Annotated in this window: 48 protein-coding genes (2 of these 48 only partly in view); 23 read left to right on the top strand and 25 right to left on the bottom strand. The window is 68.3% G+C overall.

All coding sequences use genetic code 11. The features are described 5' to 3' along the window. Positions 1–302: the start of an argininosuccinate lyase gene (argH, locus tag FS845_RS11050; protein ID WP_144634352.1), read on the bottom strand. Its footprint begins 1114 nt before the window's first position; 302 of the gene's 1416 nt are visible here — the first part of the coding sequence; its start codon is at positions 300–302; the stop codon falls past the left edge of the window. A 175-nt stretch (positions 303–477) separates the two neighbouring features. Between argH and FS845_RS11055 the strand changes: the two genes are divergently transcribed. Both FS845_RS11055 and FS845_RS11060 read left to right on the top strand, forming a co-directional pair. Continuing rightward, a complete protein-coding gene (locus FS845_RS11055; protein ID WP_144634355.1) occupies positions 478–2112 on the top strand; it encodes an NAD+ synthase in 1635 nt (544 codons plus the stop codon). 120 nt (positions 2113–2232) lie between these two features. Then, positions 2233–2571, top strand: coding sequence for a P-II family nitrogen regulator (locus FS845_RS11060; RefSeq protein ID WP_144634358.1), 339 nt, complete (start codon positions 2233–2235; stop codon positions 2569–2571). 243 nt (positions 2572–2814) lie between these two features. On the opposite strand, the gene gspF is transcribed toward FS845_RS11060, so the two are convergent. Continuing rightward, on the bottom strand, positions 2815–4023 hold the full coding sequence (gspF, locus tag FS845_RS11065) for a type II secretion system inner membrane protein GspF (protein WP_144634361.1): 1209 nt from the start codon (positions 4021–4023) through the stop codon (positions 2815–2817). Positions 4024–4148: 125 nt separating this feature from the next. On the opposite strand from gspF, the gene gspD reads away from it, so the two are divergent. After that, on the top strand, positions 4149–6794 hold the full coding sequence (gene gspD / locus FS845_RS11070; RefSeq protein ID WP_144634364.1) for a type II secretion system secretin GspD: 2646 nt from the start codon (positions 4149–4151) through the stop codon (positions 6792–6794). A gap of 10 nt (positions 6795–6804) precedes the next feature. Beyond that, entirely contained in the window at positions 6805–8235 is a 1431-nt protein-coding gene (gspE, locus tag FS845_RS11075) for a type II secretion system ATPase GspE (protein WP_144634367.1), read from the top strand. A 135-nt stretch (positions 8236–8370) separates the two neighbouring features. Here the strand turns inward: gspE and gspN are convergent, their stop codons facing one another. The 9 genes from gspN to FS845_RS11120 form a co-directional block, all read right to left on the bottom strand. Continuing rightward, positions 8371–9120 carry a type II secretion system protein N gene (gene gspN / locus FS845_RS11080; protein WP_144634370.1) on the bottom strand — a complete coding sequence of 250 codons (750 nt, stop codon included), beginning with the start codon at positions 9118–9120 and terminating at the stop codon, positions 8371–8373. After that, positions 9117–9821 (bottom strand): type II secretion system protein GspM, encoded by a 705-nt coding sequence (gene gspM, locus FS845_RS11085; protein ID WP_144634373.1) that lies wholly within the window; start codon positions 9819–9821, stop codon positions 9117–9119. The genes gspN and gspM overlap by 4 nt, the downstream gene beginning before the upstream one ends. Next, entirely contained in the window at positions 9818–10828 is a 1011-nt protein-coding gene (gspL, locus tag FS845_RS11090) for a type II secretion system protein GspL (protein ID WP_144634376.1), read from the bottom strand. The genes gspM and gspL overlap by 4 nt, the downstream gene beginning before the upstream one ends. Continuing rightward, positions 10825–11820 (bottom strand): type II secretion system minor pseudopilin GspK, encoded by a 996-nt coding sequence (gspK, locus tag FS845_RS11095; protein ID WP_144634379.1) that lies wholly within the window; start codon positions 11818–11820, stop codon positions 10825–10827. The genes gspL and gspK overlap by 4 nt, the downstream gene beginning before the upstream one ends. Continuing rightward, positions 11817–12425, bottom strand: coding sequence for a type II secretion system protein J (locus FS845_RS11100; protein WP_144634382.1), 609 nt, complete (start codon positions 12423–12425; stop codon positions 11817–11819). Before FS845_RS11100 ends, gspK begins: the two co-directional genes overlap by 4 nt. Continuing rightward, a complete protein-coding gene (gene gspI / locus FS845_RS11105) occupies positions 12422–12808 on the bottom strand; it encodes a type II secretion system minor pseudopilin GspI (RefSeq protein WP_144634385.1) in 387 nt (128 codons plus the stop codon). Before gspI ends, FS845_RS11100 begins: the two co-directional genes overlap by 4 nt. Further along, positions 12795–13286, bottom strand: coding sequence for a GspH/FimT family pseudopilin (locus FS845_RS11110; RefSeq protein ID WP_144634388.1), 492 nt, complete (start codon positions 13284–13286; stop codon positions 12795–12797). Before FS845_RS11110 ends, gspI begins: the two co-directional genes overlap by 14 nt. Beyond that, on the bottom strand, positions 13258–13722 hold the full coding sequence (gspG, locus tag FS845_RS11115; RefSeq protein WP_144634391.1) for a type II secretion system major pseudopilin GspG: 465 nt from the start codon (positions 13720–13722) through the stop codon (positions 13258–13260). Before gspG ends, FS845_RS11110 begins: the two co-directional genes overlap by 29 nt. Before the next feature lie 87 nt (positions 13723–13809). Beyond that, complete coding sequence (locus FS845_RS11120; protein WP_260986239.1) at positions 13810–14289, bottom strand: general secretion pathway protein GspC; 480 nt, start codon at positions 14287–14289, stop codon at positions 13810–13812. 325 nt (positions 14290–14614) lie between these two features. Here FS845_RS11120 and FS845_RS11125 point away from each other — a divergent pair, with 325 nt between their 5' ends. Genes FS845_RS11125 through FS845_RS11135 form a run of 3 tightly spaced genes read left to right on the top strand, consistent with a single transcriptional unit; the run spans position 14615 to position 19087 of the window. Continuing rightward, entirely contained in the window at positions 14615–16636 is a 2022-nt protein-coding gene (locus FS845_RS11125) for a LamG-like jellyroll fold domain-containing protein (protein ID WP_144634394.1), read from the top strand. 38 nt (positions 16637–16674) lie between these two features. Beyond that, positions 16675–16869, top strand: coding sequence for a hypothetical protein (locus FS845_RS11130; protein WP_144634397.1), 195 nt, complete (start codon positions 16675–16677; stop codon positions 16867–16869). Positions 16870–16903: 34 nt separating this feature from the next. Beyond that, a complete protein-coding gene (locus FS845_RS11135; protein WP_144634400.1) occupies positions 16904–19087 on the top strand; it encodes a phosphocholine-specific phospholipase C in 2184 nt (727 codons plus the stop codon). Between the two features lie 118 nt (positions 19088–19205). Here the strand turns inward: FS845_RS11135 and FS845_RS11140 are convergent, their stop codons facing one another. Continuing rightward, a complete protein-coding gene (locus FS845_RS11140; RefSeq protein ID WP_144634403.1) occupies positions 19206–20120 on the bottom strand; it encodes a LysR substrate-binding domain-containing protein in 915 nt (304 codons plus the stop codon). Positions 20121–20258: 138 nt separating this feature from the next. On the opposite strand from FS845_RS11140, the gene FS845_RS11145 reads away from it, so the two are divergent. The 5 genes from FS845_RS11145 to FS845_RS11165 all read left to right on the top strand — a co-directional run bounded on the left by FS845_RS11145 (position 20259) and on the right by FS845_RS11165 (position 27274). Next, entirely contained in the window at positions 20259–21887 is a 1629-nt protein-coding gene (locus FS845_RS11145) for a gamma-glutamyltransferase family protein (protein ID WP_144634406.1), read from the top strand. 27 nt (positions 21888–21914) lie between these two features. After that, the gene (locus FS845_RS11150) at positions 21915–23423 is read left to right on the top strand and encodes an ABC transporter substrate-binding protein (RefSeq protein WP_409929285.1); all 1509 of its coding nucleotides are present in this window, start codon (positions 21915–21917) and stop codon (positions 23421–23423) included. A 142-nt stretch (positions 23424–23565) separates the two neighbouring features. Further along, positions 23566–24510: an ABC transporter permease gene (locus FS845_RS11155; RefSeq protein ID WP_144634412.1), complete on the top strand. Its 945-nt coding sequence runs from the start codon at positions 23566–23568 to the stop codon at positions 24508–24510. Further along, positions 24507–25382: an ABC transporter permease gene (locus tag FS845_RS11160; protein WP_144634415.1), complete on the top strand. Its 876-nt coding sequence runs from the start codon at positions 24507–24509 to the stop codon at positions 25380–25382. Before FS845_RS11155 ends, FS845_RS11160 begins: the two co-directional genes overlap by 4 nt. A gap of 14 nt (positions 25383–25396) precedes the next feature. Beyond that, positions 25397–27274 (top strand): dipeptide ABC transporter ATP-binding protein, encoded by a 1878-nt coding sequence (locus FS845_RS11165; protein WP_144634418.1) that lies wholly within the window; start codon positions 25397–25399, stop codon positions 27272–27274. A gap of 124 nt (positions 27275–27398) precedes the next feature. Here FS845_RS11165 and FS845_RS11170 read toward each other — a convergent pair whose 3' ends face one another. Then, on the bottom strand, positions 27399–28145 hold the full coding sequence (locus FS845_RS11170) for a LysE family translocator (RefSeq protein WP_144634421.1): 747 nt from the start codon (positions 28143–28145) through the stop codon (positions 27399–27401). A 269-nt stretch (positions 28146–28414) separates the two neighbouring features. On the opposite strand from FS845_RS11170, the gene FS845_RS11175 reads away from it, so the two are divergent. Beyond that, complete coding sequence (locus FS845_RS11175) at positions 28415–28948, top strand: YaeQ family protein (RefSeq protein ID WP_144634424.1); 534 nt, start codon at positions 28415–28417, stop codon at positions 28946–28948. Between the two features lie 9 nt (positions 28949–28957). On the opposite strand, the gene FS845_RS11180 is transcribed toward FS845_RS11175, so the two are convergent. Then, a complete protein-coding gene (locus FS845_RS11180; protein WP_186332243.1) occupies positions 28958–30871 on the bottom strand; it encodes a B12-binding domain-containing radical SAM protein in 1914 nt (637 codons plus the stop codon). 23 nt (positions 30872–30894) lie between these two features. Further along, the gene (locus FS845_RS11185) at positions 30895–31488 is read right to left on the bottom strand and encodes a chorismate--pyruvate lyase family protein (RefSeq protein WP_144634427.1); all 594 of its coding nucleotides are present in this window, start codon (positions 31486–31488) and stop codon (positions 30895–30897) included. 55 nt (positions 31489–31543) lie between these two features. Between FS845_RS11185 and FS845_RS11190 the strand changes: the two genes are divergently transcribed. The 4 genes from FS845_RS11190 (at position 31544) to adeC (ending at position 38535) form a co-directional block, all read left to right on the top strand. Beyond that, a complete protein-coding gene (locus FS845_RS11190) occupies positions 31544–32275 on the top strand; it encodes a pseudouridine synthase (RefSeq protein ID WP_144634430.1) in 732 nt (243 codons plus the stop codon). 368 nt (positions 32276–32643) lie between these two features. Next, positions 32644–33849, top strand: a complete 1206-nt coding sequence (locus FS845_RS11195) for an efflux RND transporter periplasmic adaptor subunit (protein ID WP_144634433.1) — start codon at positions 32644–32646, stop codon at positions 33847–33849. A 13-nt stretch (positions 33850–33862) separates the two neighbouring features. Continuing rightward, positions 33863–37039, top strand: a complete 3177-nt coding sequence (locus FS845_RS11200) for an efflux RND transporter permease subunit (RefSeq protein ID WP_144634436.1) — start codon at positions 33863–33865, stop codon at positions 37037–37039. Next, on the top strand, positions 37039–38535 hold the full coding sequence (gene adeC, locus FS845_RS11205; protein ID WP_144634627.1) for an AdeC/AdeK/OprM family multidrug efflux complex outer membrane factor: 1497 nt from the start codon (positions 37039–37041) through the stop codon (positions 38533–38535). The genes FS845_RS11200 and adeC overlap by 1 nt, the downstream gene beginning before the upstream one ends. Positions 38536–38721: 186 nt before the next feature. Here the strand turns inward: adeC and FS845_RS11210 are convergent, their stop codons facing one another. Both FS845_RS11210 and FS845_RS11215 read right to left on the bottom strand, forming a co-directional pair. Next, positions 38722–38973, bottom strand: coding sequence for a GlsB/YeaQ/YmgE family stress response membrane protein (locus FS845_RS11210; protein WP_144634439.1), 252 nt, complete (start codon positions 38971–38973; stop codon positions 38722–38724). A gap of 228 nt (positions 38974–39201) precedes the next feature. Further along, complete coding sequence (locus FS845_RS11215; RefSeq protein WP_144634442.1) at positions 39202–39816, bottom strand: SCO family protein; 615 nt, start codon at positions 39814–39816, stop codon at positions 39202–39204. 165 nt (positions 39817–39981) lie between these two features. Between FS845_RS11215 and FS845_RS11220 the strand changes: the two genes are divergently transcribed. Both FS845_RS11220 and FS845_RS11225 read left to right on the top strand, forming a co-directional pair. Continuing rightward, positions 39982–40497: a hypothetical protein gene (locus FS845_RS11220; protein ID WP_144634445.1), complete on the top strand. Its 516-nt coding sequence runs from the start codon at positions 39982–39984 to the stop codon at positions 40495–40497. Next, positions 40494–41114, top strand: a complete 621-nt coding sequence (locus FS845_RS11225; protein ID WP_144634448.1) for a hypothetical protein — start codon at positions 40494–40496, stop codon at positions 41112–41114. The genes FS845_RS11220 and FS845_RS11225 overlap by 4 nt, the downstream gene beginning before the upstream one ends. Positions 41115–41204: 90 nt before the next feature. Here FS845_RS11225 and FS845_RS11230 read toward each other — a convergent pair whose 3' ends face one another. The 4 genes from FS845_RS11230 to FS845_RS11245 form a co-directional block, all read right to left on the bottom strand. Next, positions 41205–43280: a M3 family metallopeptidase gene (locus FS845_RS11230; protein WP_144634451.1), complete on the bottom strand. Its 2076-nt coding sequence runs from the start codon at positions 43278–43280 to the stop codon at positions 41205–41207. 166 nt (positions 43281–43446) lie between these two features. Next, positions 43447–44307 carry a bifunctional methylenetetrahydrofolate dehydrogenase/methenyltetrahydrofolate cyclohydrolase FolD gene (folD, locus tag FS845_RS11235; protein WP_144634454.1) on the bottom strand — a complete coding sequence of 287 codons (861 nt, stop codon included), beginning with the start codon at positions 44305–44307 and terminating at the stop codon, positions 43447–43449. After that, complete coding sequence (locus FS845_RS11240) at positions 44304–44930, bottom strand: response regulator transcription factor (protein WP_144634457.1); 627 nt, start codon at positions 44928–44930, stop codon at positions 44304–44306. The genes folD and FS845_RS11240 overlap by 4 nt, the downstream gene beginning before the upstream one ends. Beyond that, positions 44927–46678 (bottom strand): PAS domain S-box protein, encoded by a 1752-nt coding sequence (locus FS845_RS11245; RefSeq protein ID WP_144634461.1) that lies wholly within the window; start codon positions 46676–46678, stop codon positions 44927–44929. The genes FS845_RS11240 and FS845_RS11245 overlap by 4 nt, the downstream gene beginning before the upstream one ends. Positions 46679–46970: 292 nt before the next feature. On the opposite strand from FS845_RS11245, the gene aceE reads away from it, so the two are divergent. The 3 genes from aceE to lpdA are packed head-to-tail and all read left to right on the top strand — an operon-like array spanning position 46971 to position 53274. Further along, entirely contained in the window at positions 46971–49679 is a 2709-nt protein-coding gene (aceE, locus tag FS845_RS11250) for a pyruvate dehydrogenase (acetyl-transferring), homodimeric type (RefSeq protein ID WP_144634464.1), read from the top strand. Positions 49680–49689: 10 nt separating this feature from the next. Beyond that, positions 49690–51438: a dihydrolipoyllysine-residue acetyltransferase gene (aceF, locus tag FS845_RS11255; RefSeq protein WP_144634467.1), complete on the top strand. Its 1749-nt coding sequence runs from the start codon at positions 49690–49692 to the stop codon at positions 51436–51438. A gap of 12 nt (positions 51439–51450) precedes the next feature. Beyond that, on the top strand, positions 51451–53274 hold the full coding sequence (gene lpdA / locus FS845_RS11260) for a dihydrolipoyl dehydrogenase (RefSeq protein WP_144634470.1): 1824 nt from the start codon (positions 51451–51453) through the stop codon (positions 53272–53274). A 40-nt stretch (positions 53275–53314) separates the two neighbouring features. On the opposite strand, the gene rfbA is transcribed toward lpdA, so the two are convergent. After that, the gene (gene rfbA, locus FS845_RS11265) at positions 53315–54190 is read right to left on the bottom strand and encodes a glucose-1-phosphate thymidylyltransferase RfbA (RefSeq protein ID WP_144634473.1); all 876 of its coding nucleotides are present in this window, start codon (positions 54188–54190) and stop codon (positions 53315–53317) included. A gap of 230 nt (positions 54191–54420) precedes the next feature. Between rfbA and FS845_RS11270 the strand changes: the two genes are divergently transcribed. After that, positions 54421–55269, top strand: a complete 849-nt coding sequence (locus tag FS845_RS11270; protein ID WP_260986240.1) for an EcsC family protein — start codon at positions 54421–54423, stop codon at positions 55267–55269. A gap of 78 nt (positions 55270–55347) precedes the next feature. On the opposite strand, the gene FS845_RS11275 is transcribed toward FS845_RS11270, so the two are convergent. The 3 genes in view from FS845_RS11275 to FS845_RS11285 are tightly spaced (at most 57 nt apart) and all read right to left on the bottom strand, a layout consistent with a single transcriptional unit that may run on beyond the window. Next, on the bottom strand, positions 55348–55545 hold the full coding sequence (locus FS845_RS11275; RefSeq protein WP_144634476.1) for a YjfB family protein: 198 nt from the start codon (positions 55543–55545) through the stop codon (positions 55348–55350). Between the two features lie 57 nt (positions 55546–55602). Continuing rightward, positions 55603–57051 carry an NAD(P)/FAD-dependent oxidoreductase gene (locus tag FS845_RS11280; RefSeq protein WP_144634479.1) on the bottom strand — a complete coding sequence of 483 codons (1449 nt, stop codon included), beginning with the start codon at positions 57049–57051 and terminating at the stop codon, positions 55603–55605. Between the two features lie 39 nt (positions 57052–57090). Next, positions 57091–57671, bottom strand: the 3' portion of a protein-coding gene (locus FS845_RS11285) for a class I SAM-dependent methyltransferase (RefSeq protein ID WP_144634484.1). Its footprint extends 190 nt past the window's final position; the window shows 581 of its 771 coding nt (coding positions 191–771); its start codon lies beyond the right edge, outside the window; its stop codon occupies positions 57091–57093.

Raw genomic sequence — 57671 nt, forward strand, 5'->3', positions numbered from 1 at the left:
TTCAGGTGCACGTCTTCCAGGTCGAGCAGCCACTGGAAGGTGCCGGCGTCGATTTCGGACAGGATCTGCTGCATGCCGCGCTGGATGTCGGCGAGGTCTTGCGCGGGGATGATGCCCTGTGCGGCCAGCATCTCGGCATGGGCCAGCGAGCCGCGGATGTCGTGGCGGGCCAGGCGCTGGTCGAAGTCGACCGAGGCGGTGTAGCGCTTGACGAGATCGGAGACGGGTTCGGAGAACCGGGCGGACCAGGCTTGCGCCTTGTTGGCGAACTGGTCTTGCGAGGAAGAGGGGGTATTTGCCATGGTGCCGCGATTATAGGCTGTGGGTAGGTCGGTCCTGTCGGATCGCCGGGTGAATGCCGCTAAGGTACCAAATGCCCGGCACCGCTGGAACCCGCCGGTTCTGGTAGGGGGAGGCAGGTCCTGCGGCGTGCGATAATTTTTCCGTCTCTTTTCACGGATTCCGGAATCGTCCCCCATGAGCGTCGCCAGGGTAGCAATCGCGCAAATCAACGCCATCGTCGGCGACCTGGCCGGCAACGCCGCCAAGGTGCTGAAGGCCGCCCACGCGGCGCACGAGCAGGGCGCCGACGTGCTGGTCACCCCCGAACTGGTACTGACCGGTTATCCGCCCGAAGACCTGCTGCTGCGCCCGTCCTTCGTGCAGAAGCAGGAGGAAGTCCTGCAGCGCCTGGGCCGCGACCTGGCCGCGCTGAACGGACTGCACGTCGTGGTGGGCCACGTGCAGAGGCACCAGGGCCGGCTGTACAACGCCGCCGTCGTGCTGTGCGGCGGGGCCGAGGTCGGCACCTACCGCAAGCGCGAACTTCCCAACTATTCCGTGTTCGACGAACAGCGCTATTTCGCCGCCGACGGCGCGCCGCTGGTGTTCACGGTCAAGGGCGTGCCGTTCGGCCTGAACATCTGCGAAGACATCTGGATCGACCGGGCCGCGCGCGCCGCTGCCGATGCAGGTGCCCGCGTGCTGCTGGTGCCCAATGCCTCCCCGTACAACACCGGCAAGCAGGAAGAACGCCGGGTCGTGGCCGAGCGCTGCGTGCGCGACACCGGCTGCGCCATCATTTACGCCAACATGGTCGGTGGCCAGGACGAACTGGTATTCGACGGCGCGTCGTTCGCACTGGACGCCCTGGGCCAGCGCGCTGCCCGGCTGCCCGACTTCGCCGAAGGCGTGAACGTGGTCGAGGTCGACGCGCGGGGCGGCGTGCGCCCGGTATCGCCGCAGGCCGACGTGGCGCCGCATTGCCTGGAAGAGCAGGTCTGGAACGCCCTCGTGCTGGGCGTGCGCGACTACCTGGGCAAGAATGGTTTTCCGGGCGCCATCATCGGCCTGTCCGGCGGCATCGACTCGGCCGTGGTGCTGGCCGTGGCGGTCGATGCGCTGGGCGCCGAGAACGTGCGCGCCGTGATGATGCCGTCGCGCTACACCGCCGACATCTCGCAGATCGACGCGGCCGACATGGCCAGGCGGCTGGGCGTCAAGTACGACGACATCGCCATCGCCCCGGCCATCGGCGCATTCGACCAGATGCTTGCGGCCCAGTTCGAGGGCCTGCCGCTGGATGCGACCGAGGAGAACATCCAGGCACGCGTGCGCGGGACGCTGCTGATGGCGCTGTCCAACAAGACCGGCCGCCTGGTGCTGACCACGGGCAACAAGTCCGAGATGACCACCGGCTATTGCACGCTATATGGCGACATGGCGGGCGGGTTCGCCGTCATCAAGGACGTGCCCAAGACGCTGGTGTACCGGCTGGCGCAGTGGCGCAATACCCGCGAGGAAATCATCCCCGAACGCATCATCACCCGTCCGCCGTCCGCGGAACTGCGTCCCGACCAGACCGACCAGGACAGCCTGCCGCCCTACGACGTGCTGGACGGCATCATGGCGCGCTACATGGAAGCCAACGAGTCGCCGGCCGATATCGTCGCCGCCGGTTATCCTCCCGCCGCCGTCGAACAGGTGGTGCGGCTCATCCGCATCAACGAGTACAAGCGCCGCCAGGCGCCGCCCGGACCGCGCATCACGCCGCGCGCGTTCGGCCGGGATTGGCGCTATCCTGTCACCAACGGCTTTCGCGAACCGCTGTAGCGCCTGGCCGGCCGTACCTAGCCGGCCGCACCTGGCCGGCCGCACCTGGCCGGCGCCCAGCCAACCGCCCATTCCGCATCCCGTCGTCCTCACTTCCAAGCAAAATCAGGGAAAACCCACGTGAAACAAGTCACCGCCATCATCAAGCCGTTCAAACTCGACGAAGTGCGCGAAGCGCTGGCCGAGGTCGGCGTCAGCGGCCTGACGGTTGCCGAGGTCAAGGGCTTCGGGCGCCAGAAGGGCCACACCGAGCTGTACCGCGGCGCTGAATACGTGGTCGATTTCCTGCCCAAGATCCGCATCGATGTGGTGCTGTCCGACGCCATGGTCGAGCCCGCCATCGACGCCATCCTGAAGGTGGCGCGCACCGGCAAGATCGGCGACGGCAAGATCTTCGTCACCCCCGTCGAGCAGGCCATCCGCATCCGCACCGGCGAGAGCGACGAAGAAGCGCTGTAAAGCGGCCGCTTCAACACAGTCTTCGCCCCAGCCGGCCGGCGTGCGCAGCGCCGGCCGCGTCGTTTCCAATTTCCAGTTTTCGGTTCCCAGCTCCCGGTGGCACGTTTACCGCGTGCGCATCGCCTGCCGGAAAACATCCCGCCGCATGAAGCCGATGCAGCTCGACCCGGGACGCGCGGATCCGGGCTCCACCGGTCCGCCAGCGTCGCCCCCTGGGGGGGAAGCGCGCAGCGCTTCGGGGGGTCAACGGACCAACTGGTTCATCTCCAGGATCGGCATCATCACCGCCAGCACGATCATCAGCACGATGCCGCCCATCACCACGATCAGCAGCGGCTCCAGCAGGGCGGTCATGGCCATGGCGCGGCGTTCCAGATCGCGCGACAGGTTGTTGGCGCCGCGCTCCAGCAGTTCGGGCAGCCGGCCGGTCTTCTCGCCGCTGGCGATCAGGTGCACCAGCAGCGACGGAAAGCACTTCTGCGCGCCCAGCGAAGCCGACAGCGAGGCCCCTTCGCGTACCCGGTCGCTGGCGTCGTCCACGGCGGCCCGCAGGCGGTCGTTGCCCAGCGTGCGGCGCGCCGCGTCCAGCGAGGTCAGCAGGGCCACGCCGCTGCCCGTCAGGATGGCCAGGGTGGAGGCGAAACGCGCCGCGTCCACGCCCAGCACGAAGCGGCCGACCAGGGGCAGCCGCAGCATGCGGTTGTGCCACGCCATGCGGGCCGCGGGGGCCCGCAGCGTGTAGCGCCACAGCATGACCAGGAATCCGATGGCCAGGGCCGTGAGCCAACCCCACTGGCGCACGTAGTCGCTGGCGCCCAGCATGATGCGGGTCAACAGCGGCAACTGCTGTTTGGCGTGGCTGAAGGCCGTGACCACCTGCGGCACCACGTAGCCCAGCAGGAAGATCACGATGATGACCGAGACGCACGCCACGACGGCCGGATAGATGAAGGCCGTGAGCACCTTGCTGCGCAGCGCGTTGCGCTCTTCGATGTAGGTGGCCAGCTTGTCCATGACCTGCGCCAGGTCGCCGGATTCTTCGCCGGCGCCGACCAGGGCGCGGTAGATCTCGGGGAAATCACGGGGCCGCGAGGCCAGCGCCACCGACAGGCGGTGGCCGGCCCGCACGTCCGCGCGCACTTCGGCCAGCAGCGCGGCCATGTGCTTGTTCTCGGACTGCTCCAGCGTGGCGCTGAGCGCCGCGTCCAGCGGCAGGCTGGCCGCCAGCAGGCTGGACAGCTGGCGGGTCATCCACGCCAGGTCGGCGTCCGACAGGCGCGGACGAAACATGCCGGACAGCGAGCCGCTGGGCGCCGCAGTCGGGGCGGTGGACAGCGGCAGCAGGCCGCGGCTGCGCAATTGGTTGCGAGCCCCGCGCTCGGTTTCGGCTTCGATCGTGCCGTGCACGATCTTGCCCAGGGCATCGGTGGCTTCGTAACGGAAGGAGGGCATGTCAATGGAAATTCAGTTTGGAGGCAATGCGTTGGGCTCACACCATGCAGGGGAATTATGACTGTAGTGTTTCGTTGTCACCTCGTATACTCGGCGAATTTTCCAGCCCTGTGGTGTAGATTTTCATGCGTCAAATCCTGTCGTTCGGCTTGGCCGCCGTCATCGCCGCCAGTAGTTGCGCCTTGCCGGTACAAAGCGCGCAAGCGCAACAGAGCGACAACCGGGTCAGCCTGAATTTCGTCGACACCGACATTCCGGCCGTCCTGCGCGCTTTGTCCGTATTCACGCAACGCAACTTCCTGGTCGATCCCCGCGTCAAGGGCAAGATCACCCTGGTGTCCGAGCGGCCCGTCAGCCGCGACCAGGCGTTGTCCATGCTGACCGGCGCGCTGCGCCTGCAGGGCTTCGCCATCGTCGACGTCGATGGCGTGACCCGCGTGGTGCCCGAGGCCGACGGCAAGCTGCAGGGCAGCCCGGTCGTGACCGACGGCCCGCGCACGCCGGGCACGGGCCGCGGCGCCAACGGATCGATGTCGATGGAGGACTTCGCGCGCGGCAGCCAGATGGTGACGCGCGTGTTCTCGTTGAAGTACGAGAACGCCGCCAACCTGGTGCCGGTGCTGCGCCCCATGGTGCCGCCAAACAATCCCATCAACGCGTATCCGGGCAACAACACGCTGGTCATCACCGACTACGCCGACAATCTGGAGCGCATCGCCCAGGTGATCGCGCGCATCGACGTGGCCTCGTCGATGGACACCGACGTGGTGCCGATCGAATATGGTATCGCGTCCGACATCGCGGCGTTGGCCTCGCAGCTGATGGACGGCCAGGGCGGCGCGCAGGGCGGGGCGGGCGCCGACGCCTCGCGCATCGCCATCGTGGCCGATCCGCGCAGCAACAGCGTGGTGATCCGTTCGGGTAATCCCGCACGCACCCGCCTGGCCCGCGAGCTGATCGGCAAGCTGGACGCGCGCCAGAAGAACGCCGGCAACCTGCACGTGGTGTATCTGCGCAATGCGCAGGCCACGCGCATCGCGCACGTGCTGGGCGGCCTGCTGAACGGCCAGAGCCAGACGCAGAGCATCGGCACGTCGGGCCCGGGGGCCGCGGGCACCGTGGCGGGCGCGGGCACCGGCCTGAGCGGCCGCAGCACGTCCTCCGGATCGCGCACCAGCAGCAGCGGCGGCATGCGGGGCTTCGGCGGCGGCTCCAACGGCGGTTTCGGCGGCAACAGCAGTTCCGGAGGGCTGGGCAACACGCAGCAGATCTCGCGCGAAGACCCCAGCGACGCGGCCGAGCCCGTGTCCTACGCGGCCGGCGGCGCGGTCATCCAGGCCGATCCCTCCACCAACACGCTGATCATCTCCGCGCCCGAGCCGCTGTACCGCAGCCTGCGCGAAGTCATCGACCAGCTGGACCAGCGCCGCGCGCAGGTGCTGGTGGAAAGCATGATCGTCGAGGTCAACGCCAACTCGGGCTCCGAATTCGGCATCCAGTGGATGACGGGCGGCAACGGCCTGTCCAGCGGCCGCTCCAGCTTCATCGGCGGCACCAACCTGGGCGGCAGCGGCATCACCGGGACCGGCCCCACGACGCTGGACGCGCTGGGCCGCGGCCTGAGCCTGGGCGTGGTCAAGGGCACGGTCGACGTGCTGGGCAACGAAGTCATCAACCTGGGTGTGCTGGCCCGCGCGCTGCAGAACTCGGGCGAGGCCAACATCCTGTCCACGCCGAACCTGCTGACGCTGGACAACGAGCAGGCCAGCATCCTGGTGGGCCAGACGGTGCCGTTCGTCACGGGCTCGTACGTCACCTCGGGCAGCGACAGCGCCAGCAACCCGTTCCAGACGGTCGAGCGCGAGGACATCGGCCTGAAGCTGAACATCCGCCCGCAGATCTCCGAGGGCGGCGCGGTCAAGCTGGACATCTACCAGGAGGTCAGCAGCATCGACGACGCGCGGTCCAACGCCACCACCGGCATCGTCACCAACAAGCGTGCCATCGACACCAGCGTGCTGATCGACGACGGCCAGATCATCGTGCTGGGCGGCCTGCTGGAAGACAGCATGACGATCTCGTCGAACAACGTGCCGGGCCTGAGCAAGATCCCGCTGCTGGGCGCGCTGTTCCGCTACGACTCGCGCCAGCGCACCAAGACCAACCTGATGGTGTTCCTGCGTCCGTACGTTCTGCGCGATTCGCGCAGCAGCGCCAACGTCACGCTGGACCGCTACGACTACATGCGCCGCGCGCAGAGCAACGCGCAGCCGGGCGAACACTGGCTGCTGCCGAACATGCAGGGCGCCCAGCTGCCGCCGGCTAACGTGCCGGTGGTGGGCGAGCGCCCGTACGACCTGCGTCCCGAGAACCTGGAGCAGACCATGCGCCGTCCGGGCCCGACCTCGTCGCAGTCCACGGCCGTGCGCCAGCTGCCGCAGGGTCCCGCGGCGCCGGATGCGGCCAACCAGCCCATCCGCGCCAGCCTGCCGCTGGGCGTGAGCGTCGCGCGCGATCCCTCGGCCATCTACGGCCAGTCCGACTCGACGACCACCACGCTGCAGATCGCCTCGGTCAACACCCAGGAAGAGGCCGACCAGATCGTCAAGCGCGTGCAGATCAGCGGCCTGAACGCGTATTCGCGCGTCGGTCCCGGCGGCATCGGCGTGGTGGTGCGGGCCGCCGTGGCGCGCGACGCGACCACGGTCGACACCTCGCTGGACCTGCTGCGCCAGCTGGGCTTCAAGCCCGAGCTCGTGACGAACATGTAAGGGGCGGGCGATGAATCCCCATCCCTTGCCCTACGCCTGGGCGCGCACGCACCGGGCCATGCTGTCGATGCGTCCGGGCGCGGTGCAGCTGACCGTCAGTCCGCGCACGCCGGCGTGGGCGGTGCGCGAGATCCTGCGCTGCCACGGCGAAGTGCCGGTGGTCAGCGTGGACGACGGCGCGCTGGAAACCATGCTGACCGCGGCCTACAGCGACACCGAGGACGCCGCGTCCGTGATGGGCGTGGCCGAGAACGAGATCGACCTGGACCGCCTGCTGCAGGACATGCCCGAAGTGGCCGACCTGCTGGAAGCCCAGGACGATGCGCCGGTCATCCGCATGATCAACGCGCTGTTCGCCCAGGCCGCGCGCGACAACGCCAGCGACATCCACATCGAGCCCTTCGAGACGCATTCGGTGGTGCGCTACCGCGTGGACGGCACGCTGCGCGACGTGGTGTCGCCGCGCAAGGCGCTGCATTCCGCGCTGATCTCGCGCATCAAGATCATGGCGCACCTGGACATCGCCGAGAAGCGCCTGCCGCAGGACGGCCGCATCGCGCTGCGCGTGGGCGGACGGCCCATCGACGTGCGGGTCTCGACGCTGCCCACCGGCCACGGCGAACGCGCGGTGCTGCGCCTGCTGGACAAGGAAGCAGGCCGCCTGCAGCTGGAAAAGCTGGGCATGAGCCCCATCGTGCTGGGCCGGCTCGACAAGCTGATCCGCCAGCCGCACGGCATCGTGCTGGTCACCGGTCCCACCGGCAGCGGCAAGACCACCACGTTGTATGCCGCGCTGTCGCGCCTGGACGCCTCCACCAGCAACATCCTGACGGTGGAGGACCCGATCGAGTATGACCTGCCCGGCATCGGCCAGACGCAGGTCAACGCCAAGATCGACATGAGCTTCGCGATGGCCCTGCGCGCGATCCTGCGCCAGGATCCGGACGTGATCATGATCGGTGAAATCCGCGACCTGGAAACCGCTCAGATCGCGGTGCAGGCCTCGCTGACGGGCCACCTGGTGCTGGCCACGCTGCACACCAACGACTCGGTGTCGGCGGTGACGCGCCTGACGGACATGGGCGTCGAGCCCTTCCTGCTGGCCTCGTCGCTGCTGGGCGTGCTGGCGCAGCGCCTGGTGCGCAAGCTGTGCCCCGAATGCCGCAAGCCCGAGACGCAGCCGGACGGCACCACGGTGTATCGCGCGATGGGCTGCCCGCACTGCAACCACACCGGCTACAGCGGCCGTTCGGGCATCCACGAACTGTTCGTGGTGGACGACACCGCGCGCACGCTGATCCACGAAGGCCGCGACGAGCAGGCGCTGCGCCAGGCCGCGGCTGCCTCCGGCATGCACAACATGCGCGAAGACGGCCAACGCTGGATCGACGCGGGGGTGACCTCGCCCGAGGAGATCGTGAGGGTGACGCGGGACGATTGAGCCCACGTGCGATGGCGTCGCCCCGCAGGGCGATGCCGTGGCTTAAATGCCTGGCGGCGCATGGCCGGCTGCTTCATCGACGCGTGCCGGATGCGTCGTCCGGCGCGCGCAGCGGCGGCGGCCATGGCGGATGCGCTACATCCGCCCCGTCCCGAATGCATGCCCATCGTCGCGTTCCGGCCCGATGGCGGTCAGCAGCCCCGTCAACGCGGCCTGCTCGGTGTCGCTGGCCTTGTCCGAGGCCTTGGCGCGGCCCTGGAAGTTCAGCCGGCGGCCCGTCCATTCGCCCTGGCCGGTCAGCTGAAGGACGCCTTTTTCGGTGGACAGCGTCACCTTGACGTTGCGGCCGCTGCCTTCCAGGCGCAGGCGATAGTCGCCGATGGGCGCGATCGGGGCCAGGGCCGAACTGGCATTGCGCCAGTAGATGTCGGCCAGCGGGCCCTGCGCCAACGTGCCGGCGGTGAAGGCGCGCCATTGCACCTCGATCTGGCCGCCCGGCGACATGGTGTTCCAGGGCGTGCCCAGGCCCGCCAGCACGGCGGCGGGCAGGGTGGCCTGCTGGGCCGACACGGCGACGCCGCCCAGGCCCACCGACAGCCTGACCGGGCCGCGGAGATAGGGATGCCGCACATCGACCGACAGCCCGTTCCAGCGCCACTGCACCGGCTCGGTCAGCATGCGGCGCGACTGCGGGCTGCCCAGCGCGATCCAGGCGGTGCCGGACCACAGCGTGCCGCTGGCCTCGACCACCGTGATGGGAGCATCGGAAGGCATCAGCCACAGCAGCCAGCGGGCCGGCAGGACGGCCAGGGCGGCCGCCAGGGCGACGGCCAGCGCCAGCACGACGGTGCCGACGCGGAACTTGCGCAACAACTCGACGATCATCGTGCCTGGGCCTTCGAAGCGGCGTCGTAGGGCGTCAGGGTGACGGTGCCGCTCAGGCGGCCGGGCAGGCGGCGGTCGTCCGCATCGCGCGGGCGGGTCAGCGTCACGTCGGTGACCACCAGCCGCCAGTCGCGCGGCGCGCCGTCCAGCCAGCGCAGCGCGGCCGTGGACGGGGCTTCGGTGAAGATGAGGGTGAGGCCGGGCTTGGCGTCGGCACCGGCGCCAGCGGACGTACCAGACGCACCAGACGTACCCGAAGCGCCGGACCCGCCGGAAGCACCGGCATCCGCAGCACTGGAAGCCCCAGCACCGGAAGCCCCCTGCGCCACCGACCACTGGTGCTCGGCCAGGCCGGCCTGGCGCAGGCTGGCGCGCAGCTCGGCGTCGGTGGGCAGGGTGCCGGCGACGTGCTCGCCGCCGCGCCGCAGGCCGCGCGCGCGGGCGGTCAGGTCGGCCACCGTGGCGGCCTGGGCGCGCAGCTTGGGCAGTTCTACGCCCAGGTCGCGCACCGACTTCATGGCCGGCTCGATGAAGACCAGCCAGGCAATGGCGGCACCGGCCACCGCGGCGGCGATGGCCAGCAGGCGCCGCTCGCGCGGCGCCAGGCGGGCCAGCCAGGCCTGGCCCTGGCGCCGGGATTGCGCGTAGCGGTCGCGCAGCTTGTGCCACATCGGCAGGAAAGTGGAGGTTCGGGTGGTCATGGTTGCGCCTGCACGATGCGCCAATTGGGAGTGTTCTCTTCGCGCTCGATGCGCAGGCCCAGGGCCGTGGCCTTGGCCATGATGGCGGGAACGTCGCCCACGCGGTCGTCGTTGCCGTCCTTGCTGGGCGCCAGTTGCAGCGTCAGCGCTTGGTCCTTGTAGGCCAGGTGCTCGACGCGGTCGGCGGCGAAGGGCAGCGCCTGCGCGGCGCCGCGCGCCAGCGTCATGAAATCGCCCGAGCTGCCGGCGCCGTTGCCGGCCAGCAGGGCGTTGTAGCCCTGTTCGGCCTGGCGCACCGCGTCCAGCACGACGGACGTGCCGGGGAAGGTGTCGCGCACCTGCGAGACCATGGCCTGGCGCAGGCGGTCGGCTTCGCCGCGCAGCTGCGAGGCATACAGATTCAGGCCCGCGATCCACAGCACCGCGGCGACGGCAGCCCAGCGCAGCGCGGGCCGCCAGCGCGAGGCGCGCTGCGGGGCCAGGTGCGGCAGGGCCAGCGACCAGGCGGGCGCGTCGTTGCCCCAGCGCGGGTCTTCGTGCGAGGCCAGCGGCGCGTCGGCGTCGGCGTCGGCCGCGTCGCCGGCCAGCACCTGCACGGGCACCAGCGCGCGTACCTGCAGGCCGGCCTGCGACAGCATCGTCCAGGCGCGTTGCAGCGTGGCGCTGTCGGCCCACGCCACTGCCACGGCGCCGTCGGCCGCGCGCGGCCCGTGGCCGATGGCCAGGGACGAAAGATCGCTGAGCACCAGGGCCTCGAGCGCGCCGTTCACGGCGGCGTCGAAGCGCGAGGCGGCCACGGCGGGCACCTGCACGCTGGCCAGGATGGCGTCGTGCGGATGCAGCACGGCCTGCACGGGGATGTTGGGAAACGCGCCGGCCAGGCCGGCGGGGGCCAGCGTGCCGTGCCGGGCGCGCTGGCCACGGCGGTCGAACCACGCGTAGTCCAGCAGCGAGGTGGCCGTCAGGTCGGCCAGCGGGGGGAGCGCGATGCGCAGGATATTCTTCACATGACTTCCTGTGTCCAGAGGGTGCGCGGCACGCCTCCGGTGGAGCTTTGCATGAGCGCGCGCATGGTGACGCGGGCGCGCTCGTAGACCACGGTGCCCGTGGCCATGAACCAGTTGCTGGTGGTGACCACGGCCGGCACCTGGACCTCGGATCCGGTGCCCGTGACGCGGTTGGCGAAGTCGCCGCTGTTCAGGAACCAGCGGCCGCGGTCCCGGTCGCCCGCCAGGCTGCGCGCCTGGCCTAGCGACAGGCCCGGCACCAGCGCCGCGATGACTTCGGGCGGCGCCGTGTTCACGTTGATGGTGGTGCGGGCCGGCAGCACGGTCATGGTGCGCCGCATGGCCTGGCGCCTGGCCGGGTCCACGCCCAGCAGGTCGGCCACGTCGTCGATGCCGCGCGGCAGCGGCGCCTCGGTCTTGCCCTTGGCCTGCAGGGCCTCGTCGGCGGCGTCGCCGGCCGACGAGGTGGTGGTGCCGTTGGACGAGGTCTGCCCGTCGCCGGCGGGCGGGGCGGGCGGCTGCGCCAGCGCGATCAACTGGGCCATCTGCGGCGCCATCGCGCTGGGCAGGTCCAGGTTGGACAGCAGGCGGCCGAGGATTTCCAGCTGCGGCTCGGCGACCTTGCCGCCGATGGCCACGTTGTACAGGTTGTACTTGCCCTGCTCGTCTTCGAGAAAGCCGGAGAACACCGCCACGCGCTCGTCGCCGGGCTGTTCGATGCGCGTGTCCTGCACAGGCGTGGCCCAGATCTGGTCGCCCTGCGTGGTGGCCTCGCGCCGCGCATGGTCGCGCAGCATCAGGCGCGCCCAGTCGATGCCGCCCATCAGCAGCCAGCGCGCCTGCACGCGCGCCTCTTCGTTCTCGACCTGGCGCATGGTGGCTGTCTGGCGCAGGAACAGGCTGGTGCTGAGCGCGGCGACGATGGCCACGATGATCAGCGCGCCGATGACGGCGGCGCCGCGCTGGCGGGAAGGAGAACGGCGTGGCGTCATTGCAGCACCAGGATGCGGTTGAACTGCTGCAGGACGTCGCGGTGGCGCCGCTCCAGCGCGATGTCTAGGCCGCTGGCCTGCGCGGGCAGGGCGGCGGGCAGGTTGGCCCAGCCGCTGCCCGGCACCCAGGCGCGCAGTCGCAGCGCGGTGACCTGCGGCATCACCAGCGCGCCCGCGTCGGGCGGCGGCAGGGGATAGCGGCTGCCCGCGGCGCCCACGTAGCGCCACAGGCCATCGGGACGCAGCTGCCACACCACGCGCTGCCACATGCCCTGCTGGTCGGGCGCGGCGCGCACGATGTCCAGCAGCGGGGCCGCGCCGTTGCCGCGCAGCACCTGCACGCCGTCGGGCAGCGCGCCGTCGGGCGCGGCGCTGCGCGGGCCCACATAGGCCTGGTTGACGTCGCGTTCGATCTGGCCCAGCACGCGCACCACCATGTCGTTGTCCTGGGCCTCGGCGTCGATCCATTCGCGGGCGTCTGACACCTGCGCCAGGCCGCGCCAGGCCATCAGGCTGACCAGCGCCATCAGCGCGATGGCCACCAGCACCTCGATCAGCGTGAAGCCGCGCTGGCGCGGCGGGCGGGACAGGGGGCGGCGCGTCATCGCAGGTTCGACACCAGGCCGCTCAGTTGGGTGATGACCGTGCCGTCGGCGTCGCCGGCGGGGTGCACGCGCACCGTGACCTGGCGGAAACCGCGGTTCAGCGAACTGGTGACCACCAGTTCGCACTGCATGGCCTGGCCCCCTTGCGGACAGGCCACCGTGCGCGAGCCCGGCGCGGGCAGGGTCTGCTCCAGGCGCACCTGGGCCAGCGCGTTCTCGGCGGCCATCAGCGCCAGGGTCTTGTCCTGCAGCGCACGGTTGTTGCTGATCATCACGCTGGTAGCGCGCATGGCCGCGCCCATCGCCACGGCGATGATGGCCAGCGCCACCAGCACCTCGATCAGGGTGAAGCCGCGCTCGCGGCGGACGCTAGTGGATGTCATAGCGGCCCGCGGCATCGCGCGTGATGGTGAGGGTGTCGCCGTTGGCCTGCAGTTGCAGCACCAGGGGCGGGGCGATCCATTCGGTGCCGAACACCAGGGGCAGGGCGGGATCGGTGCGCACGGTGACGGGCGGCTTGGTCCAGCCGCGCTCGCCCAGCAGGTCGTCCTTGGCGAAGCGGTCGGGCCGCAAGGGGCCGTCGTCCTGCGCGGACAACTGGTCGGACCGGCCGCGGCGCTCGAAGGACCAGCGGGCGCTGTCGGCCTGCCACCGTATGACGCGCCCGTCGCTGCGGGCCTCGCTTTGCGCCGCGGAGAAGGCATCGACCAGCCGTTCGGCATCGCTGCGCAGGCTGCGGTCGGGGCCGGAGAAGGCGGCCAGACTGACCAGCGAGGCGCCGATGCCGATGATGACCAGGACTACCAGGACTTCAACGAGCGTGAAGCCCTGCTCAGAGCTCCCACGAGCCGATGTCAGCATCGCCTTGTTCTCCGCCCGGTTTGCCGTCGGCGCCAAACGAGAACACGTCGATCTCGCCCTTCACGCCCGGGTTGAGGTATTGGTACGGCGCGCCCCACGGGTCGTTGGGCAGGCGCTCGAGGTAGGGGCGCCAGGCCTTGGCGCCTTCGGGGCGCTCGGCCAGGGCGCGCAGGCCCTGCTGGGTGGTGGGATAGCGGCCGTTGTCGAGGCGATACAGCTTCAGCGCCTGCATGAGGCCGGAGATGTCCTGCTTGGCGGCGACCTGGCGGGCCTGGTCGGGACGATCCAGCACGCGGGGCACGACCAGGGCGGCGAGAATGCCCATGATCACGACCACCACCATGATCTCGATCAGCGTGAAGCCTTGCTGGCGGCGAGCCTTGAGTGGGTACCGGCGCACGGTGGTTTCCTTGGAAAATTCAGTCAAGCCCGGCATTTTCGCGTCCGAATATGACAAAACAGCGTAGCCTGCTTGAAATGTAATTGAAATGCAAGAATTTGATCGTCCCGCGCGGCGCCGCGATCAGCGCACGGTGGTGATGCCGCCCGGTGCCGCGTCGTAGGGCGGCGCGGCCACGCGCGTGCGCGTGCCGTTGGCATCGAGCACGACGCCTTGCGAGTCGACGCCGGCCAGCACGATGCCGGGCGCCGCCGTCTGGCCGACCGCCAGTGCCGCCGGCGGGCCGCCGTTGACGCTGATCACCGCCGCGCCGTTGGCGCCCTGGGCGATCAGGCCCAGCACCGTGATCTGCGTCTGCAGCACGCCGTCGCGGCCGAACCACAGCGCCACCGCATCCACGTTCGACTGCCGCACTGGCGACGCCGCGACGGCTGGCGGCAGCCGGTCGGGGCTGGGCGCCAGCAGGATCGCGCCCCAGACGCCCAGGGCGGCGGCCGCCGCCAGGATCGCGGCCAGGCGAGCGGCGCCGGGCAGGGTGGGGCGGAAGGATCGGGCGGTGAAGCGCATGTAGGGAAAGCCGGCGTTCGGGGAATGGCGGACCATACCCTCGATGCATGACAGTTTATGGACAACGAGCGGCAGTTTACAGGCTTGCACGCCGCGCCGATATGCCTGCCAACGGTACATTCCCAGTCCCGCGACATGTCGCTTCGACGCCGCGCCGGGCCCAGGCTTGCGCATGCCGCTGCATTTGGTTGCAAACATTCGGCACAGCCCCGCAAAGATGCCGACGGGAATTGCAAAGATTTCCTGATCGTGGGATCAGCCGATTTCCGCTTTGATTCATCCCCCATTCACGTCGCTTCGCCAGCATGTCGAGCTGACCGGGCCGCCCTTTCGCGGCCACAACAACGAGAAGCTCGAAAAAATGAAGAACGCGAAATGGTGCCGCTGGGCGGCGCTCATTCTTGTCAGCGCGGCGCTGGCGGCCTGTGGCGGCGGGGGGGACGACGGGGATGACCCCGCGGCGGATACGCCGGTCCCGCCGCCCTCGGGGCAGCCGGCGGTGCGCAAGATGCTGCTGATCGGCCTGGACGGCGCGACGTACGACGCGGTGCGGGCCGGCACGGCCGACGGCACGTTGCCGAATCTGGCGCAACTGACGTTGACGCGCGGCTGGACCGGCGGCGTCACCGCCACGCCCACCCAGCAGTCCACCCTGGACGCGCCGGGCTGGGCGACGCTGCTGACGGGCGGCTGGGCCGACACGCACCAGGTGCGTTCCAATGCAGCCGGCCAGGCCCTGCATGCCGACACCTTGTTCAAGCGCCTGAAGACGGCGCAGCCCGCCGCGCGCACCGCCGCGGCGTTCCACACCAGCGTGGTCGCGCAGATCGAGAACGGCGATCGCGACGCCGGCTACCTGTCCGCCCTGACCGACTGCGCCGGCGACGATGTTTGCGTAGCGCGCGACGCGCAGGCGCGCATCGGCGACGGTTACGACGCGGTGGTGGCGCAGTTCGGCGCCGTGCAGCGCGCCGCGCAGGCCGGCGGCTTCGGCGGAGACTACCGCGCGGTGCTGCGCCAGGCCGACGCCGGCCTGGGCGGGCTGCTGGCCGCCGTGGCCGCGCGCCGCCAGGCGCATCCCGAGGAAGACTGGCTGGTGATGGTCACGGCCAGCCACGGCCTGTCGCCCGCCGGCGCCAGCGACGGCCTGCCGCTGGCCGCCAACAAGACGCTGTTCATCGCCGCCAACCGTGCCGCTCTGCTGGGCGCGGACCGCGCCGCGACGGACCTGTCCGGCGCATGGGACGACGCCTGGTACGCGCTGCCCAGCGCCGCCGACGTCGCGCCCACCGCGCTGGCCCACCTGCGGGCCACGGGGCAGCAGGCCGGCATGGCCGGCGCCGTGCTGACGGACGCCGTGGCCGTGCGCCGTCTGGCCGCCGTCACCGCCGCCGACAACGGCAGCGTCGCGCTGAGCTGGTCGCTGGTGGGCGAGGTCCCCGCGCAGATCGTCGTGCTGCGCGACGGCGCGGAAGTCGCGCGCCTGCCGGGCGACGCCACGCACTACCAGGACAGCGGCTTCACCTTCCAGGAAGGCGGGCTGCACACGCTGGACTACACGGTGCAAGCCGGCGCCTCCGGCAGCGCCGTGCAGGCCAAGGTGCTGTACACGCCGCCGGTGCTGCTGGAATCGTCGCTGCGCAACGGCCTGACCATGCTGTACACCTTCGAGAACCGGTTGCAGGACGTGTCGCAGGGCGCCACCGGCATCACGCCGTACGACGGCGCGCAGGGGCCCGAATTCGCGGACGGCCCGTTCGGCCGCATGTTCCGCGCCCAGCGCACCACCGACACCCTCAGTTCGTTCAAGCTCGACCATCCGGCCGGCATGCTGGCCACGCCCAACGCCTTCACCATCGGCTTCTGGTTCCGCTCGGACGGCATGTCCGACGACAAGCCCGTGCTGACCAACAAGGACTACAACACGGGCGCCAACGCGGGCATCACCATCGCCCAGTGGAACACCACCCGGCCGAACTACGATCCCACCCATGCGGAGTTCCGCTTCAACCTGGGCGACGGCTCGCGCCGCGTCGACATCAACGGCCTTTCCTACACGGCCAACCAGCCGGTGTACGTGGCGCTCAGCATCGACAAGGCCGCCAGGACGATGACGGCCTACGTGTATGACCTGCAGAAGGGGTTCGCCACGCGCAGCGCGTCCACCGGCAGCGTCGACCTGAGCCGGATCGAAGGCGTGATAGGCGCGCACCTGGGCATGAACGAGGACGCCCTGGGCAACTACAACAAGCTGCGCAGCTACGACAAGCGCGCCTACACCATGGACTTCGACGACCTGGCGTTCTGGAACCGCGCGCTTACCGAGACCGAGGTGCGTTCGCTGGCGCTGTCGGGCCATTCCGTGGCCGAAGTGCTGCCGTGAGCGCCACGCATTTTCACCCGCAATACGAGAGAGTAACCATGCCTATCGAACGCGATGCACGTCTCTGGCAGCGCCTGGGTGCCTGCCTGCTGCTGGGAATGACCCTGGCGCTGTCCGCCTGCGGCGGCGACCACGACTCCGACGACAGCGGCAACGGCCCGGGCGGCGGCGACACCCCGACCGAACCCGGCAACCCGCCCGCCGAACAGCCGCAGCTGCGCTGCGCGCCCTGATCCCGGCACGACGACCCACCAGGAAACTTCCGACATGTCCCAACACGACGATTCCTTCGGCCCGGCCAGCGCCGGCAAGCGCCGCTTCCTGCGCAACACCGCACTGGCCGCGGGCGGCATGACCGCGCTGTCGCTGTTCCCGCCGAGCATCCGCCGCGCGCTGGCCATCCCCGCCAACAACCGCACCGGCACCATCAACGACGTCGAACACGTCGTGGTCCTGATGCAGGAGAACCGCTCCTTCGACAATTACTTCGGCACGCTCAATGGCGTGCGCGGCTTCGGTGACCGCTTCACCATTCCGCTGCCGGATGGCCGCAGCGTCTGGGAGCAGTCCAACGGCACGCGCATCGTGATGCCGTACCACCTGGACAGCAGCGTCGGCAACGCGCAGCGCGTCAGCGGCACGCCGCACGACTACGTCGATGCCCACCAGGCCTGGGGCAGCGGCCGCCTGCAGCAATGGCCACGCTACAAGAACAACCAGTCGATGGGCTATTACCGCGAGGCCGAGCTAGGCTTCCAGTTCGCGCTGGCCAACGCCTTCACCCTGTGCGACGCCTACCACTGTTCCACGCACGGCGGCACCAACACCAACCGCCTGTTCCTGTGGACCGGCACCAACGACCCCACCGGCCGGGGCAACGGACCGTCCACGCGCAACCAGTGGGATGGCCTGGAGGCCTCCACCACCGGCTGGAACTGGACGACGTATCCCGAGCGGCTGCAGGAGGCGGGCGTGAGCTGGAAGGTCTACCAGAACCTGCCCGACAACTTCACCGACAATTCGCTGGCGGGCTTCCAGAAGTTCCGTCGTGCGAACGAGGCGGCCGGCAACGGCCCCGACGGCGCGCCGTATCCCGCATGGACGCCGGCCGTGGACGCGTCCATTCCGTTGTACAAGGGCGTGGCCAACACCATGCCCGACGCCGGCATGCTGCAGGCGCTGCGCGACGACGCGGCCAACGGCTCGCTGCCGCAGGTGTCGTGGATCGTGGCCCCGGCCACGTATTCCGAGCACCCCGGACCGTCCAGCCCCATCCAGGGCGCCTGGTACATCCAGCAGGTGCTGGACGCGCTCACGGCCAACCCGGAGGTCTGGAGCAAGACCGTGCTGTTCATCAATTTCGACGAGAACGACGGTTTCTTCGATCATGTCCCGCCGCCCGCGGCGCCGTCGTACAACGAGGACGGCACGCTGGCCGGCGCTTCCACGGTGGACACGCTGGCCGACCACCACACGGTGGCCTCGGCGCAGGACGCCGCGGACAACCAGGTCTACGGCCCCGGCCCGCGCGTGCCCATGTACGTGGTCTCGCCGTGGAGCCGTGGCGGGTGGGTGAATTCCCAGGCCTTCGACCACACCTCGGTGCTGCGCTTCCTGGAAGCCCGCTTCGGCGTGAAGGAAGAGAACATCAGCCCGTGGCGCCGCGTCGTGCTGGGCGACCTGACCTCGGCCTTCAACTTCGCCAACCCGAACGATGAAGCGCTGCCCGACCTGACGCTGCTGACCAAGGCGCAGGCCGACGGCGTGCGCGCCGCGCAGGGCGCGCTGGCGCAGGTGCCGGTGCCGGCCGAGGCCGCCCAGTCGCGTCCGACCCAGTCCACCGGCATGCGCTTCTCGCGGCCGCTGCCCTACGAACTGCACACCAGCGGCCGGGCCGACGTGTCGGGCATGAAGATGTGGCTGATCTTCTCCAACACCGGCGCCGCGGGCGCAGTGTTCCATGTGTACGACCGCCTGCACCTGGACCGTGTGCCGCGCCGCTACACGGTCGAGCCGGGCAAGCAGCTGGACGACAGCTGGAACGTGGTGGACGACGCCGGCGCCTACGACCTGTGGGTGCTGGGGCCCAACGGCTTCCATCGCCATTTCAAGGGCAATGTGAACACCTTGCGCGCCGCCGGCGCGGCCGTGCCCGAGATCCGCGTCTGCTACGACGTGGCCAACGGCGACGTGTACGTCACCTTCATGAACACGGGCGACGCGGCCTGCACGTTCGACATCGTGCCCAACGCCTACTACACGGCGGGCGCGAACTGGAGCGTGGCCGTGGACGCGCAGGGCAGGGCCGAGCAGCACTGGCCGCTGCAGTCCAGCGGCAGCTGGTACGACTTCACCGTGAAGGTGCGCGGCGACGCCGGCTACGAGCGCCGCTACGCCGGCCGCGTGGAGACGGGCAAGCCCTCGGTCAGCGACCCGGCGATGGGACGCTGACGTAGCGATCCCGGCGCCTTGCGCCGCATCCGCCCCCATCAGGGCGCGGCAGGGCGGGCGACGGTACCAGTACGGCGACGGGTGCAGGGTGGGGCCTCGGCAGAGGCGCCCGCCTTTTTCATGGTGCGCCCGGTGGTTCCGCGCCGCCGCCGCGCTTGCGCACCGCCGCGCCCGCCAGCGCGCAGATCTCGCCGGTGACGGCCTGGCGCGCGTGTTCGCGCCGTTCCAGCATGCCGATGCCGCGCGCGATGGCCCCCAGGTCTTCGGGCAGCGGCAGCACGCGCAGGTCGGAACTGTGCTGCCAGTTCGCGCCGATCAGCAGCGGCAGCAGGGCCACGCCCACTTCCTGCCGCACCAGCTCCACCAGGGTCTCGATGGCGTTCAGTTCCAGGAACTCGTTCACCGACACCCCCAGCCGGCGCAGCACCCGGTCGATCTGCAGCCCGGTGCGCTGGGTCCGGTCGAAACGCAGAAAGGGATGGGCCGCCAGCACCGCGCGCGCGTCGGCCCCGCGCGCCGAGGCCGGCGCCACCACCACCAGCGGTTCTTCGTACAGCGTCACCCAGCGGGTGCTGGCCATCTTGCGGCCGGCCTCCACGATGAAGGCGGCGTCCAGCTCGCCCGCCTCGACCTTGCCCGCCAGCTCGCTGGCCTTGCCCGAGAACAGCCGCACGTCCAGCGCGGGATGGTCGCGCTTCATGCGCGACACCACCTTGGACAGCGTGCCCATGCAGGACACGATGGCGCCGATGGACACCGAGCCGGCCAGTTCGTCGGGCGCATTGCGCGGCTGGCGCAGGCGGTCGTATAAATCCAGCAGGTGCTTGATCTCCGGCAGCAGCTCGCGCCCGGCGGCGTTCAGCAGCGCCAGCCGGCCGCTGCGGTCGAACAGTTCGCGGCCCAGTTCGGTCTCCAGGGCGCGCATCTGGAAGCTGACGGCGGCCTGGGTCAGCGCCACCTGTTCGGCCGCCTCGGAGAACGAACCGTGGTGGGCGACGGCCAGGAAGGTGCGCATGAAACGTATGGTGCTCATCGTCGAAAAACCGGTCTTGCGAAGAAATCCGTCACTGACAAAAAACTCTTTAATGACGGATAGAAGATTCAAATTGATTTAATTAAATCACGAGAGTAACGTGGCCCGTTTCGCATCGACCTACCGCAGAGCCGCCGCATGAAATCCTTCGACTGGGCCAACCCCTATCCGTCGTACCGCATCCCGCTGTTCGCCCGCAACGTGGTGTCCACGTCGCATCCCCTGGCCGCGCAGGCGGGCCTGCGCATGCTGCTCAAGGGCGGCAATGCGGTCGACGCCGCCATCGCCGCGGCGGCCGCCATCACGCTGGTCGAGCCCGTGTCCTGCGGCCTGGGTGGCGACTGCTTCGCCATCGTCTGGGACGGCCAGCGCCTGCATGGCCTGAATTCCTCGGGCGTGGCGCCCGCCGCCTGGAACGTCGAGTACTTCAAGCGCAAGTACGGCACCGATGCCGCGGGCCTGGCCAATCGCCCCAAGCGCGGCTGGGATTCCGCCACGGTGCCGGGCGTGGTGGCCGGCTGGGCCACGCTGCACGAGAAGCTGGGCAAGCTGCCGTTCGAACAGCTGTTCGAGCCCGCCATCGAGATCGCCGAGCGCGGCTACGCCGTGCCGCCCGTGGTGGCGCACAAGTGGGCCGCCGCGGCCGCCGAACTGTCGGGCCAGCCGGGCTACGCCCAGGCCTTCATGCCCAACGGCCACGCGCCCGCAGTGGGCGAGCATTTCCGCTTCAAGGACGCCGCGTTCGCGCTGCGCCGCATCGCCGAAAGCCGCGGCCGAGATTTCTACGAAGGCGAGCTGGCCGAGCGCATCGCCGCATTCTCCAAGGAACACGGCGGCGCGATGACGCTGGACGACCTGCGCAACTACCGCCCCGACTGGGTCGATCCGATCTCCAAGTCGTACCGCGGCTACGAACTGCACGAGATCCCGCCGAACGGGCAGGGCATCGCCGCGCTGATCGCGCTGGGCATCTGCGAGCGCTTCGACCTGGCCTCGATGCCGGTGGATTCGGTGCAGTCGCAGCACGTGCAGATCGAGGCCATGAAGCTGGCTTTCGCCGACCTGTACCGCTACGTGGCCGATCCGCGCAGCATGGAGGTCACGCCCGAGCAGATGTTGGACGACGCCTACCTGGACAGCCGCGCCAAGCTGATCAGGCTGGACCAGGCCACGCCCTTCCAGGCGGGCCGCCCGCACGCCGGCGGCACCGTCTACCTGACGGCCGCCGACGAGAACGGCATGATGATCTCGTTCATCCAGTCCAACTACATGGGCTTCGGCTCGGGCATCGTGGTGCCGGGCACCGGCATCAGCATGCAGAACCGCGGCGTGGGCTTCTCCATGGATCCGGCCTCGGCCAACGTGGTCGAAGGCGGCAAGCGCCCGTTCCACACCATCATCCCGGGCTTCCTCACGCAGGGCGGCCGCCCGGTGATGAGCTTCGGCGTGATGGGCGGCGACATGCAGCCGCAGGGCCACCTGCAGACGGTCGTGCGCATGGTCGACTATCACCAGCAGCCGCAGGCCGCGTGCGATGCGCCGCGCTGGAAGGTCAACCGCGACTTCACGCTGGACGTCGAAGCCAGCATGAACGCGCAGACGGTGGGCGGCCTGAAGGACCTGGGCCACGGCCTGAAGTCGGTGGACGATCCCTACATGGACTTCGGCGCGGGCCAGTTCATCTGGCGCATGTCGGCCAACGACAACGAGCACGGTTACGTCGCGGCCAGCGACACCCGCCGCGACGGCCAGGCGGTCGGATTCTGATTCTGGATAAAGGGGAAGATCTCAATGATGAAACGTACACGCGCAAGCGTCATCCTGGGCGGCCTGCTGCTGGCGGCCGCGTCGGGCGCCGCCGTGGCGCAGGAACTGCGCATCGGCCTGCAGGAAGAGGTCGACGTGCTGGATCCGCACCGCGCCCGCACCTACGTCAGCCGGCTGGTGTTCACCTCGCTTTGCGACAAGCTGGTCGACATCGACGCCAAGCTGCAGTTCGTGCCGCAGCTGGCCACGTCCTGGACCTGGAGTCCGGACAACAAGGTGCTGACCTTCAAGCTGCGCACCGACGCCACCTTCCATGACGGCAGCAAGTTCGACGCCGCCGCCGCCAAGGCCAACCTGGACCGCGCGCTGACCCTGCAGGACAGCATGCGCAAGAGCGAGCTGGGCTCGGTCGAGAAGGTCGACGCGCCCGACGCCGAGACCCTGGTGCTGACGCTGAAGGCGCCCGACGCCACGCTGCTGGCCAACCTGTCCGACCGCGCGGGCATGATGCTGTCGCCCAAGAGCTTCGCCGATGCGGCGTCGGTGGCCCGCACGCCCGTCTGTTCCGGTCCGTACAAGTTCGTCGAGCGCATCCAGAACGACCGCATCGTGCTGGACAAGTTCGACAAGTACTACGACGCGAAGGACTTCCACTTCTCGCGCCTGGTGTTTCTTCCGGTGCCCGACACCACCGTGCGCCTGTCCAACCTGCGCGCCGGCGGCCTGCAGCTGATCGAGCGCGTGAACCCGTCGGACGTGGCCCAGGTCAAGGGCGACGCCAACCTGAAGTTCGAGTCGGTGGACGGCCTGGGCTTCCAGGAGATCTACTTCAACGTGGGCAACGGCGATCGCGCCAAGAACAGCGCCTTCAAGGACGCCCGCGTCCGCCGCGCGCTGGAACTGTCCATCGACCGCAACGCCATCAACGAAGTGATCGGCGCCGGCATCTACACTCCCGCCAACCAGCCGTTCCCGCCGGCCAGCCCCTATCACAGCGACAAGCCGGTGCCCCAGCGCGACGTGGCCAAGGCCAAAGCCCTGCTGAAGGAAGCCGGCCTGACCACGGTCAAGGCCGAGCTGTCCTATGGCAACAACACCACGACGGCGGCCATCGCCGAGATGGTCCAGGCCATGGCGGCCGAATCGGGCATCCAGCTCAGCCTGCGTCCCACCGACTACGCCGCGCTGCTGGCGGGCAACCTGCAGGGCAACTTCGAGGCCTCGATCCGCGGCTGGTCCGGCCGCGTCGACCCGGACGGCAACATCTACTCCTTCGTCACGGCCAAGGGCTCGCTGAACGACGGCAAGTACGACAATCCCGCCGTGGACAAGCTGCTGAACGACGCCCGCCAGGTGCCCGACCAGGTCAAGCGCAAGGCCTTGTACGACCAGGCCGAGGCCATCCTCGACAAGGACATGCGCAATTTCTACCTGTACTACCAGCCCTGGCCCTTCGCCATGAGCAAGAAGCTGCAAGGTTTCAAGCCCTACGCTGACGGCATGATCCGCCTGAAGGGCGTGACCCTGGCAAAATAACGCTCCGCGCCGCGGGCCGGGTGTTCCAGGCGGGTATCCGCCCTGGCGCGGCCCGGTCGGCGGTGACGCGGCGTGTGCTGCGGCGGCGTCGGCCTCGTCCCTCGGGACGAGCCGAGCCGTCTTCATTTTCTCGGTTTCATCTATGCTAAGACTCATACTGCGCCGCGTGGTCGTCGCCATCCCGACCCTAGTGCTGGTGTCGATGCTCGTCTTCATGCTGCAGAAGATCCTGCCTGGCGATCCCGTGCTGACGCTGGCGGGGGAAGAGCGCGACCCGGCCGTGCTCGACTACCTGCGCGACAAATACCACCTGAACGATCCGCTGCCCGTGCAGTACGGCGCCTGGGTGACCCAGGTGCTGCAGGGCGACCTGGGCAAGTCGCTGCGCACCGACGTGCCCGTGTCGCAGCTGATCACGCAGAAGCTGCCCGTCACGCTGCAGCTGGCGGTCATGGCCATGTTCTTCGCCGTGCTCATCGGCATACCCATGGGCATCATCGCGGCGGTGCGCAAGGGCACGGCCGTCGAGATGGGGGCCAACGTGGCGGCGCTGTCCGGCATGTCCATCCCGAACTTCTGGCTGGGCATCATCCTGATCATGGTGGTGTCGGTGCAGTGGCAACTGCTGCCGGCCTCCGGCTACGTGTCGCCGGCCGAAGACCTGTGGCTGTCCATCAAGACGCTGCTGATGCCCTCGCTGGTGCTGTCCACGGCGATCGCCGCCTACCTGATGCGGCACACGCGGTCGTCCATGCTGGAAGCGCTCAGCGCCGACTACGTGCGCACCGCGCGCGCCAAGGGCGTCTCGCCCCGCAAGGTGGTGCTGCGCCACGCGCTGCGCAACGCGCTGATGCCCATCGTCACGCTGGTCACGCTGCTGTTCGGCGAACTGCTGGCCGGCGCCGTGCTCACCGAGCAGGTCTTCACCATCCCGGGCTTCGGCAAGCTGATCGTCGACGCCGTCTTCAATCGCGACTACGCGGTGGTGCAGGGCGTGGTCCTGTGCGTCGCCGTGGGCTTCATCATCATGAATCTGCTGGCCGACGTGCTGTACATCCTGGTCAATCCCCGCCTGAGGCACGCATGAGTACGATCAACGCAACGGCGACCGCCGTTCCGCCGCGCGCCGGCAACCGCGCCTGGGGCAAGTTCCGCCGCAACCGCGTCGCCATGCTGGGCGCCGTGATCGTGCTGCTGTTCGTGGCGATGGCGCTGTTCGCCCCGCTGCTGGCCAACCACGATCCCTTCCAGACCAGCTTCATGACCATCCGCAAGGCGCCGTCGGCGTCGTTCTGGCTGGGCACCGACGAGCTGGGCCGCGACATCTACTCCCGCCTGATGTACGGCGCGCGCGCCTCGCTGATGGCGGGCCTGGTGTCCGTCATCATCGCCCTGATCGTCGGCGTGCCGTTCGGCCTGGCCGCCGGCTACTTCGGCGGCTGGACGGACAGCATCGTGTCGCGCTGCACCGAGGCGCTGCTGGCCATCCCGTTCCTGATCCTGGCGATCGCGCTGGCCGCCTTCCTCGGGCCCAGCCTGATCAACGCGATGATCGCCATCGGCGTATCGGCCGCGCCCAAGTTCATCCGGATCACGCGCGGGCAGGTGCTGGCGGTGAAGAACGAGGACTACGTGCAGAGCGCCCGGGCGCTGGGGGCCTCCGACCTGCGCATCATTGGCCGGCACATCCTGCCCAACGTGATGCCGCCGCTCATCGTGCAGGCCACCATCACCATCGCCACGGCCATCATCGCCGAGGCCAGCCTGTCGTTCCTGGGCCTGGGCCTGCAGCCGCCCAACCCGTCGTGGGGCTCGATGCTCAACACGGCCAAGAACTTCATGACGCAGGCGCCGTGGATGTCGATCTTCCCGGGGTCGGCGATCTTCCTGGCGGTGCTCGGATTCAACCTGCTGGGCGACGGGCTGCGTGACGCCCTCGACCCGCGCCAGGAGAAGTAAGCAAGATGGCAAGCATGGACAATAAGCGCGTGGTCCAGGTCGAGAACCTGGGCGTGCGTTTCAATACCCCCACGCGCACGGTCGATGCCGTGCGCGACCTGTCGTTCCACGTCGACCGCGGCGAGACCCTGGCCATCGTGGGCGAATCGGGCTCGGGAAAGTCGGTGACTTCGCTGTCGCTGATGCGCCTGGTGGAATACGGCGGCGGCAAGATCGTCTCGGGCAGCATGCAGCTGCGGCGGCGCAGCGGCGAGGTCTTCGACCTGGCCCGCGCCGACGAATCCAGCCTGCAGCGCGTGCGCGGCGCCGACATCGCCATGATCTTCCAGGAGCCCATGACGTCCCTGAACCCCAGCTTCACCGCCGGGGTGCAGATCGCCGAGGCCCTGCAGCTGCACCAGGGGCTGGACGCGGCCGGCGCGCGCGCCGAGACGCTGCGCATGCTCGAGCGCGTGCGCATCCCCGAAGCCCGCGCCATCCTCGACCGCTATCCGCACCAGCTGTCGGGCGGCATGCGCCAGCGCGTGATGATCGCGATGGCGCTGTCCTGCAAGCCGCAGCTGCTGATCGCCGACGAGCCCACCACCGCGCTGGACGTGACCATCCAGGCGCAGATCCTGCAACTGATCCGCCAGCTGCAGGAAGAGATGGACATGGGCGTGATCTTCATCACGCACGACATGGGCGTGGTGGCCGAGGTGGCCGACCGCGTGCTGGTCATGTACCGCGGCGACAAGGTGGAAGAGGGCACGTCGGACGCGGTGTTCGCCGAGCCGCGCCACAACTACACGCGCGCGCTGCTGTCGGCCGTGCCGCGCCTGGGCGCGATGCACGGCACCTCGCAGCCCGCGCCGTTCCCGCTGCTGCGCGTGGAAGAAGCCAGCGACGCGGCCGCGGCCGCCGCGCTGGCCGCCGCCGCGGCGGCTCCGGTCGACGGCGCCAGCACCGTGCGCCACGAACAGGGCCCGCTGCTGAAGGTGCGCGGCCTGACCACGCGCTTCGACATCGCCAGCGGCATCTTCGGCAACGTGAAAAAGCGCGTGCATGCCGTCGAGCAGGTCAGCTTCGACCTGTATCCCGGCGAGACGCTGTCGCTGGTGGGCGAGTCGGGCTGCGGCAAGACCACCACGGGCCGTTCGCTGCTGCAACTGGTGAAGAGCCAGGGCGGCAGCATCGAGTTCGACGGCAAGAACATCGGCTCGCTGCGCGGTTCCGCCATGCAGTCGCTGCGCCGGCACATCCAGTTCATCTTCCAGGACCCGTTCGCGTCGCTGGATCCGCGCATGACGGTCGGCTACTCCATCATGGAGCCGCTCTTGATCCACCGCGTGGCCCGTGGCAAGCAGGCCGAGGAACGCGTGCGCTGGCTGATGGACAAGTGCGGGCTGCTGCCCGACATGATCGACCGCTATCCGCACGAGTTCTCGGGCGGCCAGCGCCAGCGCATCAGCATCGCGCGAGCCCTGGCGCTGAACCCCAAGGTGGTGATCGCCGACGAATCCGTGTCGGCGCTGGACGTCTCGATCCAGGCGCAGATCGTCAACCTGCTGCTGGACCTGCAGCGCGAACTGGGCGTGTCGTTCCTGTTCATCTCGCACGACATGGCGGTGGTGGAACGCGTCAGCCACCGCGTGGCGGTGATGTACCTGGGGCAGATCGTCGAGATCGGACCGCGCCAGGCTATCTTCGAGAATCCGCAGCATCCCTACACCAGGAAGCTGATGGCGGCCGTGCCCATCGCCGACCCGCAGCGCCGCCACCGGCAGCGCTCCCTGCTGGTCGACGAGATCCCCAGCCCGGTGCGCAACGTGGGCGACGAGCCCGTGGTGCAGCCGCTGGTGCAGGTGGCCGAGGGCCACTTCGTGGCGCGGCATTCGGTCGGGGTGTATTGATCGGCCAGGGCCTGTCGACCTGACGGATGGCGGGCCCGGGCCGCAAGACATGCGGCCGTCCCCGCGCCGCCGGTTGCGATTCGCCCGAACGAAGACCGAGCCGCTGCGCCGTTGTCGCGGCCGCTCAGCGCCGCTCCAGCGCCAGCTTCATCCCGAAGGCGATGAACACCGCGCCCGTCAGCCGGTCCAGCCCTCGCGCCACCGATGGCCGCGAGAGCCAGCGGTTCAACGGCCGCGTCGCGGCTGCCAAGACGGCGAACCAGGTCACGCCCAGCACGGCATGGACGGCCGCCAGCAGCAGGGTGAACGTGAAAACGTCCGCGCCCGCCGGCACGAACTGCGGCAGGAGGGTCACGTAGAACACGCCGATCTTGGGGTTCAGCAGATTGGTCAGGCAGCCGCGCAGGAACCATTGCAGGGGCGTCAGGGGGCGGACCGTCGATGTGGCGGCCGCGCGCGACGCCGCCTGCGAGGACGCCCGCGGCGTGGCTCCGTTGGAATGCCCCACCGTCGAATCGCGCGAGGGCGGCGTCATGGCTCCATCGACGGCCTGCGCCACAATGCCGTCAACTCCGCGCCGCGTCCGGCTGCGCCACAGCAACTGCAGGCCCAGGTAGCACAGATACGCCGCGCCGCAGATGCGCAGGATGTCGTACGCCAGCTGCGACGCCGCCAGCAGCGAGCCCAGCCCGAAGGCCACCAGCACGCCCCACACCACGCAGCCCGCGCTGATCCCCACGCCCGCCAGCAGCGCGCGCCGCTGTCCCTCGCGCAGGGCGGTGCGCAGCACCAGCGCGGTGTCCAGGCCGGGAGTGAGCGTCAGGATCGCGGCGGCGACGGTGAAGGCCAGCAGGGCGGCAAGCGGAGTCATTGACGGAGCTGCGGTGAACGGGTTGGGGAGGGGCCGGCGCAGGGATATCGGCCGCAGGCATACGGCCCGCGCGGGGCATGCCGGCGACCCCGGCCACGCCAGCTTAATCCACCCGCGCGCAACGACGGTGCGAACCGCGGCCGTCCCACGCAACGTCCTTGCGCAGCCGCCCGGATGGCCGAGGCCGTCCTTCGCGCGAGGCAGGTATCATTCGTGTCGCCCGCCGCACGCCCGGCGCGTCCGGCATCCACCCATCACCCAGATATTCCATGGCCCTGCGCGCAACCATCTACAAGGCCGACCTGCACGTCGCCGACAGCGACCGCCACTATTACGGCAGCCACTCGCTCACCATCGCCCGCCATCCGTCCGAGACGGACGAACGCATGATGGTGCGGCTGCTGGCGTTCGCCCTGCACGGCGACGAGAACCTCGCGTTCACCAAGGGCCTGAGCGACACCGACGAGCCCGACGTGTGGCTGAAGGACCTGACCGGCGACATCCAGCTGTGGATCGAGGTCGGCCAGCCCGACGAGCGCCGCATCCTGAAGGCCTGCGGCCGCGCCCGCGAAGTGGTGGTCTATTGCTACGCCCACGCCAGCAAGCTGTGGTGGGACGGCGTGCGCAACAAGCTTGAGCGCGCCCGCAACCTGCGCGTGGTCTACCTGCCGTACGAGCAGACACAGGCGCTGGGCGGGCTGGCGCAACGCACCTTCAGCATGCACGTCAACGTGCAGGACGGCGAGGCCTATGTGTCCTGCGACGCGGGGCAGGTGACGGTGCAGCCCGAGACCTGGCGCTAGGGCGCGGCATCAGTCGTACTCGTCCAGCGCGCGGCTGATGCGATGCCGCGACACCGTCGTGCGCGGCACCTTGAACGGAAACCAGCTGCGCACGTCCTCGTCCAGGCCGATGCCGTGCATGTAGTTGTAGATGGCCTTCTTCAGCGCGCGGCCCAAGGCGTCGTGATCCACGCCCGTCGGGTCGTGAAAGCCCACGTCGTTCTTGGCGAACGTCACCTCGGGCAGCGGCTGCAGCGTCACCCCGTATTCCTCGGGGTTCTTTCCCACCGGCGAATGCACCGTACAGGCGAAGCGGTGGAAGAAGCCGCTCTGGATGCAGTCGTTGGCGAACAGCTGCCGCACGTATTCCAGCGCATCCACGGTGTCTTGCACCGTCTGCGTGGGAAAGCCGTACATCAGGTAGGCATGCACCAGCACGCCGGCGTCGGTGAAGGCGCGCGTCACGCGTGCCACCTGGTCGACCGACACGCCTTTCTTCATCAGATTCAGCAGCCGGTCCGAAGCCACTTCCAGCCCGCCCGACACGGCGATGCAACCGCTGTCGGCCAGCAACTGGCACAGCTCGGGCGTGAAGGTCTTCTCGAAGCGGATGTTGCCCCACCACGAGATGCCGGCGTTGCGGTCGATCAGCTCGGCCGCCAGCGCCTTCAGCGACTTGGGCGGCGCGGCCTCGTCGACGAAATGGAAGCCGGTCTGTCCGGTCTCCTGCACGATGGCCGCGATGCGGTCCGCCAGCACCTTGGCCGACGCGCCTTCGTAGCGGCCGATGTAATCCAGGCTGACGTCGCAGAAGCTGCATTTCTTCCAATAACAACCATGCGCCACCGTCAGCTTGTTCCAGCGGCCGTCGCTCCAGAGCCGGTGCATGGGGTTCAGCATGTCCAGCAGCGACAGATAGCGGTCCAGCGGCAGGCCGTCCCAGGTGGGCGTGCCCACGTCCTCGAAGGGCACGTCCGGCTCGACCAGATTCACGTAGCGCACCGCGCCGCTCTGTGCGTCGCGCACGAAGGTGCGCACCAGGCGCTGGCGCGAGCGCTGGCCCTGCACGTGCTCCAGCAGGGCGAGCAGGGGCCGCTCGCCGGCGTCCAGCGTGACGTAGTCGAAGTAGTCGAACACGCGCGGATCCTTCAGCTCGCGCAGCTCGGTGTTGACGAAGCCGCCGCCCAGCACGGTGACGATGGACGGGTCGCGTGCCTTGATGGCCTGGGCGATGCGGAAGGCGGCATAGACGGCGCCGGGAAAGGGCACCGACAGCAGCACCATGGTGGGCGCATGGCGGTCCAGCGCCTGCCCGGTCAGGTCGCGCAGGGTCTCGTCCACCAGGTTGGCGGGAGCCGCCAGCGCCTGGGCCAGCGGATCGAACGTGGGCTGGCTGCCGGCCAGCGATTCGGCGTAGCGCACGAATTCGAAGCGCGAGTCGACGGCGTCGCGCAGCACGTCGGCCAGGTCGTTCAGGTACAGGGTGGCCAGGTGCTTGGCGCGGTCATGCAGGCCCAGCGCGCCGAAGGCCCACGCCAGCGGATCCCCGCCCTCGTCATCGACATAGACGTCCAGCGACCGGAAGCGCGGCCCTTCCGGCAGGTAGTTGCGGCTGGCGATGCGGTGCGCCAGCGTCGAATCGCGGCCCTGCAGGAACGCAATGGCCGGCCCTATCGTGGCCAGGTAGCGGGGCTGCATGGCCAGGAAGGCCTGGATGGACGGCGTGTGCCAGTCGATCGGCAGCGCGTCGATCCGCTCGGCCACGGCGCGCAGGCCGCCGGCCGACAGCAGCCGCAGCACCAGGGCCAGCGCCAGGTCCTCCTGGAACGCCGTGACGCCGCGCGAACGCAGGAAGCCGGTCAGGTAGGCCGTGGAGGGATAGGGCGTGTTCAGCTGCGTCATCGGCGGGATGACGGAGAGCACGCGCAAGGGGGGAGAAGACATGGAGCAGGCCGAAGAGGCGCGAATCAGAGGCGCTGGTGATGGAGGGCTTGCGGCCGGGCCGCCGCGGCCGCCCAGAAACCGGGCATGAAGCACTCGGTGACCAGCAGCGGCTGTCCCGCGCGCCAGAACACCGAGCGGCGCGCCCACAGCACGGCGTGCTCGCGGTTCTCGGGCGGCAGCGTGCCGCGCGCCGGGCCGCGCAGGGCCACGCCGCGCGCCACCGGGCTGCACGCGAAGGCCGAGCGGCGGATGCTGCGGTCGTGATACAGCATGTCGGCCAGCGGCCGCGTGCGCAGCTTGCGCATGTTCTGCCAGACGCCGTGCGAGGCGGGCAAGGGAGTCAGGCTGCGGGCCATCACCGCATCCACGCCGTCGACGGACATCACGATCTCGCGCACCCAGACCGGCGTGCCGGGCGCCAGGAGCATGCCGTGCGCCTCGTCGGGCGGCACGCCGTGGGAATATTCGGCCAGCACGCGCAGGCGGAACGCGCCGAGCGCGCGCAGGCCCGCCGTCAGCGCGCCGGGGCGCGACAGCCAGGCCTTGACCAGGGGAGACGCCGAGGGAGGGGGGCCGGCTTGCCAGCCGAGCCTGCTGGTGGGGCAGGGAATAGTCATGGGCGCCATTATGCCAAGCCGGACGGGAGCCACCCTGCGACTACAATACCGCCCCATGGAAAAAGTGCGTATCTCCAAGCTGATGTCCGAGCGCGGACTGTGTTCGCGGCGCGAGGCCGATGCCTATATCGAACGGGGCTGGGTCCGGGTCGACGGCGAAGTCGTGTCCGAACTGGGCGCGCGCGCCTTTCCGAACCAGGCCATCACCCTCGAGCGCGCCGCCCAGGCGCGCCAGACCGCGCGCGTCACCGTGCTGCTGAACAAGCCGGTGGGCTACGTGTCGGGCCAGGCCGAGAAGGGCTACACGCCCGCCGTGGCGCTGGTGCAGGCGTCTTCGCGCCATGCCGGCGACCGTTCGCCGCGCCGCTTCGAGCGCGCCCACCTGATGGGCCTGGCCGCCGCCGGCCGGCTGGACATCGATTCGCAGGGCCTGCTGGTGCTGACCCAGGACGGCCGCATCGCCAAGATGCTGATCGGCGAGGACTCGTCGGTCGAAAAGGAGTACCTGGTCCGGGTGCAGGGCAGGTTGATCGAGCACGGCCTGGCGCTGCTCAACCATGGCCTGGCGCTGGACGGCAAGCCGCTGCGCCAGGCGCAGGTCCGCTGGCAGAACGAGGATCAGCTGCGTTTCATCCTGCGCGAAGGCAAGAAGCGCCAGATCCGCCGCATGTGCGAACTGGTCGGCCTCAAGGTGGTGGGCCTGAAGCGGGTGCGCATCGGCAACGTGCAGCTGGGCGACCTGCCGCCCGGCCAATGGCGCTATCTGCGCGACGACGAACGCTTCTGATCTGGCCGGCAGCGGCTACGCACTTAGAAACACTTATTTCAGCCCGTTTCTCGACGGTTAAGCGGCCCCGTGGCAGGGGTATTCTGGCCGGCTATTGCGTCGTGATGCGCAATTCTCCGCCCGAATCGGAACTCCGCGCAGGGTAGGACGGTCAACCAGTGTGCCGCCCATGAGCACAACGTGCGCCGATTGTCCCGCCTCTGGAACAGAGTTTTCTTGCATTGCTTTGTTTCCTGTCAGGGAAATGGCGCACAATGGCGGTTTTATTGCGCCGCAGCATGCTGCTGCTGCGGGCATCGCGATTTCAACTCTCCCAGCTTGCCGGCCACCGGCGGGTGTGGTGTGTCATTGATCCGGGAATGCATCGTATGAAGAAGAATGATCTGGTCTCGCGCGGCGCCTGCGCGCTGGCTGTGACGGCGCTGGCGTTCGGCCTGGCCGCCTGCGGCAAGCAGGAACAGCAGCAGGGGCCGGCGGCCAAGCCGCAGGTCGGCGTGGTCACGCTCAAGACGCAGCAGGTATCGCTGTTCACCGAATTGCCCGGCCGCACGTCCGCCTTCCGCAGCGCCGAGGTCCGCCCGCAGGTCAATGGCATCCTGCAGAAGCGCCTGTTCACCGAAGGCGGCGAGGTCAAGGCGCAGCAGCAGCTCTACCAGATCGACCCCGCGCTCTATCAAGCCCAGTACGACAGCAGCAAGGCCGCGCTGGCGCGCGCCGAGGCCCAGTCCCGCACCGCCGCGCTGCTGGTGCAGCGCTACAAGCCGCTGGCCGAGAGCCGCGCGGTCAGCCGCCAGACCTACGACGATGCCGTGGCCGCGCGCGACCAGGCCGCCGCCGACGTGCAATCGGCCAAGGCCTCGCTGGACACCGCCCGCATCAATCTCGTCTACACCAAGGTGCTGTCGCCCATCAACGGCATCATCGGCCGCTCCGCCGTCACCGAGGGCGCGCTGGTCACGGCCAACCAGACCAGCCCGATCGCCACCGTGCAGCAGATCGACCCCATCTACGTCGACGTCACGCAGTCCAGCGTGCAGCTGCTGCGCCTGAAGACCGCGCTGGCCAGTGGCATGCTCAAGCAGAGCGGCGGCGAGCAGGCGGCCGAGGTCACCCTCACGCTCGAGGACGGCTCCACCTACAGGCAGACCGGCAAGCTGCAGTTCTCGGAAGTCACCGTCGACCCCACCACCGGTTCGGTGCTGGTGCGCGCCGTGTTCCCCAACCCCGACCGCCAGCTGCTGCCCGGCATGTACGTGCGCGCGCGCCTGGCCGAGGGCGTGGCGCCGCAGGGCCTGCTGGTGCCGCAGCGCGGCGTCACGCGCAGCCCGCGCGGCGAGCCCACCGCCATGGTGGTCAACGCCGAGAACAAGGTCGAACTGCGCACGCTGAAGGCCGACCGCGCGGTCGGCGACCAATGGCTGGTCACCGACGGCGTCAAGCCCGGCGAGAAGGTCATCGTCGAAGGCCTGCAGCAGGCCCGTCCCGGCGTCGAGGTGAGCGCCGCCGAGTGGACGCCGCCCGCGCAGGCCGGTGCCCCGGCCGCGCAGCCCGCCGCCGCCCCCCAAGCGAAGTAACGGAGCCGCACGCATGGCCAAGTTTTTCATCGACAGGCCCGTGTTCGCATGGGTCATCGCCATCGTCCTGATGCTGGCGGGCCTGCTGTCCATCATGTCGTTGCCGGTGGCGCAGTATCCGAACATCGCGCCGCCGTCCATTCAGGTGCAGGTGACGTATCCCGGCGCTTCGGCGCAGACCGTGCAGGACACGGTGGTCCAGGTGGTCGAGCAGCAGATGAACGGCCTGGACGGGCTGGAATACATCTCGTCCGAAAGCAACTCCGACGGCAGCATGAGCATCACGCTCACGTTCCGCCAGGGCACCAGTCCCGACATCGCGCAGGTGCAGGTGCAGAACAAGCTGGCGGTGGCGCAGCCGCAGCTGCCGCTCGAAGTGCAGCAGCAGGGCATCCGCATCACCAAGGCGACCAAGAACTTCCTGATCGTCGCGGGCTTCGTGTCCAGCAATCCCAACCTGACGCGCGCGGACATCTCCGACTACGTCGCCTCGTACGTGCAGGATCCGATCAGCCGCACGCAGGGCGTGGGCGACTTCCAGCTGTTCGGCTCGTCGTATGCCATGCGCATCTGGCTCGATCCGGACAAGCTGGTCAGCTACAACATGACGGCCACCGACGTCACCGCGGCCATCCAGGAACAGAACGTCCAGGTGTCCTCGGGCCAGGTCGGCGGCCTGCCGGCCGCGCGAGGGCAGCAGCTCAACGCCACGGTCATCGGGCCGACGCGCCTGAACACGCCCGAGCAATTCGGCCGCATCCTGCTGAAGGTCAATACCGACGGGTCGCGCGTGCGCCTGGCCGACGTGGCCCGCATCGAGCTGGGCCCGCAGAGCTATGCCATCGACAGCGCGTACAACGGCAGCCCCGCTTCCGGCCTGGCCATCAAGCTGGCCCCCGGCGCCAACGCGCTGGACACGGTCGACAACGTGCGCGCCACCATCGACCGCCTGAAGCCGTTCTTCCCGGCGGGCATGGACGTCGTGTATCCCTACGACACCACGCCGTTCGTCAAGCTGTCCATCGAGGGCGTGATCCACACGCTGATCGAGGCCATCATCCTCGTGTTCCTGGTGATGTATCTGTTCCTGCAGAACTTCCGGGCCACGCTGATTCCCACCATGGCGGTGCCGGTCGTGCTGCTGGGCACCTTCGGCGTGCTGGCCGCCTTCGGCTACTCCATCAACACGCTGACCATGTTCGGCATGGTGCTGGCCATCGGCCTGCTGGTGGACGATGCCATCGTGGTGGTCGAGAACGTCGAGCGCGTGATGGAGGAGGAAGGCCTCTCGCCCAAGCAGGCCACGCGCAAGTCCATGGAGCAGATCACGGGCGCGCTGGTGGGCATCGCCATGGTGCTGTCCGCGGTGTTCGTGCCGATGGCGTTCTTCGGCGGGTCCACGGGCGTCATCTACCGCCAGTTCTCCATCACCATCGTGTCCTCGATGGTGCTGTCGGTGGTCGTGGCCATCGTGTTCACGCCGGCGCTGTGCGCCACCATCCTCAAGCCCAAGCACGGCCACGGCACGCGCCGCGGCTTCTTCGGCTGGTTCAACCGCAACTTCGACCGCGCCAGCAACGGCTATGCCAACACCGTGTCGCGCAGCCTGGGCCGCACCAAGCGTCTGCTGCTGATCTACGTGCTGATCCTGGTCGGCATGGTGTGGCTGTTCACGCGCATCCCCACCGCGTTCCTGCCCGAGGAAGACCAGGGCATCCTGTTCGCCCAGGTGCAGGCGCCGCCGGGCGCCACAGCCGAGCGCACGCGCCAGACCATCGAGCAGGCGCAACGCTACCTGCTGCAGGACGAGAAGGCCAACGTGCTGTCGGTGTTCATGGTGTCGGGCTTCAACTTCGGCGGCCGCGGCCAGAACGCCGCCATCATGTTCGTGCGCCTGCGCGACTGGGAAGACCGCTCCGGCGCCGACCAGCGCGCCCAGGCGGTGGCGGCGCGCGCCAACGCCTACTTCTCGAAGAACCTGCGCGATGCGCAGATCGCGGTGTTCGCGCCGCCCGCCGTGCTCGAACTGGGCAACGCCACGGGCTTCGACTTCCAGTTGAAGGACGAGGCCGGCCTGGGCCACGACAAGCTGCTGCAGGCGCGCAACCAGTTGCTGGGCGAGGCCATGAAGAGCCCGCTGCTGGTGGCCGTGCGTCCCAACGGCATCGAGGACGCGCCGCAATACCAGTTGAACATCGACCGCGAAAAGGCGCGCGCCCAGGGCGTGTCCATCGACCAGATCAACTCCACGCTGTCCATCGCGTGGGGCGGCAACTACGTCAACGACTTCATCGACCGCGGCCGCGTCAAGAAGGTGTTCGTGCAGGGCGACGCCACGGCGCGCATGCTGCCCCAGGACCTGGAGAAATGGTACGTGCGCAACGGCGAGGGCCAGATGGTGCCGTTCTCGTCGTTCGCCACGGCGCAATGGACCTTCGGTCCGCAGAAGCTCAACCGCTACAACGGCGTGCCCTCGTATAACGTACAGGGCCAGGCCGCGCCGGGCTACAGCTCGGGCCAGGCCATGGCCGAGATGGAGCGCATCGCCAAGACCCTGCCGCCGGGCATCGGCTTCGAATGGACCGGCCTGTCGTTCGAGGAACGCCTGTCCGGTTCGCAGGCGCCGGCGCTCTACGCCATCTCGCTGATCGTGGTGTTCCTGTGCCTGGCCGCGCTGTACGAAAGCTGGAGCATTCCCACCGCCGTGATGCTGGTGGTGCCGCTGGGCGTTGTCGGGGCGCTGCTGGCGACCTTGCTGCGCGGCCTGTCCAACGACGTGTACTTCCAGGTGGGGCTCTTGACCACGGTGGGGCTGGCGGCCAAGAACGCCATTCTCATCGTTGAGTTCGCCAAGGAGCACTTCGAGAAGGGCGCCACGCTGGCCGAGGCCGCCGTGCACGCCGCGCGGCAGCGCCTGCGTCCCATCCTGATGACCTCGCTGGCCTTCATCCTGGGCGTGGTGCCGCTGGCCATCTCGTCGGGCGCCGGCTCGGGCAGCCAGAACGCCATCGGCACGGGCGTGATCGGCGGCATGCTGACCGGCACTTTCCTGGCCATTTTCTTCGTTCCCCTCTTCTTCGTGACCATGCTGCGCCTGTTCCGCGTCAAGCGCATGAGCGAAAGCGAAGAGCCTCCGCGCCACGGCGGCGATGGCCACTCGGCCGGCTCGTCCCACGGAGGCCACGCATGATGCGCATTGCTCTCAAACCCTTGTCCGGCGTGCTGCTGGCGGCGGCCCTGGCGGGCTGCTCGCTGGCGCCCTCCTATGAACGTCCCGCGGCACCGGTGGATGCCGCGTATCCCAGCGGCCCTGCCTATGGCCGTCCGGCCGGGCAGGGCGGCGCGTCCGTGCAGGCCGCGTCAGTCCAGGCTGCCGCAGACATCGGCTGGCGCGATTTCTTCCGCGATCCCGTCCTGCAGAAGCTGATCTCGCTGGCGCTGGCCGACAACCGCGACATGCGGGTGGCGGCCCTGAACGTCGAAGTGGCGCGCGCGCAGTACCGCATCCAGCGCGCCGACCTGCTGCCCGCCGTGGGCGTGGCCGGCACGGGCGACATCCAGCGCGCCCCGGCCGACCTCAGCCGCACGGGCCAGGCCAGCATCAGCCGCACCTACCAGGTCGGCGTGGCCACGTCCGCCTGGGAGCTCGACCTGTTCGGCCGCATCCGCAGCCTCAGCGAGCAGGCCCTGCAGACCTACCTGGCGCAGGACGAGACCCGCATCGCCACGCAGCTCAGCCTGGTCTCGGAGACCGCCAACGCCTACCTGGCGCTGCGCGCCGACCAGGAGCTGCTGGGGCTGACGCGCGACACGTACGAGGCGCAGAAGCAGTCCTATGACCTGACGCACCAGAGCTTCGACCTGGGCGTGGCCACCGACCTGGACCTGAGCCAGGCCGAGATCGCGCTGCGCACGGCCGAGAGCAACCTGTCGCAATACACCCGCCAGGTCGCGCAGGACCGCAACGCGCTGGTGCTGCTGATCGGCCAGCCGCTGCCGGCCGACATCGTGGCACAGCTGGACCAACTGCAACGCCTGCCCGACGACGTGCTGCCGGTGGACCTGCCGGCCGGTGCGCCGTCCGACCTGCTGACGCGACGCCCGGACATCCGCGCCGCCGAGCACGTGCTGCAAGGCGCCAATGCCAATATCGGCGCGGCGCGCGCGGCATTCTTCCCGTCCATCAGCCTGACGGGCAGCGCCGGCACGGCCAGCGCCTCGCTGGGCGGCCTGTTCGATGCGGGATCTGGCGCGTGGAGCTTCGCGCCGCAGATCACCGTGCCGATCTTCGCGGGCGGTTCGCTGCTGGCGGGCCTGGACGTGGCCAGGCTGCAGAAGCGCATCGAGATCGCCAACTACGAGAAGGCCATCCAGTCGGGCTTTCGCGAGGTCTCCGACGCGCTGGCCGGACGCGGCACCCTGGACGAGCAGATCCAGGCGCAGCGCCAGCTGGTCGATGCCAGCCAGCGCGCCTACAAGTTGTCGCAACAGCGCTTCGACCTGGGCATCGACAACTACCTGACCGTGCTGGATTCGCAACGCTCGCTGTACTCGGCGCAGCAGACGCTGATCAACACGCGCCTGCAGCGTCTGTCCAACCTGATCAGCCTGTACAAGGCCCTGGGCGGCGGCTGGACCGAACTGACCCTGCCGGCGACGCCGGTCGCGCCGGCCGGGCAGGGCTGACGCGACCGGCGGGTCGATTGGCTCCGCCATGGCCACGTCCGTGGGCCGTTGCGGCCATACCACAGCACGGTCGGGCGAGTGCTCAAGGCCATCGTACAGGGCGTCGCGCCCGCCAGACGGCACCGGCAATTAAAAGGCCGGCAGCTCCGAGAGCTGCCGGCCTTCGCATTTCCGTCTGGAAGTGGATTAACCGCGGTTCTTGGTGAACAGGCCGACCACGAACAGCACGATGATCGCGCCGATCACCGAGGCGATCCAGCCCGCCGGTTCGCCCTGCTGATACCAGCCCATCGCCTGGCCCAGATAGCCCGCCACGATCGAGCCCACGATACCCAGGATCGTGGTCAGGATGATGCCCATGCTTTGCCGGCCGGGCATGATGGCGCGGGCGATCAACCCCACGATGAAACCGACGATGATCATGATGATGAAGCCCATGCGGCTACTCCTTTCCTAGAGGGGGAATGATTGAAATGATGATACCTATGGCCCTCGGCCGGAAGCTGTAACAACGCGTGCCGGTCGGGTACAAAGCCCGGACCATCGCGGCGTTGCGCGCTTTCGGCTCATCTGCGGCTCGGACGTACGACGGAACCGGACGCCGACCGAAGACCGCGCCTGCAGCAGCAAGATGCGATCCCGTCGGTCCAGGATGCTGTGTGTCCGTCAGTCGGCCGAGGCGATCAGTTGCTTCAGGTCGTGCACCATGGCGGTCACGGTGTCCGTGTCGGAGGCCAGCAGGCGAGCCCGGCCGCGCCCGTCGAAGATGTACACGCCACGGCTGTGCGTCACGTCGTACACGTCGGCGCTGTCGCCGGGGCGCGGTTTCTCGATCTGGTAGGCCACCCGGTAGCGCCGCGCGAGGTCGGCGATCTGCTTCTCGGTGCCGGTCAGGCCGATGGCCTGCTTGTTGAACGCATCCACGTAAGCCTGCAGCATGTCCGGCGTGTCGCGATGCGGATCCACGCTGACGAACACGATGCGCATCCGCTCGGCCTGATCGCCCAGCTGCTGGAGCACGGTGCTCAACTGGGCCATGGTGGTGGGGCAGATGTCGGGACAGCTGGCATAGCCGAAGAACAGCAGCACCGTCTTGCCGCGCAGCGAGTCGCTGGACACGCTCCTGCCGCCCGCGCCGGACAGCGTGAACTTCAGATCGGGCAGGTGCCCGCGCACGTTGTACAGCGACCAGTCGGCGGAACGCTCGCTGCACGCGGCCAGCAGCACGCACAGGCCCAGCAGCAGGGCGCGGGCGAAGCGGGTACGGGCGGATTGCTGCATGGGTCTCCCAAACGCAAGGACTGCGTCGTTGTTGTTTTGAGAGCCGCGCTCGCGGCCACGTAAAAGCGTCTGCGAAATTCGGACATCCGGCAGGCAGCCCAGGATTTATATAATGATATCGGCCTGACTGCCTAGGCTACGGGTCTCCAGATGATTGGAATGCAAATGGTCGATTTCAGCGCGTTCAAGCGCCTCGTGGTTTCCCACGCTCAAAAGCAAGAGGTCGAATCGGCAGCGCCGGTCGACTGGAATGCGCGCAGGCAATGGTGGATCCACAAGGTCGACGGCCTGTTGCAAGAGATCAGGGCGTGGCTCGGTTCGCTGGTCGACGATGGAACCATCGGCTTCGCGGTGCGTACCGTCACTGTCGACGAGCAGTACCTGGGCACCTACCAGATACAGGCCGCAACCCTGGATTACGCAGGGCAGAGCATGGAGATCCTGCCCGTCGGCTCTCTCGTGCTGGGCGGAGTCGGGCGTGTCGATGTCACGGGGCCGGCCGGCAAGGTGATGTTGATCCTGCTGACGCCGGACGACGACGCCCCGTCGGGACCGCCGCAGCTGGATTCCGCCGAATGGTTCACCACCTTGCCGCATGACCGGCTGTCCCAGACACGGCTGACCGAAGCCTTGTTCCAGCAGATGTTTCTGGAGCTTTTCGGCGTGGGAGACGAGCAGTGACGCCCCACGTACCGCGTTTGACGGTCAAAGGCATCGTTGGCCAGTATCAATGCGTCGAAGCCGGCTTGCGAAGGGAACGTGCGGCTGTCCTTGCCAGCCTGCCTCAAGGCAAGCGGCCGCCATACCTCATGCATGCCATTGCGCTCGGCGCTACGCCCGCGGAGATCGAGGACTATTTCGAGCACTGCCGGTCCGAGGCGGAGCTTGCTTCCTGCCTGTTTCTGATCGCGGCCGCGGAGGCTCGGCTGCGGGATGATGCCCAGTGGCGTAGCAGCAGGCGGGCCAGCGATCTCGAGGGCCGGTTGGGACTGCTGTACGAGAAAGCCGATGTCACCTGGCAGGTCGCGCTGGACCAGTCGGGCATCATCGAGGCGTGGAAAAACTTCCTGCATGCGACCAAGGATCTTGCGGAACTTGATCGATCCCGATGGGCGGGCCGCATCGGCAAGTTCAGGTCGATCCTGCAGTTGCGGCATTGGGTGGCGCATGGGCGCAATTGGCCCTTGAAAGCGAACCTCTGCGCGTGGTCCATCACCGAGGTCGCGAAGATCGTGGAAGACCTGTTCCAGGCCCTGAACGACATCGCCGGCCACGCCAAACTGCCCAGCGTGGCCTAGGCGCCGAGGGGCGTCGGTGCCGATTCCGGCCGTCCGGCCTTCCTGCGGCGAACAGCCGCTCGGGCGGCCGTCCAGCCGGCAGCACAGCGATCAGTGCGCCCCGATCGCTTCGCCCGCCATCCCGCTATGCCGCAACAGCGCATCGATGCTCGGTTCGCGGCCGCGGAAGGCGCGGAACGAATCCGCCGCCGGACGCGCGCCGCCCACCGCCAGGATCTCGCGCTTGAAGCGCGCACCCGTGGCCGGGTCCAGCGTGCCGCCGGCGGCGGCATCGCCCGCGGCCTCTTCGAACGCCGCGTAGGCGTCGGCCGACAGCACTTCCGCCCATTTGTAACTGTAGTAGCCGGCGCCGTAGCCGCCCGCGAACAGGTGCGAGAACGCATGCGGCAGGCGATGCCATTCGGGCGGGAACAGCACGGCCACCTCCTGGCGCACCTGTTGCAACAGGCCCAGCACGTCGGCGATGGGCGTGGCGTCCGTGCGGGCATGCAGCAGCATGTCGAACAGGGCGAACTCGATCTGGCGCACGGTCTGCATGCCGCTCTGATAGTTGCGGGCCGCCAGCAGGCGGTCGTACAGGTCGCGCGGCAGCGGCTGGTCGCTGTCCACGTGGGCGGACAACTGCTGCACCACCGACCATTCCCAGCAGAAGTTCTCCATGAACTGCGAGGGCAGTTCGATGGCGTCCCATTCGACGCTGGAGAACGCGGCGGCGCCGGGCTCGTCCACTTCGGACAGCAGCGCGTGCAGCGCGTGGCCGGTTTCGTGGAACAGCGTGATGACGTCGTCGTGCGTCAGCAGCGCGGCCTTGCCGCCATTGGGGCGGGCGAAGTTGCAGGTCAGGTAGGCCACGGGCGTCTGCAGGCGGCCCGACGTGACGCGGCGGGTGCGCTCGCTGTCGACCCAGGCGCCGCTCTGCTTGCCCGCGCGGGCATACAGGTCCAGGTACAGGTGACCGATCAGGTCGCCCGCCGGCGTCTCCACCCGCACGCCACGCACGTCGGCATGCCAGGACGACACCGGCACTTCGCGCAGCCGCACGTCGAACAGGGTCTCGATCACCTGGTACAGGCCCGACAGCACGCGCGGCTCGGTGAAGTACTGCTTGATCTCGTCCTCGGAGTAGGCATAGCGCGATTCGCGCAGGCGCTCCGAGGCGTAGGGCACGTCCCAGGGTTGCAGGTCGGTCATGCCCAGTTCGGTGGCCGCGTAGGCGCGCAGCTCGGCCAGGTCGCGCTGCGCGTAGGGCTTGGCGCGCGCGGCCAGGTCGCGCAGGAAGGCGGTGACTTCGCCGGCGTCGCGCGCCATGCGGGTCTGCAGCCGCAGCTCGGCGAAATGGCCGTACCCCAGCAGCGAGGCCTCTTCGGCGCGCAGGGCCAGCAGTTCCTCGATCAGCGGCGAATTGTCCAGCTCGGCCTTGCCGTGCTCGGACGCCACCGTGCCGTAGGCGCGGTACAGCGTGGCGCGCAGCTCGCGGTCGCGCGCATACTGCATCACGGGCAGGTAGCACGGCATCTTCAGCGTCAGCATCCAGCCGGGCTTGCCGTCGGCCTCGGCCGCCTGGCGGGCGGCGTCCAGCACGTCGGCGGGCAGGCCGGCCAGGCGGGATTCGTCCTCGACGATGAGCGACCAGGCATCGATGGCGTCCAGCACGTTCTCCGAGAACTTCTGCGACACCTGCGCCTCGCGTTCCGAATTCTGGGCATAGCGTTCGCGCGCCTCGCCCTGCAATTCGACGCCGCTCAGGCGGAAGTCACGCAGGGCCAGTTCGATCACACGGCGGCGCACCGGCGACCAGGATGCGAAATCGGCGGCGGCGTGCAGGCGTTGGTACTGGCGGTACAGCCCTTCGTGCAAGCCCACCCAGGTCGAGAACTCGGTGACCTTGGGCAGGGCGGCGTTGTAGACCTCGCGCAGCTCGGGCGTGTTGACCACGGCGTTCAGGTGGCCGGCGACCGACCAGGCGCGCCACAGGCGCTCGGTGGCGGTGTCCAGCGGTTCGACCACGGCTTCCCAGGTGGCGGGCAGGTCGGGCGAGGCCGCCTGCTCCACCGCCTGGCGCGCGATCTCCAGCAGTTCGTCGACCGCGGGCACGATGTGCGCGGGCTTGACGCTGGCATAGTCCACCAGGTCGGATACGGGAGCGAGCAGGGGGTTGGAAGTCATCGCGGCCTCGGCGGCAGGAAATAGGGTGTGGATCCCAGATGGGGACGGGCGCGCATAACGCAAGACTGGCGGCGCGCCGTCGGGCGAACGATACCGTCTTGCAAAGGCCGTGGGAACGAGGGCGGCGGCGCACCTGCGCGCGCCGCCCCGCAGCGGCCGGCGGAGGTTACGCGGCCACGCCGGCGGCGCGTTCGGCCGCCTCGATGGTGTTGACCAGCAGCATGGCGATAGTCATGGGACCCACGCCGCCCGGCACCGGGGTGATGGCGCCGGCCACCTGGCTGGCCGAGGCGTAGTCCACGTCGCCGCGCAGCTTGCCGTCGTCGCCGCGGTTGATGCCCACGTCGATGACCACCGCGCCCGGCTTGACCATGCTGCCGTCGACCATGCCGGCGCGGCCGGTGGCGACCACCAGCACGTCGGCGCGGCGGGTCTGCGCACCCAGGTCGCGGGTCTTGGAATTGCACAGCGTGACGGTGGCGCCGGCCTGCAGCAGCAGCATGGCCATGGGCTTGCCCACGATGTTGCTGGCGCCGACCACCACGGCCTCGGCCCCGCGCAACGGCACGCCCTCGGACTCGAGCATCTTCATCACGCCGTAGGGCGTGCACGGGCGGAACAGCGGCTGGCCCGTCATGAGCAGGCCGGCGTTGCTGATGTGGAAGCCGTCCACGTCCTTCTCGGCGGCGATGGCCTCGATGACCTTGTGCGAATCGATGTGCCTGGGCAGCGGCAACTGCACCAGAATGCCGTGGATGGCGGGGTCCTGATTGAGGCGATCGATGTGGGACAGCAGTTCGGCCTCGGTCATGTCGGCCGGATACTGTTCCTTGATGGAGTGCAGGCCCGCCTTCTCGCAGGCGGCTACCTTGTTGCGGACATACACCTGCGAGGCAGGGTCCTCGCCTACCAGCACGACGGCAAGGCCGGGCCGGACACCGCGTTCGGCCAGTTTACGGGCACGTTCCGCGACTTCTTCGCGGATGCGTGCGGAAAGCGCGTTGCCATCAATAATGCGTGCGGTCATGCATGAGCCTCGGGTTTTGCCAGGGCCACCTTCATCAGGTCGGCCACGGTGGTGACTTCCAGTTTTTCCATGATGTTGGCGCGGTGCGCCTCGACGGTCTTGATGCTGATGCCGAGGTCGTCGGCGATCTGCTTGTTCAGGCGGCCGGCGACGATGCGCTCGAGCACCTGCTGTTCGCGCGCGGTCAGGCGGGCGAGCATGGCTTCGTGGTCCTTCTGCGCCTGGAACTTGCTGACGCGCTGCACCGCCTGCTCCAGCATGCGGGCGACGATCTCGCGCAAGTCGGCCTCGTTGAAGGGCTTTTCCAGGAAGTCGATGGCGCCTTTCTTCATCGTGGACACGGCCATGGGCACGTCGCCGTGGCCAGTGATGAAGACGATGGGCAGCGGCGCGTTGCGCGCGATCAACTGTTCCTGCAGCTCCAGGCCGCTCATGCCGGGCATGCGCACGTCGGCGATCAGCACGCCGACTTGCGAGGCGTCGTATTCGTCCAGGAAGGTCTCGCCGCTGGAATAGGCGCGCACGCGGTAGCCGTTGGCCTCCAGGAGCCAGCGCAGCGAATCGCGCACGGCTTCGTCGTCGTCAACGATGAAGACCGTGCTGGACAGGTGGGGCGTATTCATGCGTGCAACTCCTCGGACTGTTCATTGGGCGTTTGCGTTTGGGGCGCGGCGCAGGGCAGGGTGAACCGGAAGATGGTGCCCCCGGCCGGATTCGGGTCGGCCCACAGGCGACCATGATGCGACTCGATAATGGTACGGCAAATGTTCAGCCCCATGCCCAGGCCCTGGGTCTTGGTGCTGAAGAAGGGTTCGAACAGGCGCTCGGGCTCGGCCAGGCCGTGGCCGCGGTCGACCACGGCGACCTCGATGTGCTGCTCGTGCAGGATCACGGCGACCTTCAGCTCGTCGGACTCGCTGTGCTCCATGGCTTCCAGGCCGTTCTTCAGCAGGTTCAGCAGCACCTGCTCGATGAGGATGGGGTCGGCCAGCACCTCGGGCGCGTTGGAGGGCACGAAGCTCTCGATGCGGATGCGGCGCTTGCGCGCGTCGATCTCGGCGAAGCCGATGGCATTGTCGACGATGCCGCGGATGGCCACGCGCTGGCGGCGCGGTTCGCTGCGCTTCACGAATTCACGGATGCGGCTGATGATCTTGCCGGCGCGCTCGGCCTGCGAGGCGGCCTTCTCCAGGGCGGGCAGCAGCATGTTGGGGCTGGTGTGGCCGGCCTTGACCAGGGCCACCGCGCCCATGCTGTAGTTGGCGATGGCCGTCAGCGGCTGGTTCAGCTCGTGCGCCAGCGACGACGCCATCTCGCCCATGGTGGTCAGGCGGCTGGTCAGCTGGATCTTCTCCTGCTGCACGCGCGAGGCCTCTTCATGGGTGCGGCGCTCGGTGATGTCGCGCGCCACCTGCATGCGCACGCGCCGTCCGTCGGTCCAGGCCAGCATGCGGTGATGCACCTCGAACCAGCGCTGCACCGAGGGCGAGAACACCTCGACCGACTCGTCGGTGAAGCGGCCGCGGCGGCCGGCCAGCAGCTCGTCGTGGCCGCCCGTCTGCGCGCCGAACACGCGGCGGTAGGTGCGGTTGGCGAAAAGCAGTTCCAGTCCGTCGTGCGTGTCGGCCGTGACAGAGATGGCGTCGTCCAGGCCTTCCAGCACGGTCATGAAGCGCTCGTGCGCGGCGGTGAGAGCCTCGCGGATGCGCTTGGATTCGGTGATGTCGGTCATGGAGGTCATCCAGCCGATCTGGTTGCCGTTGGGGTCCAGCAGCGGCGAGACGTACATGCGGGACGTGAAGCGCGAGCCGTCGCGGCGCTGCGCCTCGACCTCCAGACCGCTGCTGGGCGTCTTGCCGGACAGCAGCACGTCGAGGGTATGCTGGTGCTGCTCGTGGCGGCCCGGCACCCAGTACGGAAAGGGCGGGCTGCGGCCGATCAGGTCGGCCTCGTTCCAGCCGATCATGCGGCAGAAGGCGGGATTGACGTAGGCGATGCGGCCTTCCATGTCGATCACGCGCATGCCGGTGGACATGGAGTTCTCCATGGCGCGCCGGAACCCGGTCTCGGCGATCAGCGCGGCCTCGGCCTCGGAGCGGAACCCGGTATAGCGCCACAGCATCAACAGGCTGATGATGATGACGCCCGACAGCGCCAGCACCACCCAGATCAGCCGCTGCTGGCGCAGTTCCTGGTCGATGGTGACGAACATCACGCTGTCGTCGTGGATGCGCTGCAGCCAGAAGAAAACGCCCATTACGCACAGGTACGAAATGAGCACGAGCACGGGCGTGAGCCAATACAGGCCGCGCCGGCGCAGGCGGGCATGGTCGTGGAACGACACCGGGATGTTGGATTTTGCGCTGGACATGAATTCCTGACGTGAGTGCGGCATTTTAGTGCGGGTTCGCGCAAGCGTCCCCGCGCACGTCACGGGATTGCCGTACGTATTCGCCGAAATTCCATATTATGAAATGCCGTACCGCAACATGAAATTTTCCTTGCGACAGGGTAGTCTTCTTCCTAGAATGCCGGTTTTCGGCAAGTCCGAGGCAGGACGCTGCTCGTGTATCGCACGATGCGCGCTCTCCTGTCCGCAGTGAACGCCGCGCGCATTGGTTTACCGGCCAGGCGCGCTTCGAACCCCTACCAGGAGACAGCAGATGTCCTCTCACGCCCAGGCCGGCGCCCTAGCGGCCGCCAATGACGACGATACCCTCGAGACCCAGGAATGGCTGGAAGCGCTTTCGGCCGTGCTGGACCGCGAAGGCCCTGAGCGTGCGCATTATCTGCTGGAACGCCTGGTCGACCTGGCCCGCCGTTCGGGCGCGCACATCCCGTTCTCGCCCAACACGGCCTACCTGAACACCATCCCCACGGCCCTGCAGCCGGCGCATCCGGGCAACCTCGAACTGGAAACCCGCATCCGTTCGTACGTGCGCTGGAACGCCATGGCCATGGTGGTCAAGGCCAACAAGCACAATCCGGCCGACGGCGGCGACCTGGGCGGCCACATCGCGTCGTTCGCCTCGCTGGCCACCATGATCGGCTGCGGCCAGAACCACTTCTGGCACGCCGAGAGCGAAGGCCACGGCGGCGACCTGGTCTACTTCCAGGGCCACACCTCGCCCGGCATGTATGGCCGCGCCTATCTCGAAGGCCGCCTGACCGAAGAGCAGCTGAACCACTTCCGCCAGGAAGTCGACGGCAAGGGCCTGCCGTCCTATCCGCATCCGAAGCTGATGCCGGAATTCTGGCAATTTCCCACGGTGTCGATGGGCCTGGGCCCCCTGATGGCCATCTACCAGGCGCGCTTCCTGAAGTACCTGCACGCCCGCGGCATCGCCGACACCAGCAAGCGCAAGGTGTGGGTCTTCTGCGGCGACGGTGAAATGGACGAACCCGAGTCGCTGGGCGCCATCGCCCTGGCGGCCCGCGAGAAGCTCGACAACCTGATCTTCGTCATCAACTGCAACCTGCAGCGCCTGGACGGCCCGGTGCGCGGCAACGGCAAGATCATCCAGGAGCTGGAAGGCGACTTCCGCGGTTCGGGCTGGAACGTGATCAAGCTGATCTGGGGCGGCTATTGGGATCCGCTGCTGGCGCACGACAAGGAAGGCATCCTGCGCAAGATCATGGAAGAGACCGTCGACGGCGAGTACCAGGCGTACAAGGCCAACGACGGCAAGTTCGTGCGCGAACACTTCTTCGGCAAGCACCCCAAGCTGCTGGAGGCCGTCTCGCGCATGAGCGACGAGGACATCTGGCGCCTGAACCGCGGCGGCCACGACCCCCACAAGGTGTACGCGGCCTTCGACGCGGCCTCCAACACCACCGGCCAGCCCACCGTCATCCTGGCCAAGACCATCAAGGGCTACGGCATGGGCCAGGTCGGCCAGGCCAAGAACCCCACCCACCAGCAGAAGAAGCTGGAGCTCGAGTCGATCCGCGAATTCCGCGACCGCTTCGCCATCCCGATCCCCGACGACCAGCTCGAGAAGCTGCCGTACTTCAAGCCGGCCGAGGATTCGCCCGAGATGAAGTACCTGCACGAGCGCCGCAAGGCCCTGGGCGGCTACCTGCCCAAGCGCCGCGTCAAGGCCGACGAGCAGCTCAAGGCGCCGGCGCTGGAGGCTTTCAAGGCCACGCTGGAGCCCACCTCGGAAGGCCGCGAGATCTCGACCACGCAAGCCTTCGTGCGCGTGCTGAACACCATCCTGCGCGACAAGCAGGTCGGTCCGCGCGTCGTGCCCATCCTGGCCGACGAGTCGCGCACCTTCGGCATGGAAGGCCTGTTCCGCCAGATCGGCATCTACGCCCCGGAAGGCCAGAAGTACACCCCGGTCGATAAAGACCAGGTCATGTACTACAAGGAGTCCGCCGACGGCCAGTTGCTGCAGGAAGGCATCAACGAAGCGGGCGCGATGAGCTCGTGGATCGCGGCGGCCACGTCGTACTCCACGAACAACCGCATCATGATCCCGTTCTTCATCTACTACTCGATGTTCGGGTTCCAGCGCATCGGCGACCTGGCCTGGGCCGCCGGCGACATGCAGGCGCGCGGCTTCCTGCTGGGCGGCACTGCGGGGCGCACCACGCTCAACGGCGAGGGCCTGCAGCACGAGGACGGCCACAGCCACCTGCTGTCGTCGACCATCCCGAACTGCGTCTCCTACGACCCCACCTTCGCGCACGAGCTGGCCGTCATCATCCAGCATGGCCTGAAGCGCATGGTCGAGGACCAGGAGAACGTGTACTACTACCTGACCGTGATGAACGAGAACTACCCGCAGCCGGGCCTGACCGCCGGCGACGAGGAAGGCATCATCCGCGGCATGTACAAGCTGAAGTCGCACGGCAATGGCAAGAACCGCGTGCAGCTGATGGGCTCGGGCACGATCCTGCGCGAAGTCATGGCCGCCCAGGAACTGCTGGAAGCCGACTGGGGCGTGGCCTCGGACGTCTGGAGCGTCACCAGCTTCACCGAGCTGCGCCGCAACGGCCTGGACGCCGACCGCCACAACCTGCTGAACCCGGAAGACAAGGCGCCGCAGGTGCCGTACGTCACGCAGCAGCTGCAGGGCACGGAAGGCCCGATCATCGCCTCGACCGACTACATGAAGCTGTTCGCGGACCAGATCCGTCCGTTCGTGCCGGCCGGCCGCGCCTACCGCGTGCTGGGCACCGACGGCTTCGGCCGTTCCGACTTCCGCAGCAAGCTGCGCGAGCACTTCGAGGTCGATCGCCACTTCGTGGTCCTGGCCGCGCTGCGCGCCCTGGCCGACGAAGGCAAGGTGCCCACGTCCAAGGTCGCGGAAGCCATCAAGAAGTACGGCATCAATCCCGCCAAAGCCAATCCGCAATACGCCTGAGGGTAGACAGATGAGCAATCTCGTGGAAATCAAGATTCCCGACATCGGCGACTTCAAGGAAGTGGAAGTCATCGAGGTGCTGGTGGCCGAAGGCGACACGATCAAGGCCGAGCAGAGCCTGATCACCGTGGAATCCGACAAGGCCTCGATGGAAATCCCGGCCTCGCAGGGCGGGGTGGTGAAGTCGGTCAAGGTCAAGGTCGGCGAGAAGGTCGCCGAGGGCACCGTGATCGTCGAGATCGAAGCGGGCGAGGGCGCCGGTTCGGGCGATGCCAAGCCGGCCGAGGGCAAGTCCGAAGCCAAGGCCGACGCGCCCAAGGCCGAGGCCAAGGAAGCCGCGCCCGCCAAGGCCGCCGAGCCCGCCCAGGAAGAATCGTCGGGCGGCGCGTCCGGTCCCGTCGACATCGAAGTGCCGGACATCGGCGACTTCAAGGAAGTGGAAGTCATCGAGGTGCTGGTCGCCGAGGGCGACACGGTCAAGGCCGAGCAGAGCCTGATCACCGTCGAATCCGACAAGGCTTCGATGGAGATCCCGGCCTCGCAGGGCGGCGTGGTCAAGTCGGTCAAGGTCAAGGTCGGCGACAAGGTCGCCAAGGGCACCGTGATCGTCGTGGTTGAAGGCCAGGGCGGCGGCGCCGCCAAGCCGGCCGCGGCCAAGGAAGAGAAGGCGGCCGGCTACGGCGCGGCCGGCAACGGCGCGGCCGGCAACGGTGCCGCTGCCGCCGAGGCGCCCAAGGCGCAGGCTGCCGCGCCCGCGCCGGCCAAGTCCGCCGACGCGGCGCAGGCCCCGGCCCCCGCCAACGCCGTCGAGGACGCCGGCCTGCCGCCGGGCAAGCTGCCGCACGCCTCGCCGTCGGTGCGCAAGTTCGCCCGCGAGCTGGGCGTGAACCTCAGCCGCGTGCAGGGCACCGGCCCCAAGAACCGCATCACGGCCGATGACGTGCGCGGCTTCGTGAAGCAGGCGCTGGTGTCCGGCTCGGGCGCCGGCCAGGCCGCCGCCGCGGGCGGTTCGGCCGACGGCGCCGCGCTGGGCCTGCTGCCGTGGCCCAAGATCGACTTCACCAAGTTCGGTCCGATCGAAGCCAAGCCGCTGTCGCGCATCAAGAAGATTTCGGGTGCGAACCTGCACCGCAACTGGGTCATGATCCCGCACGTCACCAACAACGACGAAGCAGACATCACCGACCTGGAAGCCCTGCGCGTGCAGCTGAACAAGGAGAACGAGAAGTCGGGCGTGAAGGTCACCATGCTGGCCTTCGTCATCAAGGCCGTCGTGGCGGCCCTGAAGAAATTCCCCGAGTTCAACGCCTCGCTGGATGGCGACACGCTCGTCTACAAGCAGTATTTCCACATCGGGTTCGCCGCCGACACGCCCAACGGGCTGGTGGTGCCCGTGGTGCGCGACGCCGACAAGAAGGGCATCTTCGACCTGGCGCGCGAGACCTCCGAACTGGCCAAGAAGGCGCGCGACGGCAAGATCTCGCCCGCCGACATGCAGGGCGGCTGCTTCTCGATCTCGTCCCTGGGCGGCATCGGCGGCACGCACTTCACGCCCATCATCAACGCGCCCGAAGTCGCCATCCTCGGCCTGTCGCGCTCGGCGCAGAAGCCGGTGTGGGACGGCAAGCAGTTCGTGCCTCGCCTGACCCTGCCGCTGTCGCTGTCCTATGACCACCGCGTCATCGACGGCGCCTCGGCCGCGCGCTTCAACGCGTACCTGGGCCAGTTGCTGGCCGACTTCCGCCGCATCGCGCTGTAAACCGGAGAGACCATGAGCAAACTCACGGAAATCAAGGTTCCGGACATCGGCGACTTCAAGGAAGTGGAAGTCATCGAAGTGCTGGTGGCCGAAGGCGACACGATCAAGGCCGAGCAGAGCCTGATCACCGTCGAATCCGACAAGGCCTCGATGGAGATCCCGGCCTCGCAGGGCGGGGTGGTCAAGTCCGTCAAGGTCAAGGTGGGCGACAAGGTCGGCGAAGGCAGCGTGGTGGTCGAGGTCGAAGCGTCCGAAGCCTCCGGCGGCGCCGATGCCAAGCCGGCCGCCAAGGCCGAGGCCAAGCAGGAAGCGGCGACGGCCGCCGCCGCCAAGGCGGATGCCAAGCCTGCCGACGCCGCGCCGGCCGCTGCCGCGAAATCGTCCGCCCCGGCCCCCGCGGCCGCGCGCTACGACGGTTCGGCCGATGTCGAATGCGACGTGTTGGTGCTGGGCGCCGGCCCCGGCGGCTATTCGGCCGCCTTCCGCGCGGCTGACCTGGGCCTGTCCACGGTGCTGGTCGAACGCTATGCCACCTTGGGCGGCGTGTGCCTGAACGTGGGCTGCATTCCTTCCAAGGCGCTGCTGCACAACGCCGCCGTCGTCGACGAGGCGCGCGCGCTGGCCGCCCACGGCATCAGCTTCGGCGAACCCCAGATCGACCTGGACAAGCTGCGCGGCTACAAGGACAGCGTGGTCGGCAAGCTGACCGGCGGCCTGGCCGGCATGGCTCGCGCGCGCAAGGTCACCGTGGTGACGGGCGTGGGCGAGTTCGCCGACCCCCATCACCTGACGGTGAAGGCGGCCGACGGCAAAACGCAGACCATCCGCTTCAAGAACGCCATCATCGCCGCTGGCAGCCAGTCGGTGAAGCTGCCGTTCCTGCCGCAGGATGACCGCATCGTCGACTCCACCGGCGCGCTGGAACTGCGCGGCATCCCCAAGAAGATGCTGATCATCGGCGGAGGCATCATCGGCCTGGAAATGGGCACGGTGTATTCCACGCTGGGCGCGCGCCTGGACGTGGTCGAGATGCTGGACGGCCTGATGCAGGGCGCCGACCGCGACCTGGTCAAGGTCTGGCAGAAGATGAACGCCAAGCGCTTCGACAACATCATGTTGAAGACCAAGACGGTGGGCGCGGAAGCCAAGGAAGACGGCATCTACGTCAGCTTCGAAGGCGAGGGCGCGCCGAAGGAACCGCAGCGGTACGACCTGGTGCTGCAGGCCGTGGGCCGCAGCCCCAACGGCAAGAAGATCGGCGCCGACCGCGCCGGCATCGCCGTCACCGACCGCGGCTTCATCGACGTCGACAAGCAGATGCGCACCAACGTGCCGCACATCTACGCCATCGGCGACATCGTCGGCCAGCCCATGCTGGCGCACAAGGCCGTGCACGAAGGCCACGTGGCCGCGGAAGTGATCGCCGGCCAGAAGTCGTTCTTCGACGCCCGAGTCATTCCGTCGGTGGCCTACACCGATCCCGAAGTGGCCTGGGTGGGTCTGACCGAGGACGAGGCCAAGAAGCAGGGCATCAAGGTCGAAAAGGGCCTGTTCCCCTGGGCCGCCTCCGGCCGCGCCATCGCCAACGGCCGCGACGAAGGCTTCACCAAGCTGCTGTTCGACGCCGAGACCCACCGCATCGTGGGCGGCGGCATCGTCGGCACGCACGCGGGCGACCTGATCAGCGAGATCGCCCTGGCCATCGAGATGGGGGCGGACATGGTGGATATCGCCAAGACCATCCATCCGCACCCTACGCTGGGTGAATCGGTAGGGATGGCGGCTGAGGTGGCGGAAGGGGTCTGCACCGACCTGCCGCCGATGCGCAAGAAGTAAGGCCCGCCGGGGGGCGCAACGCTGGCCCCCCGACCGGCCTCTAGTGCTGTTCTTCGGAAATGCGGCGCAGGTAGGCGCCGTAGTCGCTGGCCCCGTAGCGCCTGCCAAGCGCGATCAGCGATGCGCTGTCGATCCAGCCCTGCCGCCATGCAATCTCTTCGATGCAGGCGATCTTCAGGCCCTGGCGGTTCTCCAAGGTGGCCACGAAGTTGGACGCGTCCAGCAGGCCCTGCGGGGTACCGGTATCCAACCATGCAAACCCGCGACCCAACCGCTGCACGTACAGCTCGCCCTGCTCCATGTAGTGGCGGTTGATGTCGGTGATCTCGATCTCTCCACGGACGGACGGCTTGATCCGGCGTGCAATCTCGACCACCTGGTTGTCGTAGTAATACAGCCCGGTGACGGCGTGGTTAGACTTCGGCACGGCCGGTTTTTCTTCCAGGTCGATGGCGCGGCCATCGTTGTCGATCGACACGACGCCGAATGCGCGGGCGTCCAGCACCTGGTAGCTGAAGACGGTAGCGCCCCGGGGGCGGCCGTTGGCATCAGCCAGCATGGTGCTCAGGCCCATGCCGTAGAACACGTTGTCGCCCAGGATCATCGTCACCGGCGAGTCCGCGATGAACTCCGCCCCGATGATGAACGCATCGGCCAGTCCGCGCGGTTCGGCCTGCTCGGCATAGGACAGGCGGATGCCGAGATCGTCGCCGGGACCCAGCAACTGGCGAAAGCGCGGCAGGTCCTGCGGCGTGGAGATGACCAGGATGTCGCGGATGCCCGCCAGCATCAGCACCGACAGCGGATAGTAGATCATCGGCTTGTCGAAGACGGGCAGCAATTGCTTGCTGGCGCTGCGCGTCATGGGATAGAGGCGGCTGCCGTTGCCGCCGGCGAGGATGATGGCTTTGCGCATCGTGATCGGTATTGCAGAGGGTTTCGGCGGCGTGGCGTGCGGAAATCGTACGTTCGGACTTCGCCCATTTCGAGGGCAGTATCACGCCACCCGGCCGAATCGAAACCGTCCAGGTGCTTGCGATTTTCCGGTCAATTTGCCCTTTTGCCCAGGGCCGGAGACGATCCGCGGCCCGCCATCGATTTGCGCTAACGTAGCCGTTCGGCGTCCGTCGTCGCAGTGGAGCAAGCATGCAGAATGAACCCCAAGCCCTGGTCATGGCGCCGGGCACGCCCGATCATCGCGATCTGGAGCGCGCCGTGGCATTGCTGGTGTCGCCGACACTGACCGCAAGGATCACGTCCATGGTCGGCAAGCCGCTGGAACGGCTGTTGGAATACGTACCGGCCGGCCTGGAGAAGAACCTGCACAGGCTGGTGGAAGGCGCGCTCGGCAAGGCCGCGGACGCGGCCTTGTGGAGCCTCGACAACAAGCCCAAGGAGGCCTCGCCGTGGCTCAACAAGGCCTATGCGGCGGCGTCCGGCGGGGTGGGCGGATTCTTCGGCTTCACGGGGTTGGCGGTGGAATTGCCCGTGTCGACCACCATCCTGATGCGCGCGGTGGCAGACGTCGCCAGAAGCGAAGGCTTCGATCTCGGCGATCTCGACACCAAGCGCGCTTGCATAGAAGTCTTTGCGCTGGGCGGCGAAACCGAAGACGACGATCAGGCCGAAACCACGTACTACGCGATGCGGGTGTTCACGGCCGAAACCGTGGGCTTCATCGCGAAGGAGCTCGCGGCGGTGGCGTCGAAAGAGGCCACCAGCAAGATGACGTCGTCGCAGGCGGGCGCCTGGCTGGCCTTGCTGATCAAGAAGGTCGCTTCCCGCTTCGGCATCGCCATCACCGAGAAGGCCGCGGCGCAGGCCGTTCCCCTGATCGGCGCGGCCAGCGGCGCGATGATCAACGTCATGTTCGCGGGCTTCTACCAGGACATGGCGCGCGGCCATTTCATCGTGAAGCGGCTGGAGAAGAAGTACGGTTTCGATGCCGTGAAGCAGGAATTCGAGGCCATACGGAAGCGGCTGCCGGCGGCGTGATCCGGCAAGCATCCCTGCGTCCAGGACAAGACCGCCCCGAGGCTGGGGCGGTCGGCGGGCCCGCGGCGGCCGACGCGGTCAGGCCTGGGTGTCGATACTGCCGCCCAGCGCCGCGTCCACGGCCTTGGGGGCCACCACCGACTGCATCAGGGTGTTGATGGTATCGGCCTGCGAGTTCAGCACTTTCTTCAGCAGCACGGCCTGCACTTCGTCCTGGGCTTGCGAATTGCGCATGGCCAGGGTGGTGTAGACCAGATTGTTGACGTCGATGTCCATGTTGACTCTCCTGATCGGGGGTGGGACGGCGTTGGCCGCCATCGGTGCTCGTGCTCGTCAGTGCGCGTGGCCGTACCGGTACATGTCCATCATCTCCGGCGGGATGCCCCAGTCGGTGGCGCCCACCTGGTCGTGCAGCCGTTCCAGGTCTTCGCGGTACATCCTGCGCAGCTGATCCGGCATGCGATTGGCGGACGGGGTGAACCCGTGCTGGTATGCAGCGTTGGTCATGTGGCGGATGGCCTTCTCGATCGCCGCCTCGCGAGTCAGCGCGCGGATGGGCTTGCGTTCGGGGTTGAACCACTCCAGCCGCTCGTCCTGCTTCTCGCCATACACCAGGCCCGCGATCTGCTGCGACAGCAGCGGCGACAGGTGGAAGCCGTCGCGCTTGGTGCCGGTGGCGATGATCAGGTTGGCGATCGAGCTGCGTCCGACCAGCGGATAGGTGTCCTGGCTGGTGGGACGCCAGCCCACGTTGACGCGTATCAGGTCCGCGCGATAGAAATTGCGGTTGATCTGCTCCATCGCCGAACGCATGATGTGTTCCACGCTGGTCAGCCGTCCGTGCTCGTACGGCACGGGCGACATGAAGTTGCTGGCGCCGATCAGCAGGTGGTCGCGCTGGTCCGCCCCGTTGAAGTACGGAATCGTATAGATGCCGCAGGCCAGGCCCCGGTTGGGGGTGCGCACCACGTTGGTGTGCGGATAGTCCGGACTGCGGATCTCGATGGATACGCCCACGCCATAGAAGGTGGGCTGCATCGTGATGCCCAGCTCGCTTTTCTTCAGCAAGCTGCCGGCGTTGGCGCCGTTGGAGAGCACGAAATGATCCGCATCCACGCGCGCGCCGCTTTCCAGCAGCACAGTCTTCACGCCGCTCGCGCTGCCTTCGAGACGCTCGACCGCGTCATCCACAAATTGCACCTGCGGGAACTGCCCCAGCGCCGCTTCCAGTGTCTGGACCGTCACGCGAGGATTCAACCAGCCCTCGTTCGGAATGAATACCGCGCGCGTGGCGCGCTGGCGCTGCTCGGGATGGTAGTTGGGGATGTCGGAAGGCGCGACCAGCTGGTGCGGCTCGTCGTAGTCCTTCAGCGCCGCAATGATGGCATCGAAGTTCTCGTCGTCCAGGTCGTCCGCGGCCGTATTGTTGATCACGTAGGTACCGAGATCCAGGCCGCCGCTGCCGTGCGGCAGGCCGGGACTGGGCCGGCGCGCCTCGGGCAGGTGGTCCGCGCAGGCGTCCAGCAGCTCGCGTTCGAACGCGGGCCACATCCTGGCCGCCTGCTGGCTCAAGTCGAAGCGGAAACGGTCCAGCTCGCTTTCCAGCGCGCCTTTCTCGATCTCGGCAAACGAATTCAGCATGGCGCCGGCCGCCAGCGAGGCGGAACACAGGCGGCTGTTGCGGCCGATGATCGTGACGCGATCTTGCGAGCCGGCGCGCTGCGCCAGGCGGAATGCGGCGGTCAAACCTACGATGCCGTTTCCGATGACAACGGTGTGCATATGCAGTCCCTTGAGAACTTCAGACGAGAGCAGCGAGACTCATTCCTTGACCAGGTAGCACAGGCCAGGGTAGGTGGCCGTGCGGCGCACGCGGTGGGCATAGTTGCCCAGGATCTTCTCGGCGTACACCATGCCTTCGGCGGGGATCACATCGCGGGTCAGTTGCCAGAACGCGACGATGCCGCCGGAGGGCATGCGTGCCCAGACCTGCTCGAATGCCTCCAGGGTGGGCGTGTACGCGCTGACATCGAAGAAGGCCAGCGATACCAATTCACCCGGACTGTCGGAGAAGAACTGGGGGATCGTCTGGCGGCAGTCGCCGGCGATCACCTTGTGCTTGCCGTTGACGTGGCCCATCGCGTTGCTCTTCTCGTGCAGCACCAGCATCTCGCGCAGCCATTGCGCGTAGTCGTGGCCGCTGAGGGAGTAAGTGCCTTCGCCGTGCAGCTCGGTCGCCTTGTCCTTGTCCGAGAAGCCCTTGTAGCCTTCGAACGTGTCGAAGCACACGATGCGGCGGTTGAAGTGCAGCGGTTCGTAGATGGCGCGCAGGTTTTCGCACAGCACGGCCGTCTGGCCGCGCCAGGTGCCGATGTCGAAGATCGCGCCGGGAATGTCGAGGA

The sequence above is a fragment of the Bordetella genomosp. 13 genome, from assembly GCF_007679965.1.
Taxonomy (GTDB): Bacteria; Pseudomonadota; Gammaproteobacteria; order Burkholderiales; family Burkholderiaceae_B; genus Bordetella.

Bases quoted from the DNA above. Each gene is read 5' to 3' on its own strand.
- FS845_RS11175 (WP_144634424.1), top strand. From the start codon at position 28,415: ATGGCCCTGCGCGCAACCATCTACAAGGCCGACCTGCACGTCGCCGAC.
- FS845_RS11125 (WP_144634394.1), top strand. From the start codon at position 14,615: ATGAAGAACGCGAAATGGTGCCGCTGGGCGGCGCTCATTCTTGTCAGC.
- FS845_RS11275 (WP_144634476.1), bottom strand. From the start codon at position 55,545: ATGGACATCGACGTCAACAATCTGGTCTACACCACCCTGGCCATGCGC.
- FS845_RS11170 (WP_144634421.1), bottom strand. From the start codon at position 28,145: ATGACTCCGCTTGCCGCCCTGCTGGCCTTCACCGTCGCCGCCGCGATC.
- FS845_RS11120 (WP_260986239.1), bottom strand. From the start codon at position 14,289: ATGGTCCGCCATTCCCCGAACGCCGGCTTTCCCTACATGCGCTTCACC.
- FS845_RS11160 (WP_144634415.1), top strand. From the start codon at position 24,507: ATGAGTACGATCAACGCAACGGCGACCGCCGTTCCGCCGCGCGCCGGC.
- FS845_RS11145 (WP_144634406.1), top strand. From the start codon at position 20,259: ATGAAATCCTTCGACTGGGCCAACCCCTATCCGTCGTACCGCATCCCG.
- FS845_RS11155 (WP_144634412.1), top strand. From the start codon at position 23,566: ATGCTAAGACTCATACTGCGCCGCGTGGTCGTCGCCATCCCGACCCTA.
- FS845_RS11215 (WP_144634442.1), bottom strand. From the start codon at position 39,816: ATGCAGCAATCCGCCCGTACCCGCTTCGCCCGCGCCCTGCTGCTGGGC.
- FS845_RS11195 (WP_144634433.1), top strand. From the start codon at position 32,644: ATGAAGAAGAATGATCTGGTCTCGCGCGGCGCCTGCGCGCTGGCTGTG.
- rfbA (WP_144634473.1), bottom strand. From the start codon at position 54,190: ATGCGCAAAGCCATCATCCTCGCCGGCGGCAACGGCAGCCGCCTCTAT.
- FS845_RS11135 (WP_144634400.1), top strand. From the start codon at position 16,904: ATGTCCCAACACGACGATTCCTTCGGCCCGGCCAGCGCCGGCAAGCGC.
- FS845_RS11220 (WP_144634445.1), top strand. From the start codon at position 39,982: ATGGTCGATTTCAGCGCGTTCAAGCGCCTCGTGGTTTCCCACGCTCAA.
- FS845_RS11140 (WP_144634403.1), bottom strand. From the start codon at position 20,120: ATGAGCACCATACGTTTCATGCGCACCTTCCTGGCCGTCGCCCACCAC.
- gspD (WP_144634364.1), top strand. From the start codon at position 4,149: ATGCGTCAAATCCTGTCGTTCGGCTTGGCCGCCGTCATCGCCGCCAGT.
- FS845_RS11150 (WP_409929285.1), top strand. From the start codon at position 21,915: ATGAAACGTACACGCGCAAGCGTCATCCTGGGCGGCCTGCTGCTGGCG.
- gspG (WP_144634391.1), bottom strand. From the start codon at position 13,722: ATGCCGGGCTTGACTGAATTTTCCAAGGAAACCACCGTGCGCCGGTAC.
- gspN (WP_144634370.1), bottom strand. From the start codon at position 9,120: ATGATCGTCGAGTTGTTGCGCAAGTTCCGCGTCGGCACCGTCGTGCTG.
- FS845_RS11110 (WP_144634388.1), bottom strand. From the start codon at position 13,286: ATGCTGACATCGGCTCGTGGGAGCTCTGAGCAGGGCTTCACGCTCGTT.
- aceE (WP_144634464.1), top strand. From the start codon at position 46,971: ATGTCCTCTCACGCCCAGGCCGGCGCCCTAGCGGCCGCCAATGACGAC.
- gspM (WP_144634373.1), bottom strand. From the start codon at position 9,821: ATGACCACCCGAACCTCCACTTTCCTGCCGATGTGGCACAAGCTGCGC.
- FS845_RS11280 (WP_144634479.1), bottom strand. From the start codon at position 57,051: ATGCACACCGTTGTCATCGGAAACGGCATCGTAGGTTTGACCGCCGCA.
- FS845_RS11210 (WP_144634439.1), bottom strand. From the start codon at position 38,973: ATGGGCTTCATCATCATGATCATCGTCGGTTTCATCGTGGGGTTGATC.
- folD (WP_144634454.1), bottom strand. From the start codon at position 44,307: ATGACCGCACGCATTATTGATGGCAACGCGCTTTCCGCACGCATCCGC.
- gspF (WP_144634361.1), bottom strand. From the start codon at position 4,023: ATGCCCTCCTTCCGTTACGAAGCCACCGATGCCCTGGGCAAGATCGTG.
- lpdA (WP_144634470.1), top strand. From the start codon at position 51,451: ATGAGCAAACTCACGGAAATCAAGGTTCCGGACATCGGCGACTTCAAG.
- aceF (WP_144634467.1), top strand. From the start codon at position 49,690: ATGAGCAATCTCGTGGAAATCAAGATTCCCGACATCGGCGACTTCAAG.
- gspK (WP_144634379.1), bottom strand. From the start codon at position 11,820: ATGACGCCACGCCGTTCTCCTTCCCGCCAGCGCGGCGCCGCCGTCATC.
- adeC (WP_144634627.1), top strand. From the start codon at position 37,039: ATGCGCATTGCTCTCAAACCCTTGTCCGGCGTGCTGCTGGCGGCGGCC.
- FS845_RS11270 (WP_260986240.1), top strand. From the start codon at position 54,421: ATGCAGAATGAACCCCAAGCCCTGGTCATGGCGCCGGGCACGCCCGAT.
- FS845_RS11165 (WP_144634418.1), top strand. From the start codon at position 25,397: ATGGACAATAAGCGCGTGGTCCAGGTCGAGAACCTGGGCGTGCGTTTC.
- FS845_RS11190 (WP_144634430.1), top strand. From the start codon at position 31,544: ATGGAAAAAGTGCGTATCTCCAAGCTGATGTCCGAGCGCGGACTGTGT.
- FS845_RS11130 (WP_144634397.1), top strand. From the start codon at position 16,675: ATGCCTATCGAACGCGATGCACGTCTCTGGCAGCGCCTGGGTGCCTGC.
- FS845_RS11185 (WP_144634427.1), bottom strand. From the start codon at position 31,488: ATGACTATTCCCTGCCCCACCAGCAGGCTCGGCTGGCAAGCCGGCCCC.
- FS845_RS11200 (WP_144634436.1), top strand. From the start codon at position 33,863: ATGGCCAAGTTTTTCATCGACAGGCCCGTGTTCGCATGGGTCATCGCC.
- gspE (WP_144634367.1), top strand. From the start codon at position 6,805: ATGAATCCCCATCCCTTGCCCTACGCCTGGGCGCGCACGCACCGGGCC.
- FS845_RS11100 (WP_144634382.1), bottom strand. From the start codon at position 12,425: ATGACGCGCCGCCCCCTGTCCCGCCCGCCGCGCCAGCGCGGCTTCACG.
- FS845_RS11245 (WP_144634461.1), bottom strand. From the start codon at position 46,678: ATGTCCAGCGCAAAATCCAACATCCCGGTGTCGTTCCACGACCATGCC.
- FS845_RS11055 (WP_144634355.1), top strand. From the start codon at position 478: ATGAGCGTCGCCAGGGTAGCAATCGCGCAAATCAACGCCATCGTCGGC.
- FS845_RS11230 (WP_144634451.1), bottom strand. From the start codon at position 43,280: ATGACTTCCAACCCCCTGCTCGCTCCCGTATCCGACCTGGTGGACTAT.
- FS845_RS11240 (WP_144634457.1), bottom strand. From the start codon at position 44,930: ATGAATACGCCCCACCTGTCCAGCACGGTCTTCATCGTTGACGACGAC.
- FS845_RS11180 (WP_186332243.1), bottom strand. From the start codon at position 30,871: ATGTCTTCTCCCCCCTTGCGCGTGCTCTCCGTCATCCCGCCGATGACG.
- gspI (WP_144634385.1), bottom strand. From the start codon at position 12,808: ATGACATCCACTAGCGTCCGCCGCGAGCGCGGCTTCACCCTGATCGAG.